The following is a 55578-nucleotide window of genomic DNA, read 5'->3' on the forward strand; positions in this document are numbered from 1 at the left end:
CGGGTTGAGGCGCGACGTGGGGTTGGCCAACGCGTCGAACTGGGATTGGCTCGGGGCCTCATCCGTCGACAGCACGCCATCGGGGGCCAGCAAGGCCTGGCGCCAGGGTTTTTCAGCAGGCAGGTAACCCAGCGCCGCGAGGCTTTGGGTGGCCAGTTCCAATACCCGTTCACCGGCGGCGTCGGGGTCCTGGAGCATGCGTTCGAGGTAGTACTCCAGGCTGCTGATTACCTCGGCAAAATGGGCCAACTGCGTCTCGGACGGCGCGTCATGGTTGACGACCAACTGCTCATCGACGTAATCGGTGCAGCCGCGCATCAGGCTCGCTGCACGCGGCAGCGGAATCATCGCCAATGCGCCGCGCACCTGGCTCAGCAGTTCCGGCAGGGACTCCAGGCGCTGACGGTCCCAGTCGGCTTCGATACAGTCAATCACCAGCTCTTTGGCTTGCTTCAGGCACTGGCAAGACTCGCGGATTACCAGTTGGTGAATCTGAGTCAGGTCGGTGGTGGGCAGGCGGCTTTCTTCGCGGCTTTCCGGTTCGACGGTGCCGGCCATTCCGGCCAGGGTGGCTTCGACGTAGAGCAGCGCGCCCGCGACGTCCATCAGTACGGCGTCATTGGGTTCGCGTTGGCCTTGGGCCAGGCTCAATACCACCGCAAGCTGATCGATGATGACTTTGCGCGGCTGGCCGAACCCCAGCACCGCCAGGGTATCGGCGATCTGCCGCAGCGGCGCCAGCAGCGCATCAAGGTCGTGGGTGTGTTGGCGGTCGCTGCGTACGAACAGGTCGAGGCGCTCCTTGACCCGCACCAGCTCTTCACACAACGCACCGAGCACCGAGCCCATGGCATTGCGGTCCGGCCCGGCCAGGCGGGCACGTTCGGCGTCGACCACGGCGCTGTCGGGCAAGGCTTCATCCAGGCCGTAGCGTTCCTTGAGGCTTTGCATGCGCGGCGTCGGCCGGGTGACTTTGGCGACGTAGAACAACAGGCTCTTGAGCAACTCATCCGGCGCAGACTGGTTGATTCCACCAATACCTTGGGCCAGCAAACGCTTGAGCTGCTTGTCACTGGCCTTGAGCAGGCTGCGCAAGGCCGGGCTGTTGGCAACAACGCCGGTGAGCATGCCTTCGACCAGCGCCGACGTCACTTGCCACAACGGCAACAATGGCGCGCCCTGGCACAGGGCTTCAAGGCGTGCGAACACACGCGCCATGTCTTCCAGATTGCTGGGGCCGTGGTCTTCACGCAGCAACCCGGCGAGGGCCTGTTGCAGCAATTGATGCCATTGGCGCAGTTGTTCATGCAGGTCCGGCACTGCGCGTTGGGCCAGGGCTTCATCGGGCAGCGGCGCAATCGACAGCAATTGTGGGCTGAACAGGCTGGTTTCCGAGAGCAGGCTTTCACCTCGCGCACTGCGCAGGTCGTTGAGCAGCGGCAGCACCACCAAAGGCAGATCGCGGCGGGCGCTGTGCACGCGGTCGAGGTACAGGGGCAGTTGGCCAAGGGCCTGTTGCAGCAGACGGATACTTTCCTCGCGCTGGCTGACCTGCCCGGCCTGGAGCGCCAGGGCCAGTTCTTCGATCTCTTCGGCGAGCAGCGCCGCACCGTAGAACTCGACCATTTGCAGCGCGCCATGCACTTGATGGATACCGGCCAGGCATTGGCAGATCACGTCATCGTCATGGGTTTCGACAAACGCATCCAGCGCCGAACGGGCCTGTTTCAGGGTTTCGGCAATGTCGCCCTTGACCCATTCGAGGGCCACGTAGTCGTGCCGGTCAACCATAACTGCTCCGCTTAGAATTCGTGGGTTGCTGGTATTTTTGAACCAATGGAAATCAATGAGGGAGGGGGCTTGCCCCCGATTGCAGTGGGTCAGCCAATGGATCAGGTGACTGATACACCGCCATCGGGGGCAAGCCCCCTCCCACATTTGGAATGCATTTCAGTCATCTGCCTGTTTCGGGGGCGGGAGGGTGAAACCCGACACCGACCTGCGCAACTGGCTCGCCATCTTCGCCAGGTTACCGATGCTTTCGGCAGTCGCGGTCGACCCCGACGACGTCTGCGTAGTGATCTGCTGGATCACGTTCATGGTCAGGGAGATCTGCCCCGCCGATGACGTCTGCTGCTGCGCTGCATTGGAGATGCTCTGGATCAACGCCGCCAAGGTCTTCGACACGCCTTCAATCTCTTCCAGCGCCACGCCGGCATCCTGGGCCAGCCGTGCGCCGCGGACCACTTCGGTGGTGGTCTGCTCCATGGAGATGACCGCCTCGTTGGTGTCGGTCTGGATCGCTCTCACCAGGGTTTCGATCTGCCGCGTGGCGGCCGATGAGCGCTCGGCCAGTCGCTGCACTTCGTCCGCCACCACCGCAAAGCCGCGCCCGGCATCCCCGGCCATGCTCGCCTGGATGGCGGCGTTGAGGGCGAGGATATTGGTCTGGTCGGCGATGTCGTCGATCAGGCTGACGATGTCGCCAATCTCCTGGGACGATTCGCCCAGGCGCTTGATGCGCTTGGCGGTGTCCTGGATCTGTTCGCGGATGTTGTCCATGCCGTGGATGGTGTTGTGAACCACCTCGTTGCCCTTGTTCGCAATCTCCACCGAGCGTTCCGCCACGGCCGAGGATTCGGCGGCATTGGCCGATACCTGGTCGATGGACTGGGCCATCTGGTTGATCGCGGTGGACGCTTCGGCGATCTGCTGGGCCTGATGCTCCGAGGCCTGGGCCAGGTGCATGGCGGTGGCCTGGGTTTCTTGCACCGCACCGGCAACTTGGCCGGCGGTGAGGTTGATCGTCGCGACCAGATCGCGCAGTTGGTCCACGGAATAGTTGATGGAGTCGGCGATGGTGCCGGTGAAGTCTTCGGTCACCGAGGCCGTCACGGTGAGGTCGCCATCGGCCAGGTCTTCGATTTCATCGAGCAGGCGCATGATCGCGTTCTGGTTGCGCTCGTTCTTCTCGGCGGTCTCGTGCAGTTGGCGGTTGGTCTCACGCACCATTACCAGGCCAATCAGGATGATCGAGGCCAACGCCAGCAGGCCCAGCACGTAGCCGCCAATGGTGTCGAAGCTGCGCCCGCTGGCGAGGTTTTCAAACCCGGTGGCCAGGTGCGAGGCTTCATCGAGCAGGGTTTGCGACAGATTGAAAATATTGCTCGCCGAGGCGCGCACCTGAAACAGTTGCGGTGAGGTTTCGAGGATTTCATCCACGGAGCCGGAGACAAATTCGAACAGTTCGGCGATATCTGCCAGCCGCGCGCGGGCATCGTGGTCTTCGACCTGGGTGATGCGCAGGCCGGGGTTGCCGTTGAGCATGCCATTGAGCACCTGGCCAAAACGGGCGGCATCGCGGCCAAAGGTGTCGGCGGCCTGCGCGGCTGTTTCGTCGCCGGCCAGCACGGTGTTGACCGCCCCCAGAATACGTTCGGCCAGCAGCGACTGGCGCTGGGCCAGGGCCACCTGGCTGGCCGGGGCGCCACGTTGTAGCAGGATGTCGACGACCTTTTCCGATTCCATCTGCAATTGCGGCACGGTTTCGGCCAGGGTCGCGGCCACCTGGTGCAGGGACAACACGGTCTGCTCGCTGGCGAGGATGGCGTCGGTGTTTTTCAGCAGCGCTTCCCAGTCGGTCTGCACTGCGCGCATCTCGGCCCGCACCGCACTGGGCGCCGCAGGCAGGCCGGTTTGCGGGTCGCCTTTTTTCAGGTAGCCCCAGCGCTGGGCAAAATCGTTACGCGCGTCACCCAACAGCTTGAAGGCAGCAGCCTTGCCGGCGGCGGCTTCGGTAGCGTTCTTGGCAATGCGCTGGGACAGCACCCGCAGTTCTCCGGCGTGGCCGATGTATTGTTTGTCGTAGGTGGACTGGGTGTTGAGGTACGCGAAGTTGGCGAAGAGCAGCATGATGAACACGATCAGTGCGATAAACAGCACGATGATCTGTGAGCGGCTGCGCGAGCCGGCCTGGGGTTTGGGCGCGGTAGCGGTGGTCATGCGGCGACGTCCATGAAGCCTGGGGCCTGGGCCAGGGCGAAGGGGCTGAAGACCTGCCACGGCGGGTCGCCGTCGAACTGGCCCTGGATAAACGGCGCGCCGGGGCTGGCACTCGCCAGCAAGGCGTCTTGTGCAAAATGCTGCATGCCCACCACCTCGTCTACCAGCAACCCGACAAACAGATCGTTGTATTCCACCACCAGCACCCGCCGCTGCTTGCGCGCCTTGGACAGCGCAAGGCCGAGGAAACCACCCAGGTCCATCACCGGCAGCAGGCGCCCGCGCAGGTTAGCAACACCTTTGACCCAGGCCTTGACCCCGGGCATTAAAGTACATCGCGGTTCATGCAGGACTTCGGCGACTTCGCCCATGGGCGCCACATACCAATGTTGCCCCAGGCGAAAGCCGATCCCGCTCCAGCGTTGCAGGCGGGCTTCCTGGGACGGCAGGTCGGCGGCCAGCAGGCGGCAGCGGCGGTCGATGTCCAGCAGCAACTCGAAGGCGGTTTGCGACTCGGTCATGATGGCGTGCCGTCAGCCGGCCAGCACCTTGTTCAGGGTGGCGATCAGGGTTTCTTCGTCGACCGGCTTGGTCAGGTAATCCTTGGCGCCCTGGCGTGCGCCCCAGATCTTGTCGGTTTCCTGGTCTTTGGTGGTAATGATGATGATCGGGATAGCGTTGGTTTCAGGCTCCTTGGACAACTGGCGCGTGGCCTGGAAGCCATTGAGGCCCGGCATCACGATGTCCATCAGTACTGCATCGGGCTTTTCCTGGCGAGCCAGGGCTACGCCGTCGGCGCCGTTTTCGGCCTTGAGGACCTGATGGCCGTGCTTTTCCAGCATGCCGGTGAGTTTGTACATTTCAGTCGGCGAATCGTCGACGATCAGAACACGTGCCATGGTTTTCCCCACTACATTGGTCGGCGCCGGCCCTTGTGGGGCGGCGTCAGTGTGCTTGTTCTACTGCGGCGAACCCCGGCACATACGCCTTGATCGCACCCAGCAGTTCTTCCTTGCTGAAAGGCTTGGTCAAAAACTGATCGACACCCACGATGCGCCCCTTGGCCTTGTCGAACAGGCCGTCCTTGGAGGACAGCATGATCACCGGGATCGACTTGAACGCCGGGTTGTTCTTCACCAGGGCGCAGGTCTGATAGCCATCCAGGCGCGGCATCATGATGTCGACAAAGATAATGTGCGGGTGATGATCAACAATCCGGGCCAGGGCATCGAAACCGTCGAGGGCCGTAATGACCTCGCAGCCCGAGTGCTTCAACAGCGTCTCGGCGGTGCGGCGGATCGTTTTCGAATCGTCGATCACCATCACTCTCAAGGCGTTGGAATGCTGTTCCATATCTGCTCTACCATCGCCACAGCGAATCGGTTTTCGGTGTGTACTGCCTGATGTTGCACAGGATGAGCGTCGCAGGCCTTGGATTTCAAGGGCTGCTGCGCCGTGGCAGTCTTTTTAGCACAGTCTCGGGGAGCAATCTATCGAGGCACCCGCCAGGTGGTTTTTCCTTGACCCACAACAGCCGCAGCGCCACTCTGACGCCACTTTTATGCGCCCAATTTGCTAGAGGAAATCCCCCATGAGCGTTCGCGTCGGCATTGTCATGGACCCTATCGCCAGCATTTCCTATAAAAAGGACAGCTCGCTGGCAATGCTCCTGGCCGCCCAGGCCCGCGGCTGGACCCTGTTTTATATGGAGCAGCGCGATCTGTACCAGGGCGACGGCGAGGCCCGCGCACGCATGCGCCCGCTGCAGGTGTTCGCCAACCCGGAAAAATGGTTCGAGCTTTCGGACGAGATCGACAGCCCGCTGAGCGATCTGGACGTGATCCTGATGCGCAAGGATCCGCCGTTCGACATGGAATTCGTCTACTCCACTTACCTGCTGGAGCAGGCCGAGCGCGCCGGTGTACTGATCGTCAACAAGCCGCAGAGCCTGCGCGACTGCAATGAAAAGCTGTTCGCCACGCTGTTCCCGCAATGCACACCGCCGACCGTGGTCAGCCGCCGCGCCGATGTGCTGCGTGAGTTCGCCGCCAAACATGGCGATGTGATCCTCAAGCCGCTGGACGGCATGGGCGGCACGTCGATCTTCCGTCACCGCGCCGGCGACCCGAACCTGTCGGTAATCCTGGAAACCCTGACCGTGCTGGGTACTCAGCAGATCATGGGCCAGGCTTACATTCCGGCGATCAAGGACGGCGACAAGCGCATCCTGATGATCGACGGCGAACCGGTGGACTACTGCCTGGCGCGTATCCCGGCAGCCGGTGAGACCCGTGGCAACCTGGCCGCCGGTGGTCGCGGTGAAGCGCGCCCTCTGACGGACAAGGACCGTTGGATTGCAGCCCAAGTCGGCCCGACCCTGCGGGAAAAGGGTTTACTGTTTGTAGGCCTTGACGTGATTGGTGAAAATCTCACCGAAATCAACGTCACCAGCCCGACCTGTATCCGCGAGATCGACAACGCCTTTGGCACCAACATCGGCGAAATGCTGATGGCCGCCATTGAGCGCAAGCTACAAGCCAAGTGACATAGAACAGCCGGACACGCACCAACATTGCGTTATCATGCGCCACCTGTGAAACGCGCGATGTTGGTTTTTTTGTCATGACACTCCCGTCCGATCTGCCCCCCGAACTCTCCCATAGCGGCGTGCGCCCGGCTGATCGGCTCGGATTTACCCTGTTCCTGGCCGCCTTGATTCACTTGGCCTTGCTCCTCGGCGTGGGTTTCACCATGGTCGAGCCCAAGCAGATCACCAAGACCCTGGAAATCACCCTCGCCACCTTCAAGAGTGAAAAGAAGCCTGAGAAAGCGGACTTTCTGGCTCAGGACAATCAACAGGGCAGCGGCACCCTCGACAAGAAAGCCATCCCCAAGACCACCGAACTGGCACCGTTCCAGGACAACAAGGTCAATAAGGTCACGCCGCCTCCCTCGCCCAAGCCTGAGGTCAAGCAGGCTACACCCAAGCCGACGGTGACCACCGTCGCACCCAAACCACAAAAAGCCCCGGTCCAGCGCGAAAAGACCAAGACCGAGCCGCAGCCGGAGCCCGTGAAGCCGGCGCCTACTTTCGACAGCTCGACCCTGTCCGACGAAATCTCCAGCCTGGAAGCCGAACTGGCCAACGAACAGCAGTTGTACGCCAAGCGCCCACGCATCTACCGCCTGAATGCCGCCTCGACCATGCGCGACAAAGGCGCCTGGTATAAGGACGAGTGGCGCAAGAAGGTCGAGCGCATCGGCAACCTCAACTACCCGGAAGAAGCACGGCGCCAGCAGATTTACGGCAATTTGCGTCTATTAGTGTCGATCAACCGCGATGGCACCTTATATGAAGTGCAGGTGCTGGAGTCCTCCGGCCAGCCGCTGCTGGACCAGGCCGCACAGCGTATCGTGCGCCTGGCTGCGCCTTTCGCGCCGTTTACCGGCGACCTGAACGACGTGGACCGCCTGGAAATCATCCGCACGTGGAAGTTTGCCAAGGGCGATCGGCTGTCGAGCAATTGATGACAATTGCCCTGTGCGACACATCCCCAGCTTGTCAGTTCGCCCCTCCAACGCCACACTAGCGGACATGAAAAATGTCAGCCCGACCTACCTCAAGCACCAATTCCTGATCGCCATGCCCCATATGGCCGACCCGAACTTTGCGCACACCTTGACCTACATCGTCGAGCACACGGCCAAGGGTGCCATGGGGTTGGTGGTGAATCGGCCCCAAGCGCTGAACCTGGCCGATATCCTTGAGCAATTGCGCCCCGAGATCGATCCGCCGGCCCGTTGCCAGGGTGTTCCGATCTACATCGGCGGGCCGGTACAGACGGATCGCGGCTTTGTGCTGCACCCGACCGGGCCGACGTTCCAGGCCACGGTGGACCTGGACGGCGTGTCGCTGTCCACCTCCCAGGACGTGTTGTTCGCCATCGCCGACGGCGTAGGCCCCGAGCAAAGTGTGATCACCCTGGGCTACGCCGGCTGGGAAGCCGGGCAACTGGAAGCCGAACTGGCCAGCAATGCCTGGCTGACCTGCCCGTTTGATGCCGACATTCTGTTCAACACTGCCAGCGAACTACGCCTGGAAGCGGCCGCCGCCAAGCTGCGCGTCAACCTCAGCCTGCTGACCAGCCAGGCGGGGCACGCCTGATGGCCTTGCGTCTGATCCTCGGCTTTGACTACGGCACCAAACAGATCGGCGTAGCGGTCGGCCAGGTAATCACCGGCCAGGCCCGTGAGCTGTGCACCCTGAAGGCCCAGAACGGCATACCGGACTGGAACCAGGTCGAAGCCCTCATTAAAGAGTGGAAGCCCGACGCGGTAGTGGTCGGCTTGCCCCTGAATATGGACGGCACCCCCAGCGACATGTGCCTGCGCGCCGAAAAGTTCGCCCGCCGCCTCAACGGCCGCTACAACATTCCCTTCTATACCCACGACGAACGCCTGACGACCTTTGAAGCCAAGGGTGAACGCCGCGACCGTGGCGGGCAGAAAGGCAGCTACCGCGACAACCCCGTGGACGCCATCGCCGCCGCCTTGCTGTTGCAGGGCTGGCTGGATGAAAACACCGCGTTATTTGAATCCTGACTGACGCGGCTTGCCGCGTCTTCTTACGTTTGAGCCCGGAACTTGCCTACAGCAAGGCCTTGAAGGAGCCACCATGAGCCTGCCGAACCCCGCCGAACTGATCAGCCAGATGGCAATACGCCTCAAGGCTAACCTGGAACACCGTGGCATCAGCGAGCCGCGCTTCATCGGCATTCGCACCGGTGGCGTGTGGGTGGCCCAGGCGCTGCTGGAAGCACTGGGCAGCGATTCGCCCCTGGGCACCCTGGACGTATCCTTTTACCGCGATGACTTCAGCCAGAACGGCTTGCATCCACAAGTGCGCCCGTCGGCCCTGCCGTTCGAGATCGAAGGCCAGCACCTGGTGCTGATCGACGACGTGCTGATGAGCGGCCGCACCATCCGCGCCGCCATGAACGAGCTGTTCGACTACGGCCGCCCGGCCAGTATCACGCTGGTCTGCCTGCTGGACCTGGATGCCGGCGAGTTGCCGATCAGCCCGGATGTGGTCGGCGCAACGCTGTCCCTGGAAGCCCACCAGCGGGTAAAATTGTCCAGTCCCACGCCGCTCGAACTCGAACTGCAAGACCTTGCCCTTTAAACCGCCTTGTACAGAGTCCCCGCGATGACGCCTCTAGATGCCAAGCGCCCGCTGCAGCTCAATGCTCAGGGCCAGTTGCAACACTTTTTGTCCCTCGATGGTTTGCCCCGCGAACTGCTCACCGAAATCCTCGACACGGCCGATTCGTTTCTCGAAGTCGGTGGCCGGGCGGTGAAGAAGGTCCCGCTGCTGCGCGGCAAAACCATCTGCAACGTGTTCTTCGAGAACTCCACGCGCACCCGTACCACCTTTGAACTGGCGGCCCAGCGGCTGTCGGCCGACGTGATCACGCTGAACGTGTCCACGTCGTCGGCGAGCAAGGGCGAAACCCTGCTCGACACCCTGCGCAACCTGGAAGCCATGGCCGCCGACATGTTCGTGGTGCGCCACGGCGACTCCGGCGCCGCGCACTTTATCGCCGAGCACGTGTGCCCCCAGGTGGCGATCATCAACGGCGGCGACGGACGTCACGCCCACCCGACCCAGGGCATGCTCGACATGCTCACCATCCGTCGGCACAAGGGCAGCTTTGAAAACCTCTCGGTGGCCATCGTCGGCGACATCCTGCACTCGCGGGTCGCACGCTCGAACATGCTGGCCCTGAAAACCCTGGGTTGCCCGGATATCCGCGTGATCGCGCCAAAAACCCTGCTGCCCATCGGCATCGAGCAATACGGCGTGAAGGTCTACACCGACATGGCCGAAGGCCTCAAGGATGTCGACGTGGTGATCATGCTGCGCCTGCAACGCGAGCGCATGTCCGGCGGCCTGCTGCCGAGCGAGGGTGAGTTCTACCGCCTGTTCGGCCTGACCACCGCACGCCTGGCCGGCGCCAAGCCGGACGCCATCGTGATGCACCCAGGCCCGATCAACCGAGGGGTGGAGATTGAGTCGGCGGTGGCCGACGGCAGCCAGTCGGTGATTCTCAACCAAGTGACCTACGGCATCGCCGTGCGCATGGCCGTATTGTCCATGGCCATGAGCGGACAAACCGCGCAACGTCAATTCGAGCAGGAGAACGCCCAGTGAAGCTCAGCATTCTTGGCGCTCGCGTTATCGATCCGGCCAGTGGCCTGGATCAAGTCACCGATCTTCATCTGGAGGCCGGCAAGATCATCGCCATTGGCGCCGCTCCCGGCGGTTTCAGCCCCAGCGAGACGATCGACGCCAAAGGCCTGGTGGCCGCGCCCGGGCTGGTGGACCTGAACGTCGCCCTGCGCGAGCCGGGCTACAGCCGTAAAGGCAGCATCGCCAGCGAAACCCGCGCCGCTGCGGCCGGTGGCGTGACCAGCCTGTGCTGCCCGCCGCACACCAAGCCCGTTCTGGACACCTCGGCCGTGACCGAGCTGATCCTCGACCGCGCCCGTGAAGCCGGCAATTGCAAGGTGTTCCCCATCGGCGCCCTGAGCAAAGGCCTGGACGGCGAACAACTCGCCGAACTGATCGCCCTGCGCGACGCCGGGTGTGTAGCCTTCGGCAACGGCCTGGAGAGCTTCCGCAGCACCCGCACCCTATGCCGCGCCCTGGAATACGCCGCCACCTTCGACCTGACGGTGATCTTCCACTCCCAGGACCGCGACCTGGCCGAAGGTGGCCTGGCCCATGAAGGCGCCGTGGCCAGTTTCCTCGGCCTGCCGGGCATCCCGGAAACCGCCGAGACCGTGGCCCTGGCCCGTGACCTGCTGCTGGTGGAGCAAAGTGGTGTGCGTGCGCATTTCAGCCAGTTGACCACCGCACGCGGTGTCGCCCTGATCGCCCAGGCGCAGGCCCGTGGGTTGCCGGTGACAGCGGATGTGGCGTTGTATCAGCTGATCCTGACGGATGAGGCACTGATCGATTTCTCCAGCCTGTACCACGTGCAACCGCCGCTGCGCACCCTGGCCGATCGCGAAGGTTTGCGCGCGGCGGTGAAGTCCGGTGTGGTCTCGGCGATTTCCAGCCACCACCAGCCCCACGAGCGTGATGCCAAGCTGGCGCCGTTTGGTGCGACCGAGCCGGGTATCAGCAGCGTTGAGCTGTTGCTGCCGCTGGCGATGACGTTGGTGGAAGACGGCTTGCTGGATTTGCCGACACTGCTGGCACGCCTGAGCGCCGGCCCGGCTGAGGCGTTGCGCCTGCCGGCGGGTAAGTTGGTGGTGGGCGCGGCGGCGGACCTGGTGCTGTTTGACCCGGCCAGCTCCACGATTGCCGGGGAACACTGGCTGTCCAAGGGTGAGAACTGCCCGTTCATCGGACATAGCCTGCCGGCGACGGTGCGTTATACCTTGGTGGATGGGCGGATCAGCTACCAGGCCTAAAATAAGGTGGGGCTCGCTCGCGAGTGCGGTGTATCAGTCATGTAGATGTCGACTGACATTCAGCATTCGCGGGCAAGCCCGCTCCCACACTGGGTTCTGCGCAGGCCTCTAAAGATTCAGCGGCCGCCGTTGCGCTCGGCATTGCGAATCGAAACCTGGGTATTCAACGTCCAGAAGTCATACAGCACGCCCACCAGGAACAAGCCCCCCGTCAGCAGGTAGATCAGCCCCGTGATCCATTTGCCCTGGTACATGCGGTGCACGCCAAACACGCCAAGAAACGTCAACAGAATCCAGGCCACGTTGTATTCGATGGGGCCGGCGGTAAAACGCAGGTCGGCTTCACGGTCCATCGCAGGGATCAGGAACAGGTCGATCAGCCAGCCGATACCCAGCAAACCCAGGGTAAGAAACCAGATCGTGCCGGTTACCGGTTTACCGTAATAGAAGCGGTGCGCGCCGGTAAACCCGAAAATCCACAGCAGGTAACCGATCACTTTGCTGTGGGTGTCTTGTCGCGGCCCAACCTGTTGATAGGTGTTCATGGCGTACCTCTTTTGCTTCGATAGATAAATTTTTTCATTTTCTTTGTGACTTTTTTACGGGCGCCCGACGTACGGCAAATGGTATCGTCCCACCCCTGAAAGCCTTATGCCACCTGACTTGTGTAGGACAACTGCGGCAATTCGTCGCGTATTTCCTGATTTTGACGTCAAGGTTCAGTCGACAAACGGCCTGAGATCGACACAAAAAGCTGTTATAAAGTTGCGCGCAAACCCATAAGAGCCACGCCTGATGCGACCATTTTTAAAGACATGGCTAACCATTTGCCTATTAATGCCATTGGCCGCCCACGCCACCAATCGTGAGCAACGACTTCCAAACGTCAACGGTTTCACCCCTAAAGTCCACAGCACGCCAAGCACTGCCAAATCGGCAAAGCCGACCGTCAGCCGCCCGACCCAACTGAGCAAGGCCCACGGTAAAGCAGTTCCCGGCCTGGTGGCAGCCAACACCAAGCAAAGCAGCAACGTCCTCAGCCGTGCCGTCAACGTGCTCGGTACACCTTATCGTTGGGGCGGCAGCAGCCCAAGTAAAGGGTTCGACTGCAGCGGCCTGGTGAAATATGCATTCAACGACGTCGCCGCCGTGGATCTGCCGCGCACTTCCAACGCCATGGCCGCCGGCCACGGGCAGAAGGTTGATCGCAAGGACCTGAAACCGGGTGACCTGCTGTTCTTCAAACTGAAGAGCCGCCAGGTGAACCACGTTGCCATCTACCTGGGCAACGACCGTTTTATCCACGCACCGCGCCGTGGCAAGTCGGTGAGCATCGACACGCTGAAAAAGCCGTTCTGGGACAAGAACTACGTGATTGCCAAGCGGGTGCTGCCTAAAGAGCAGAACAACAACCTGCGGGTCGTCCAGCGCTGATCTTCAGCTGAAATGCCGTAATCAGTGTGGGAGGGGGCTTGCCCCCTCCCACATTTGGATCTCCTTATGTCTCCCGATCTTATATATCCCCAGGCACCCTCGCCTTCTCCCGCGCATCCTCTCGGCTGACCAGCCCTTCGCTGACCAACGCCTTCAAACTCATATCCAGCGTTTTCATCCCCAACGCCCCACCGGTCTGAATCGCCGAGACCATCTGCGCCACCTTGTCCTCACGAATCAAGTTACGAATGGCCGGCGTGCCCAGCATGATTTCATGGGCCGCCACGCGCCCGCCGCCATGCTTTTTCACCAGTACCTGGGATACCACCGCCTGCAACGACTCGGACAGCATCGAGCGGACCATGGCTTTTTCGCCGGCCGGGAACACGTCCACCAGCCTGTCCACGGTCTTTGCCGCCGAGGTGGTGTGCAGGGTGCCAAACACCAGATGCCCGGTCTCAGCCGCCGTCAGCGCCAGGCGGATGGTTTCCAGGTCACGCAATTCGCCCACCAGAATCACATCGGGGTCTTCACGCAGCGCCGAACGCAGGGCCGCCGAAAAACTGTGGGTGTCGCGGTGCACCTGGCGCTGATTGATCAGCGCGGTTTTCGGCCTGTGGATAAATTCGATGGGGTCTTCCAGCGTGAGGATGTGCTGGCGCCGGTGTTGGTTGAGATAGTCGATCATGGCGGCCAGAGTGGTGGACTTGCCGGAGCCCGTAGGCCCGGTGACCAGCACAAGACCACGGGGCAATTGGGCGATCCGCTGGAACACTTCCCCCAGGCCCAGGCTTTCCAGGCTCTGGACGTCGGCCGGGATGGTGCGAAACACCGCGCCCATGCCGCGATCCTGCTGGAACACATTCGCCCGGAACCGCGCCACGCCTGGCAGCTCGAAGGCAAAATCCGTTTCAAGAGATGTTTCGAAATCCTTTTGTTGGTATTGGTTGAGCAAAGGGCTCAATAAATCCGCCACTTGCACAGCTGAAAGCACCGGGCAATCCATCGGCCAGATTTCGCCATCGATTCGCAACATGGGCGCCAGCCCAGCCGACAGGTGCAGGTCGCAGGCGCCACGGCGCACGCCAGCCACCAGTAATTCAGTGATATCCATAGGGCTTTCCATTTCCAGTAGAATGCCGCGGACTCCATATCCACGGGCGCATCTTGAATGTCGACGATAGCAGACAACATCGGCCAGGTTAGCCAGCGCATCCGCGCCGCAGCCGACGCCGTGCAACGTGACGCAAGCAGCATCCACCTGCTGGCCGTGAGCAAGACCAAACCCGCCCAAGCCGTGCGTGAAGCCTACGCCGCCGGTATGTGCGACTTTGGCGAGAACTACCTGCAGGAAGCCTTGGGCAAACAGGCCGAATTAACCGACCTGCCCTTGAGTTGGCACTTCATCGGCCCCATTCAATCGAACAAGACGCGCGCTATCGCCGAGAACTTCGCTTGGGTGCATTCCGTGGACCGCCTCAAAATTGCACAACGCCTGTCCGAACAACGCCCGGCCGACCTGCCACCGCTGAATATCTGCATCCAGGTCAATGTCAGTGGCGAAGCCAGCAAGTCCGGCTGTACGCCCGCCGACCTGCCGGCCCTGGTCGATGCGATCAGCGCCCTGCCGCGCCTGACGCTGCGCGGCCTGATGGCAATCCCCGAGCCGACCGAAGATCGCGCTGAGCAAGATGCAGCATTCGCCACCGTTCGCGACCTGCAAGCCAGTTTGAACCTGCCGTTGGACACTCTTTCCATGGGCATGAGCCATGACCTTGAGTCGGCCATCGCCCAAGGCGCCACCTGGGTGCGGATCGGTACCGCACTGTTTGGCGCCCGTGATTACGGCCAGCCGTGAAATGGCTGACCTCCCTCTGAATAAGGACCTGTCATGAGCAACACGCGTATTGCCTTTATCGGCGCCGGCAACATGGCGGCCAGCCTGATCGGTGGCCTGCGGGCCAAGGGCCTGGACGCCGCGCAGATCCGCGCCAGCGATCCGGGCGAAGACACCCGTGCGCGCGTCAGCGCCGAGCACGGTATCGACACCTTCGCCGACAACGCCGAAGCCATCCAGGGCGTCGACGTGATCGTGCTGGCGGTCAAGCCACAGGCCATGAAGGCCGTATGCGAAAGCCTGCGCCCGAACCTGCAACCGCATCAGTTGGTGGTGTCCATCGCCGCCGGCATTACCTGCGCCAGCATGAACAACTGGCTCGGTGCCCAGCCTATCGTGCGCTGTATGCCCAACACTCCGGCCCTGCTGCGCCAAGGCGTGAGCGGTTTGTACGCCACTGCCGAGGTCAGTGCCGAGCAACGTGACCAGGCCCAGGAGCTGCTGTCAGCCGTGGGCATTGCCCTGTGGCTGGAACAGGAACAACAACTGGACGCGGTCACCGCTGTCTCCGGCAGCGGCCCGGCGTACTTCTTCCTGCTGATCGAAGCCATGACCGCCGCTGGCGTGAAACTGGGCCTGCCACGGGAAGTCGCTGAGCAACTGTCCGAGCAAACCGCCTTGGGCGCTGCGAAGATGGCCGTCTCCAGCGATGTGGATGCCGCCGAACTGCGCCGCCGCGTGACCTCCCCAGGCGGCACCACGCAGGCCGCCATTGAATCGTTCCAGGCCGGGGGCTTTGAAGCCCTGGTGGAAAAAGCACTGGGTGCCGCTGCGCACCGATCGGCCGAAATGGCCGAACAACTGGGCAACTAAGGAGCCAACATGATTGGTTTGAACACCGCAGCCGTCTACGTGCTGCAAACCCTCGGCAGCCTTTACCTGCTGATCGTGCTGTTGCGTTTCGTGCTGCAACTGGTACGCGCCAACTTCTACAACCCGCTCTGCCAGTTCATCGTCAAGGCCACCCAGCCGTTGCTCAAGCCGCTGCGCCGAGTGATCCCGAGCCTGTTCGGCCTGGACATGTCCTCGCTGGTGCTGGCGATCCTGGTGCAGTTGGCCTTGATGGCGCTGACCCTGCTGCTGACCTACGGCACCACCGGCAATTTCGTACAGTTGCTGATCTGGGCAATCATCGGCGTGACCGCGCTGTTCCTGAAGATTTTCTTCTTCGCGATGATCATCAGCGTGATCCTGTCCTGGGTCGCCCCGGGCAGCCACAACCCTGGCGCCGAGCTGGTCAACCAGATCTGCGAGCCGGCCCTGGCGCCGTTCCGCCGTCTGCTGCCGAACCTGGGCGGCCTGGATATCTCGCCGATCCTCGCGTTCATGGTGCTCAAGCTGCTGGACATGCTAGTGATCAACAACCTGGCGGCCATGACCGGGATGCCAGAGATTCTGCGCTTGCTGATCTGATGTGAACAAAGGTGGGAGGGACTTGCTCCCTCCCTCATTTCGCACCGCGCAGGCCTTTGCTTGCCGCTGGGTGCAGCGGTCTTTAGACTTACGCCTCATTTAAACGAGAGCAGGGTCGATGCCAGCTGCCTTCCCCCCCGATTCTGTTGGACTGGTCGTGCCCCAAGTGGCGCACTTCAGCGAACCCCTGGCCTTGGCCTGCGGCCGTTCGCTACCCGCCTACGACCTGATCTACGAAACCTATGGCCAACTGAACGCCACGGCGAGCAACGCCGTGCTGATCTGCCACGCCTTGTCCGGCCATCACCATGCTGCGGGTTTCCACAGTGCCGACGAGCGCAAGCCCGGCTGGTGGGACAGCTGCATCGGTCCCGGCAAGCCCATCGACACCAACAAGTTCTTTGTGGTCAGCCTGAACAACCTCGGCGGCTGCAACGGCTCCACCGGCCCCAGCAGCCTCAACCCGGAAACCGGCAAGCCGTTCGGCGCCGACTTCCCGGTGCTCACCGTGGAAGACTGGGTGCACAGCCAGGCGCGTCTCGCCGACCTGCTGGGCATCAGCCAATGGGCCGCCGTGATCGGTGGCAGCCTGGGCGGTATGCAGGCGCTGCAATGGACCATCACTTACCCAGACCGCGTGCGCCATTGCCTGGCCATTGCCTCGGCCCCCAAGTTGTCGGCACAGAACATCGCCTTCAACGAAGTGGCGCGCCAGGCAATCCTCACCGACCCCGAGTTCCACGGCGGTTCGTTCCAGGAAGCTGGTGTGATTCCCAAGCGCGGCCTGATGCTGGCGCGGATGGTCGGGCATATCACCTACCTGTCCGACGACTCCATGGGCGAGAAATTCGGCCGTGGTCTCAAAAGCGAGAAGCTCAACTACGACTTCCACAGCGTCGAATTCCAGGTGGAAAGCTACCTGCGTTATCAGGGCGAGGAGTTCTCCGGGCGTTTCGACGCCAACACCTACCTGCTGATGACCAAGGCTTTGGACTACTTCGACCCAGCCGCCAACTTTGATGACGACCTGGCGAAAACCTTCGAAGGCGCCACGGCCAAGTTCTGCGTGATGTCGTTCACCACCGACTGGCGCTTCTCGCCGGCGCGCTCCCGTGAGCTGGTGGACGCGCTGATGGCCGCACGCAAAGACGTCTGCTACCTGGAGATCGATGCTCCGCAAGGCCACGACGCCTTCCTGATCCCGATCCCGCGTTATTTGCAGGCTTTTAGCAACTACATGAACCGCATTTCGCTTATATGAATTGCTTACGCTTTGAGGTGAGAACGCCATGAGAGCCGACCTGGACATCATCCAAGACTGGATCCCCGCCGGCAGCCGCGTGCTCGACCTGGGCTGCGGCGATGGCGAACTGCTGAGCTGGCTGCGCGACAACAAGCAAGTCACCGGCTACGGCTTGGAAAACGACCCAGACAACATCGCCCAATGCGTGGCCAAGGGCATCAACGTGATCGAGCAGGACCTGGACAAGGGCCTGGGCAACTTTGCCAGCAACAGTTTCGACATCGTGGTGATGACCCAGGCCCTGCAAGCAGTGCACTACCCGGACCGCATCCTCGACGAAATGCTGCGCGTGGGTCGCCAGTGCATCATCACCTTCCCCAACTTCGGCCACTGGCGCTGCCGCTGGTACCTGGCGACCAAGGGTCGCATGCCGGTGTCGGATTTCCTGCCGTACACCTGGTACAACACGCCGAACATCCACTTCTGCACCTTCGAAGACTTCGAAGCGCTGTGTGGCGAGCGTGAAGCCAAGGTGATCAACCGCCTTGCCGTCGATCAACAGCACCGCCACGGCTGGGCGAGTAAACTATGGCCCAATCTGTTGGGCGAAATCGGTATCTACCGGGTCAGCAGCCCTGGTCTGACCGACCACAAAATTGCCGTCTAAGCATTTTCGAGAGGGACGTTTATGAGTCGCTTGGCTATTTTTCTACTGACCGCATGCCTGGGCGCCAATGCCATGGCTGCGGACACTATCGACGCTAATCGCAAGAAAGACTTCGGTGATATCACCGTGCACTACAACACCTTCACCTCAAGCTTCCTGCCACCCGAAACCGCCCAAAAAGCCGGCGTGGTGCGCAGCAAGGAGAAGGGTTTGATCAATGTGACCGTGATCAAGGGCGTGGCCCCAGTCGCGGCCCAAGTGACCGGCACCATCAAGGACCTGGGCGGCAAGAGCGAGATGCTCACGTTCAAGCAAATCGAAGAAAAAGGCGGAATCAGCTACCTCGCGCCCTACTCCGTGACCCAGCGTGAATACAAGACCTTTACCATCAACGTTGAAACTGGCGGCAAAGCCCATAGCTTCCAGTTCAACCAGGAACTGTTTCCGGCGCAATGATGAACCTTACTCAACTGGTACTGGCCAGCCATAACGCCGGCAAACTCAAAGAACTCCAGGCCATGCTCGGCGAGTCGGTGCAACTGCGCTCGATTGGCGAGTTCAGCCAGGTCGAGCCGGAAGAGACCGGCTTGTCGTTCGTCGAGAATGCCATCCTCAAAGCGCGGAATGCCGCACGTATTTCCGGCCTGCCGGCGTTGGCGGATGACTCGGGGCTGGCGGTGGATTTCCTCGGCGGCGCACCCGGCATTTATTCGGCGCGCTACGCCGATGGCAAAGGTGACGCGGCCAACAATGCCAAGCTGCTGGACGCCCTCGAGGACGTGCCGGACGCGATGCGCGGTGCGCAGTTCGTCTGCGTGCTGGCTCTGGTACGCCACGCGGACGACCCGTTGCCAATCCTGTGCGAAGGCCTGTGGCACGGGCGCATCCTGCATGCGGCCAGCGGTGAGCATGGTTTTGGCTATGACCCGCTGTTCTGGGTGCCGGAGCGCAACGTCTCCAGCGCCGAACTGAGCCCGACCGACAAGAACCAGATCAGCCACCGCGCCCGCGCAATGGATTTGCTGCGCCAACGCCTGAGCCTGAAATGACCCACGACACCCCTGCGCTGCCGCTGATCCACGGCGGCGCGCAAACACCCCGGGCGGCCCTGCCTGTGCTGCCGCCCCTGGCGCTGTATATCCACATCCCGTGGTGCGTGCGCAAATGCCCGTATTGCGACTTCAACTCCCACACCGCAAGCAAAGTGCTGCCGGAAGAAGAGTATGTGGACGCGTTGCTGGCTGACCTGGACCAGGACCTGCACGCCGTGTATGGCCGGGAGTTGAGCTCGATTTTCTTTGGTGGCGGCACGCCCAGCCTGTTCAGCGCCGCAGCACTGGGCCGTCTGCTCAAAGGTGTAGAAGCGCGCATTGCGTTTGCCGGCGATATCGAGATAACCCTGGAAGCCAACCCCGGCACGTTCGAACAAGAGAAGTTCGTGGCGTACCGCAAGCTGGGGATCAACCGCCTGTCCATCGGCATCCAGAGCTTCCAGCAGGAAAAACTCCAGGCCCTGGGCCGCATCCACAATGGCGATGAAGCTGTACGCGCCGCCGGTATGGCCCGCCAGGCCAGGTTCGATAACTTCAACCTGGACTTGATGCACGGCTTGCCCGATCAGTCCCTGGACGACGCCCTCGGCGACCTGCGCCAGGCCATCGCGCTCAAACCCACGCATTTGTCCTGGTACCAGCTGACCCTGGAACCCAACACCGTGTTCTGGAACCAGCCGCCAGCGCTGCCGGAAGACGACACCCTGTGGGACATCCAGGAAGCTGGCCAGGCGCTGCTGGCCGAACACGGTTACGCCCAATATGAAGTATCGGCCTATGCCCAACCGGGCCGTCCGGCGCGACATAACCTGAATTACTGGAGCTTCGGCGACTTTATTGGCATCGGCGCCGGCGCCCACGGCAAGCTCAGCCACCCGGACGGGCGCATTGTGCGCACCTGGAAAACCCGTGCGCCAAAGGACTACCTCAACCCGGCCAAAAGCTTCCAGGCCGGCGCGAAGGAACTGACCAACGACGAGCTACCCTTCGAATTCCTGATGAATGCCTTGCGCCTCACCGAAGGCGTCGACGCCAAGCTCTACGCCGAGCGCACCGGCCTCGACCTGGCAAGCCTCGACGAGGCACGTCGCGAGGCAGAACAAAGTGGCTTAATGCAGGTCGAACCGTCACGCCTGGCGGCCACCGACCGTGGGCAACTCTTTCTCAATGACCTGTTGCAGAAGTTTTTGAGCTGACGCTCTAAGGAAGTCACATGGATTTGGTACTCGACCTGCTCGCCACCGTATCCCGCTGGAGCCGCAGCAACCTGTCGGAAATCTCCCTGGCCCTTGTGGGCTGTTTGCTGGTGCTGTTCGGCGCCGACATCAAGGGCTGGGTCGAAGCACGCCTGGGCAGCATCGCCGGCGCCTTGCGCGTGCCGCTGATGGCACTGGTGTGCATGATCGGCAGCGGTGCGGCGTTGATCTATGCCACACCGTGGATTGTGCGGGGGTTGAGCCAGTTCAATAACTACAGCCTGGCGCCGGTGCTGGTGGTGGTGCTGGTGTTGATTGGGGTAGTCGCAGACCGCCGCTGACCTCAAACCCAACACAGAACCAAATGTGGGAGGGGGCAAGCCCCCTCCCACATTTTTACTGCATTTCAATTCGAAAGCGGGTCAGGCCAGCTTCTCGAACTTCAAATCCCAAACCCCATGCCCCAACCGCTCACCGCGACGTTCGAACTTGGTGATCGGCCGCTCAGCCGGGCGTGGCACGCATTTGCCGTCTTGCGCCAGGTTGCGGTAGCCAGGGGCAACGTCCATCACTTCCAGCATGTATTCGGCATAGGGCTCCCAGTCGGTGGCCATGTGCAGGATGCCGCCAACTTTAAGCTTGCTGCGCACCAGTTCCGCAAAGGACGCCTGGACGATGCGGCGCTTGTGGTGACGGGATTTGTGCCATGGGTCCGGAAAGAACAGCATCAGGCGGTCGAGGCTGTTGTCGGCAATGCAGCGGTTGAGCACTTCAATCGCGTCGCAGTCGTAGACGCGCAGGTTGGTCAGGCCTTGGGTCAGCACGCCGTTAAGCAGTGCGCCGACACCTGGACGGTGCACTTCCACGCCGATGAAGTCCTGGTCCGGCGCAGCGGCGGCCATTTCCAGCAGGGAATGGCCCATGCCGAAACCGATCTCCAGGGAACGCGGGGCCGAGCGGCCGAACACTTGGTCGTAGTCCACCGGCGCATCGGCCAGGGGCAATACGAACAGCGGCGTGCCTTGCTCCAGGCCCTTTTGCTGGCCTTCTGTCATGCGACCGGCGCGCATCACAAAACTCTTGATGCGGCGGTGCTTGGACTCGTCGCCAGCGGCTTCCACGGTGTTCGGCGTTTCGTTTGATTCAGTCATCAATGGCTCTTACTTGATCAGACCATCCAGCGGCGAAGAGGCGCTGGCGTAGAGTTTTTTCGGCATGCGCCCGGCGAGGTAGGCCAGGCGGCCTGCGACGATGGCGTGTTGCATGGCTTCGGCCATCATGATCGGTTGCTGGGCATGGGCGATGGCCGAGTTCATCAGCACCGCGTCGCAGCCCAGCTCCATGGCGATGGTCGCGTCGGAGGCGGTGCCTACGCCGGCATCCACCAGCACCGGGATCTTGGCTTCTTCAAGGATGATCTGCAGGTTGTACGGATTGCAGATACCCAGGCCGGAGCCGATCAGACCGGCCAGCGGCATCACTGCGATGCAGCCGATTTCCGCCAATTGACGGGCGATGATCGGGTCATCACTGGTGTAGACCATCACGTCGAAGCCTTCCTTGACCAGCGTTTCAGCGGCCTTGAGGGTTTCGATCACGTTGGGGAACAAGGTTTTCTGGTCGGCCAGTACTTCCAGCTTCACCAGGTTGTGGCCGTCGAGCAGCTCACGGGCCAAGCGGCAGGTGCGCACGGCTTCGATGGCGTCATAGCAACCGGCGGTGTTCGGCAAGAAGGTGTAGCGATCCGGCGACAGCACTTCGAGCAGGTTCGGCTCGCCCTCGATCTGGCCGAGGTTGGTGCGGCGCACGGCGAAGGTCACGATCTCGGCACCCGAGGCTTCGATGGCCAGGCGGGTTTCTTCCATGTCGCGGTACTTGCCGGTGCCGACCAGCAGGCGGGACTGGTAGGTACGACCGGCCAGAACGAAAGGCTTGTCGCTACGAACGATGCTCATGGGAAATCCTCGTAATGGGGTGAGGTTCTGCAGAATTCGGGCAGGCGACTAGCCGCCGCCGATGGCGTGGACCACTTCGACCTGGTCACCGTCGCTGAGCGCGGTGCCTTCATGCTGGCTACGCGGGACGATATCCAGGTTGAGCTCCACTGCAACACGACGCCCGGTCAGTTCCAGGCGGGTCAGCAGGGCCGCAACGGTTGCGCCGTCGGGCAGTTCAAAGGATTCGCCGTTCAACTGAATGCGCATGCCACGGGCCGCCATCGTTTTTAGGGGCCAGCATTCTAGCTTGATTGGTGTTGCTGGCCCAAGTCCCTTGGTCAGACGACCTGCAAGCGCCAGGCAAACAGGCCGAGGAAGAACCAGCCGAGCAGGAATGCCAGGCCACCGAACGGCGTGATGATGCCGAGCTTGCTGATGCCCGTGGTAGTCAACACATACAGGCTGCCGGAGAACAGCAGGATACCGACGACAAACGAGATACCGGCCCACGTCACCAGGCGGCCGGGAAGATGGGCCGCCAGCAATGCCACGCCAAACAGTGCGAGGGTGTGCACCAGTTGGTAGGTCACGCCGGTATGGAAGATCGCCAGGTACTCGGCGCTCAGACGGTTTTTCAGGCCATGGGCGGCGAAGGCGCCGAGGGCGACACCGGTGAAGCCGAAAAACGCGGCCAGCATCAGAAAGCTTCGCAGCATGGGGAACTCCAGTCAGACTCATCGGGCAGGGTCTGTATAATGGCCCGCTCAACGGGTTCGGCCAAGCCATCTCTATGCTGCGTCTCCTCTTCAAACGCTTTCTCAACGTCGTGAAATGGTTTGCCATCGGCAGTGTATTGCTGGTGCTGCTGTTTCGTGTCGTCCCGCCGCCGTTCACTGCGCTGATGGTGGAGCGCAAGGTCGAATCCTGGTTCGACGGCGAACCCATTGACCTGCAGCGCACCTGGGTGCCGTGGGACGAGATATCCGATGAGCTCAAAGTGGCGGTGATGGCCGGTGAAGACCAGCGCTTCCCGCAGCATTGGGGCTTTGATTTCGGCGCGATCCAGGCGGCGATCCTGCACAACGAGCGCGGCGGCTCGATTCGCGGGGCCAGTACGTTGAGCCAGCAGGTGTCGAAAAACCTGTTCCTGTGGGCTGGCCGCAGTTATTTGCGCAAAGGGCTGGAAGCCTGGTTTACCGGGCTGATCGAGGTGCTGTGGCCCAAGGAGCGGATCCTTGAGGTGTACCTCAACAGCGTGGAATGGGATGAAGGGGTGTTCGGCGCGCAAGCGGCGGCGCGGCATCACTTTGGTGTGAGTGCCAAGGGGCTTTCACGGCAGCAGGCCAGTTACCTGGCGGCGGTGCTGCCAAACCCACGGGTGTGGAGTGCCAGCCATCCGACCGCGTATGTGGCGCGGCGGGCGGCTTGGATTCGGCAGCAGATGAGTCAACTCGGTGGCGATGGCTACCTGCTTGAGCTGAACAACTCCCGCAAAGCGCCCTGGTCTGACTGACACTACACAAAACAAATATGGGAGGGGGCTTGCCCCCGATAGCGGTGGATCAGTCAGCTTATCTGTAGCTGACCCACTGCAATCGGGGGCAAGCCCCCTCCCACATTTTGACCGCGTTACCCTTTAGGCGGCGATCGACAACTTCAGCTTGTTCATCGCGCTTTTCTCAAGCTGACGAATCCGCTCGGCCGACACGTTGTACTTCTGCGCCAGGTCATGCAGCGTGGCTTTTTCTTCCGCCAGCCAGCGCTGGTAGAGGATGTCACGGCTGCGGTCGTCCAACACTTCCAGCGCTTCGTGCAGGTTGTGGTTGGAGTTGTCGCTCCAATCGGCGTCCTCCAGTTGACGCGCCGGGTCGTACCGGTGGTCTTCCAGGTAGTTGGCCGGCGATTGGAAGGCGCTGTCGTCGTCCGCTTCAGCGGCCGGGTCGAAGGCCATGTCATGGCCGGTCAGTCGACTTTCCATCTCGCGCACTTCACGGGGCTCCACGCCGAGACTTTCGGCCACGCGGTGGACTTCCTCGTTGTTCAGCCACGCCAGGCGTTTCTTCTGGCTGCGCAGGTTGAAGAACAGTTTGCGCTGGGCCTTGGTGGTCGCGACTTTCACGATGCGCCAGTTGCGCAGGATGAACTCGTGGATTTCCGCCTTGATCCAGTGAACCGCGAACGACACCAGGCGCACACCCATTTCCGGGTTGAAGCGCTTGACCGCCTTCATCAGGCCGACGTTGCCTTCCTGGATCAGGTCAGCCTGGGCCAGGCCGTAGCCGCTATAGCTACGGGCGATATGTACGACAAAACGCAGGTGGGCGAGCACCATCTGCCGAGCCGCCCCCAAATCCTGCTCATAATAGAGACTCTCGGCCAGTTCACGCTCCTGCTCGGGTGTCAGCAATGGAATGCTGTTGACCGTATGCACATAGGCTTCCAGGTTCGCACCCGGGACCAAGGCATAAGCAGGTTGCAAAGAAGTGGTCATACGAAACCTCCGACTTACATAACTCGTGCAGTTCAGCACTGCGAAAATTGACCGGGAACCGTAGGACAAGTTCCCTAAACCACTGATACGGTCAATACAAACGAAACCACATTAATCTGACATTAACTACTTCGGTGCCAGCTCACGTAAATGCCGTGCGACCGCAATCCACGCACCGATATAACCCAACAAGACCGCGCCAAGCAAGAGGCTCAGACCATCGGCGACCGGCACGCCGGCCAGGGCAAAATCGCTGCCGTACAACCCGGCAAGCCCGATTACCGCGTCATTCAGCCAGTCCAGGCCAAATGCCAACACGCCCCAGGACAAAATCCCCGCACCCAGGCCATAAAGCGCACCCATGTACAGAAAAGGCCGACGCACATAGCTGTCCGTGCCGCCGACCAGTTTAATCACTTCTATCTCGGTGCGACGGTTTTCAATATGAAGACGAATGGTATTACCTATCACCAAAAGTAATGCAGACACCAACAGCACCGTCAGGCCGAACACAAAACGGTCGCCCAGCTTGAGGATGGCGGCCAGGCGCTCAACCCAGACTAGATCAAGTTGCGCCTGTTGCACCTTGGGCATCTCTGCGAGTTTTTGACGCAGGGCTTCCAGGGCGGTCTTGTCCACTTCGTTCGGCGTCACCAGCACCACGCCTGGCAGCGGGTTCTGCGGCAGCTCCTTGAGCGCCTCACCCAGGCCGGACTGTTGCTGGAACTCCTCAAGCGCCTGGTCGCGACTGACGTACTCGGCATCCGCCACGCCTGGGATGTTCTTGATGTCGTCACGCAGCGCTTCGCCTTGCTGGGTACTGGCATCCAGGTTCAGGTACAGCGAAATCTGCGCCGCACGCTGCCAGGAACCGCCCAGACGCTCGACATTATTGAGCAGCAGGGACAAACCCATCGGCAGGCTCAAGGCCACAGCCATCACCAGACAGGTGAAAAAGCTGCCGATCGGCTGCTTGCCCAGGCGACGCAGGCTGTCCAGCAGGCTGGCACGATGGCTTTCGATCCAGGCGCGCAGCAGCGTGCTGAAGTCCGGACCGTCGTCATCGTCGTGTTTTTTCTTTTTCGGTTGCGGGTCGGCCGGTTTCGGCGCCACGCGCTCGGAAACCTTGGGGCTGCGGGTGGCACTCATACGCCGGCCTCCCCATCACCGATCAGACGACCGCGTTGCAGGGTCAGCATGCGGTGGCGCATGCGGGCGATCAGCGCCAGGTCGTGGCTGGCGATCAATACGCTGGTGCCCAGGCGGTTGATGTCCTCGAACACCCCCATGATCTCGGCCGCCAGACGCGGGTCGAGGTTACCGGTAGGTTCGTCCGCCAGCAGCAAGGCCGGGCGATGGACGATGGCGCGGGCAATGCCGACGCGCTGTTGCTGGCCGGTGGAGAGGTCGCCAGGGTAGAGGTCGGTCTTGTCCGACAGCGCCACGCGCTCCAGGGCCGAGTCCACGCGCTTGACGATCTCGGCCTTGGACAGCCCGAGAATCTGCAATGGCAGGGCAATGTTGTTGAATACCGTCCGATCGAACAGCAACTGGTGGTTCTGGAACACCACGCCGATCTGCCGGCGCAGGTACGGAATCTGCGCATTGCTGATGGTGGCCAGGTCCTGGCCGGCCAGCAGCAACTTGCCGGTGGTCGGGCGTTCCATGGCCAGCAGCAGGCGCAACAAGGTACTTTTACCGGCGCCGGAGTGCCCGGTTACAAACAAGAACTCGCCGCGCCGCACTCGAAAGCTCAGCTCATGCAAGCCCACATGCCCGTTGGCATAGCGTTTACCGACCTGTTCGAATCGAATCATGAACGCTCCCGCTCGGCAAACAGTGCCTCTACAAAGGGTTCGGCTTCAAAGGTGCGCAGGTCATCGATGCCTTCACCGACGCCGATATAACGAATCGGCAACCCGAACTGTTTGGCCAGGGCGAAGATCACGCCACCTTTGGCTGTGCCGTCGAGCTTAGTCAATGCCAGGCCGGTCAGTTGCACCGTCTGGTTGAATTGCTTGGCCTGGCTGATGGCGTTCTGGCCGGTACCGGCGTCCAGCACCAGCAGCACTTCGTGGGGCGCGTCGGCATCAAGCTTGCCGATCACGCGGCGCACTTTCTTCAGTTCTTCCATCAAATTGTCTTTGGTGTGCAGGCGACCGGCGGTGTCGGCGATCAGCACGTCGATGTTGCGCGCCTTGGCGGCTTGCACGGCATCGAAGATCACCGAAGCGGAGTCGGCGCCGGTGTGCTGGGCGATCACCGGGATCTTGTTGCGCTCGCCCCAGACCTGCAATTGCTCAACGGCGGCGGCGCGGAAGGTGTCACCGGCGGCGAGCATGACTTTCTTGCCTTCCAGTTGCAGCTTCTTGGCCAGCTTGCCGATGGTAGTGGTCTTGCCTGCGCCATTGACGCCCACCACCAGGATCACGAACGGCTTGTTCGGGGTGATCACCAGCGGGGCTTCCACGGGCTTGAGCATCGCGGCCAGTTCGGCCTGCAAGGATTTGTAGAGTGCGTCGGCGTCGGTCAGCTGCTTGCGCGCGACCTTCTGGGTCAGACTCTGGATAATCACGGCGGTGGCTTCGACGCCCACGTCGGCGGTCAGCAGGCGGGTTTCGATGTCTTCCAGCAGTTCGTCATCAATGACCTTCTTGCCGAGGAACAGGCTGGCCATGCCTTCGCCGATGCTGGCGCTGGTCTTGCTCAGGCCTTGCTTGAGGCGGGCGAAGAAGCCGGTCTTGGTGGTTTCTGCAGAGGGAGCGAGCGGTTCTGGCTCGACAACCTCGATAGCCTCGACAACCTGGACGGGCGCAGCGACCACAACAGCAACAGGCGCAGGGACTTCGACAACGGGCGGCGCCTGGACCACTACCTCAACCGGCTCAACCACCGCAGGAATCGGCGGGGCCAGGTGTTCAGCCTGGACGTCTTCGACCAACGCCACGGGCTCTTCGGCCACCGGCAACTCAGGCCATGGCTTGTGCTCGGGCTCAGGTTCCGGCTCAGCCTCAACCACCGGCTGCAACACCGGCTCAGCCATCGGCAACACCACCGGCGCTGGCGCTTCGGCAACCGGTTCGGCTTCTACTATAGGGTCGGGGATCGGCTCAGCTTGAACCTGTGGCTGTTCAACAGCGGTTTCCTGCGGCTTTTTGCGCAGCCATCCGAACAGGCCTTTCTTCTCGCCAGCCGCAGCTGGGGTCTTCTTGTCGTCGTTGGAACCAAACATGGAGACGGCTATCTCAAGGTAGCGACGCGCCAGAGGGGCGCGCCGGTAAATAAAATTCGATGCGTAACAGACTGTTTTTTAGCCAGCTCGTTCATGCGCAACATTTTGTAAGGCCAAAATAGGGCCTCAACAAGACTGCCGCAGTGGCCGTCCGTATATTCGACCAGTATCCTAGCACCTCCTCGCCCGCCGACGCTAAGACCAAGCGGGCAGCCCAACAGGTTTAAAAACGAATGAATGCTCTAGCCCGCCGCGCCGCAGGCCTGCTGTTCAGCACAGTTTGTCTGCCTCTTTCAGCTTTGGCTGCCGACCCACAACCCACCCACGAATTCACCCTGGACAACGGTCTCAAGGTCGTCGTGCGCGAAGATCATCGCGCCCCGGTGGTGGTTTCCCAGGTTTGGTACAAGGTGGGTTCGAGCTACGAAACCCCGGGCCAGACCGGTTTGTCCCACGCCCTGGAACACATGATGTTCAAGGGCAGCGCCAAAGTCGGCCCCGGCGAAGCCTCGCTGATCCTGCGCGACCTGGGCGCCGAAGAAAACGCGTTCACCAGCGATGACTACACCGCGTACTACCAAGTCCTGGCCCGCGACCGCCTGGGCGTGGCCTTCGAACTCGAAGCCGATCGCATGGCCAGCCTGCGCCTGCCGGCCGACGAGTTCAGCCGCGAAATCGAGGTCATCAAAGAAGAACGCCGCCTGCGCACCGACGACAACCCGATGTCCAAGGCCTTCGAGCGCTTCAAGGCCATGGCTTTCCCGGCCAGCGGCTACCACACGCCGACCATCGGCTGGATGGCCGACCTGGACCGCATGAAGGTCGAGGAACTGCGCCACTGGTACCAGTCCTGGTACGTGCCGAACAACGCCACCCTGGTGGTCGTCGGCGACGTGACCCCGGACGAGGTGAAAACCCTGGCCCAGCGCTACTTCGGCCCGATCCCCAAGCGCGACGTACCGCCCGCCAAGATCCCGATGGAGCTGGCCGAACCCGGCGAACGCCTGCTGACGATGCACGTGCAGACCCAACTGCCGAGTGTGATGCTCGGATTCAACGTGCCGGGCCTGGCGACTGCCGAAGACAAACGTTCGGTACAAGCCCTGCGCCTGATCTCGGCCCTGTTGGATGGCGGCTACAGCGCACGCATCTCGGAGCAGTTGGAACGCGGTGAAGAGCTGGTGTCGGCCGCCTCCACCAACTACGACGCCTATACCCGTGGCGATACGCTGTTCATGCTGTCGGCCACACCGAACCAGCAGAAGAAAAAGACCATTGCCCAAGCCGAAGCCGGCCTGTGGCGGTTGCTGGACGAGTTGAAGGCCAAGCCGCCAACCGCCGAAGAGCTGGAGCGAATCCGCGCCCAGGTCATCGCCGGCCTCGTCTACCAGCGTGACTCCATCACCAGCCAGGCCACGGCCATCGGCTCCCTGGAGACCGTTGGCCTGTCCTGGAAACTCATGGACAGCGAACTCGCCGACCTGCAAAGCGTGACCCCGGAAGACATCCAAAAGGCCGCGCGCACCTATTTCACCCGCGAGCGTCTGAGCGTCGCCCATGTTCTGCCTGAGGAGACTGCTCATGAGTGATCGCAAAAGCCTGATCCTGCCCGGCCTGATCGCCGTCACCCTGATCGCGGCAAGCGCCGTGTATTTCCTGCGCCCGAGTGAATCGGTAGCCAGCCCCGCGCTGGAAAAAGCTCAATCGGCCAACACGCTGCAATCCCTGGCAGAACTGGACGGCAAGGCGCCGACCAACCGCAAGCTCGACGTGCAAACCTGGACCACCGCCGAAGGCGCCAAGGTGCTGTTTGTTGAAGCCCATGAGCTGCCGATGTTCGACCTGCGCATCCTGTTCGCCGCCGGCAGCAGCCAGGACGGCGATGTGCAGGGCCTGGCGCTGATGACCAACGCCATGCTCAACGAAGGTATTCCTGGCAAGGATGTCAGCCAGATCGCCAGTGGTTTTGAAGGCCTGGGTGCCGACTTCGGCAACGGCGCCTACCGCGACATGGCTCTGGTGTCCCTGCGTAGCTTGAGCGCCAGCGATAAACGCGACGCCGCTCTGGCGCTGTTTGACGAAGTGATCGGCAAACCGACCTTCCCGGCCGACTCCCTTGCCCGTATCAAGAATCAGATCCTCGCCGGCTTCGAATACCAGAAGCAGAACCCCGGCAAACTGGCGAGCCTGGAGCTGTTCAAGCGCTTGTACGGCGATCATCCTTACGCACACCCAAGCGAAGGCACACCAGAAAGCGTGCCGAAAATCACCCTGGCGCAGTTGCAGGCGTTCCATGCCAAGGCTTACGCCGCCGGTAATGCGGTGATTGCAGTGGTCGGTGACCTGACCCGCGCCGAAGCCGAAGCCATGACGGCGAAAGTGTCCGCATCGCTGCCTAAAGGCCCGGCCCTGGCGAAGATTGCCCAGCCGACCGAACCCAAGGCCGGCCTGAGCCGTATCGAGTTTCCGTCCAAGCAGACCCACTTGCTGTTCGCCCAACTCGGTATCGACCGCGCCGACCCGGACTACGCGGCCTTGTCCCTGGGTAACCAGATCCTCGGCGGCGGCGGCTTCGGTACCCGCTTGATGAGCGAAGTCCGTGAAAAGCGTGGCCTGACCTACGGTGTCTACTCCGGTTTCTCGCCGATGCAGGTACGCGGTCCGTTCATGATCAACCTGCAGACCCGCGCCGAAATGAGTGGCGGCACCCTGCGCCTGGTTGAAGACGTAGTCGCCGATTACCTCAAGACCGGCCCGACGCAAAAAGAGCTGGATGACGCCAAGCGCGAGCTGGCCGGCAGCTTCCCGCTGTCTACCGCGAGCAACGCCGATATCGTTGGGCAGCTGGGCGCCATGGGTTTCTACAACCTGCCGCTGAGCTATCTGGAAGATTTCATGAAACAATCCCAGGCCCTGACCGTAGAGCAGGTCAAGGCTGCAATGAATAAACACTTGAGCGCCGACAAGATGGTCATCGTGACCGCCGGCCCGACGATTGCGCAAAAGCCACTACCGCCCCCCACTGATAAACCCGCCGAGCAGCCGCTCGGGGTTCCGGAGCATTAATGGCCAGTTCATCTCGCCCGAAAAAACCTGTCCACAACGTACACAACGGTGTGGGCCAACTGCGCATCATTGGCGGTGAATGGGGCAGCCGCAAGCTGAGCTTCCCCGATGTCGTGGGCCTGCGTCCAACGCCGGATCGCGTGCGTGAAACCCTGTTCAACTGGCTCGCGCCGTACATCGCGGGCGCCAAGGTGCTGGACCCGTTCGCCGGTAGTGGCGCACTGTTCCTGGAAGCGTTGTCCCGTGGCGCATCCCAGGCACAGGCGCTGGATGCCAGCAATGTCGCGGTCTCCAGCCTCAAGGAACACCTGGGCACGCTGCGTTGCACCAATGGCCAGGTACAAACGGCCGACGCTCTGCGCTACCTGGAAACCCAGGCGGCCAGCGAGTACGACGTTGTGTTCCTCGACCCGCCGTTCAACCAGAACCTGCTGCCCACCGTGTGCGCACTGCTGGAAGAACGCCAATGGCTGGCGCCGGATGCGTGGATCTACACTGAAAGCGAGACCGCGCCGTCCACCCTGGGTTTACCGGGCGCGTGGCGTCTGCACCGGGAGCAGAAATCCGGTCGGGTGTATTACGCTTTGTGGCACCGGGTGGTAGAACACGCCGAGTAGTCTCAGTGCGGGCTTCTGTGGTGGGCCCGCTCACCCCATGCCACAGAGATCTGCATGACCCCTTCTTCTGAAAGATTCACCCCCGCCTTCGGCCTCGGCAACCCCCACCTGCAAACACTGTGGGGGCCGTTGTGGCGTCCCACTACCCATATCGAGCGCCAACGCGAACGCCTGTGGCTGGAAGACGGCGATTTTCTCGACCTCGACTGGCATGGGCCCCATGACGCGCAAGCCCCCTTGGTGCTGGTGCTGCACGGGCTGACCGGTTCATCCAACTCGCCTTACGTGGCCGGACTGCAAAAAGTCCTCGCCGCACAAGGCTGGGCCAGTGTGGCGCTGAACTGGCGAGGCTGCTCAGGGGAACCAAATCTGTTGGCCCGCAGCTATCACTCGGGCGCCAGCGAAGACCTGGCCGCAGCAATTGCGCACTTGCGCGCCAAGCGGCCATTGGCGCCGTTGTATGCCGTGGGTTATTCCCTTGGCGGCAATGTATTGCTCAAGCACCTGGGTGAAACCGGCGAAGCGTCGGGGCTGCAAGGCGCGGCGGCGGTGTCGGTGCCGTTTCGCCTGGACCAGTGCGCAGACCGCATCGGGCTGGGGTTTTCGCGGGTGTATCAGAAGCACTTCATGCGCGAGATGTTGGCGTATATCCGCGTCAAGCAGCGTCAGTTTTTGCAGGATGGTCGAGAGGATGGGCTAAAAACCCTTGAAGCACTCGGATCCCTGGAGAAGATGCGTACGTTCTGGGACTTCGATGGCCGGGTAACCGCGCCGTTGCACGGTTTTCTCAGTGCAGAGGATTATTACCGAAAGGCATCGAGTCGATATTACCTGGGCGACATTCGCACACCGACCCTGATTATCCATGCCGCCGACGACCCGTTCGTCTTCGCCCACAGCTTGCCCGAGGCCAGCGAGCTGTCGGCGTGCACCGAATTTGAGCTGACGGCCAAAGGTGGGCACGTGGGCTTCGTCGATGGCTCACTGAAACGCCCCAGCTACTACCTGGAGCGCCGCATCCCACAATGGCTTAGGGCACATGTGGGAGGTGGCTTACACGGCAGGGAACTCAGTCGCCCGTAGCTATCGCCCGCGCCGGATCAGTAATCCACTCACTCCACGACCCCGCATACAGCTTGCCCAACGGATAACCCGCCAGGCTCAGGGCGAACAGGTTGTGGCACGCCGTCACGCCGGAACCGCAATATGCCACCAGCTCATCCGGCGAGCGGCCTTGCAGTTGGGCGGCGAAGCGCTGCTTGAGCTGTTCAGCCGGAAGGAAGCGGCCATCGGCGCCCAGGTTTTCGTTGAAGGCCGCACATTGCGCGCCAGGGATGTGCCCGGCGATCGGGTCGATCGGCTCCACTTCGCCGCGAAAACGTGCTTGAGCGCGGGCGTCGATCAGGGTCAGACCCGACTGGGCCAAGCGTTTTTGCAGGTGTTCGGCGTCCACCAGCAGGCGGTTGTCCGGCGTACCGGCGAACGTCCCAGGCTCAACCAGCGGCGCGTCCAGGCTCAGCGGGAAACCGGCGGAGTGCCAGGCCTTGAGGCCGCCATCCAGGATAAACACGCCATCGCGCTTGCCCAGCCAGGCCAGCAGCCACCAGGCGCGGGCGGCATAGGCGCCGGGGCCGTCGTCATACAGCACAATATTGGTATCTGCGCTGATGCCCCAGGCCCGCAATTGCTGAACCAAAGTGTCCGCCGCCGGCAATGGGTGACGACCGGTCACGCCCCTGATTACCGGGCCGCTGAGATGGCGTTCCAGGTCGGCATATTGCGCGCCTTCGATGTGCCCTTCGGCGTAGCTGCACAGACCGTAATCCGGGTCTTCCAGGGCAAAACGGCAATCCAGGATCACCAGCCCGGCCGACTCCTGGCGCTCGGCCAATTGCTGGGGACTGATCAGTTGGGCAAGCGGCATGACGAACTCCTACGAATGCATGTGGGAAAGGTCTACTTCACTTCTTCCAGTGCCTGGTTCAACGGCACGTAAAACTCTTTGAACAGCGCATCCACCGCCTCTTTCGCCTGAGGCGTGACAAAACCCGCCTCCAGCACCAGCACCTGATACACCCCGCGCTTGATGGCTTCGGCGCTCAATTGGGCGGAGTTTTCATTGGTGGTGCATAAGAACCGCACCCAGGACGTGAGGATGATCCAGGCATTGAGGGTCAGGGCTTCGGTTTGAACCGGGTCCATATTGAGGATGCCCGCGTCGACAAACCCCTGGTAGATCGCGTTGCCCTGGATCAGGCAACGCTGGGAAAAACGCCGATAGCCGGTGGCCAGTTCAGGGTCGCTCTCCAGCAGATGCTCAAGGTCGCGATGCAGGAAGCGATAGCGCCACATCCCGGCCAGCAAGGCCTGCAGGTAGAAACGCTTATCATGGACCGTCGCGGCGCGCCCCTGTGGTGGGCGCAGAAAGCTGTCGACCAGCGCTTCGTATTCACGAAACAGCACGGCGATGATCGCCTGCTTGTTGGGGAAGTGGTAGTACAGGTTCCCCGGCGAAATTTCCATATGGGCGGCGATATGGTTGGTGCTGATACTGCGCTCGCCCTGCTGGTTAAAAAGCTCCAGGCTGGTTTGCACAATGCGCTCGCTGGTCTTTACTCGTGGGGCCATAGGGGGAATCAGCTTCTATACACGTGATGGGGCATCTTACGACCTATCCTTGCCAGGATAAATCTGCATGTTGCCGCAATGTTATTTGACAATTTAGAGCAATGACTCTAAAAATCCAGGCAGACCAATAACAATCGGTGCTGCGCCATGTCTGCCAACGTTGCCTACCTGCAGGACTCCCAGGTGCTGGATCAACTCCAGGACCTGTTCGACACTCAACGCCGCGCCTACGCCACCAACCCCATGCCGCCAGCCGCGCAACGCCAGCAATGGCTCAAGGCCCTGCGCGACCTGCTCAGCGACGAGCGCCAGGCGCTGATCAACGCGATCAGCCAGGATTTCAGCCACCGCAGCGCCGACGAAACCCTGTTCGCCGAATTGATGCCCAGCCTGCACGGCATTCACTACGCCAGCAAACACCTCAAGGGCTGGATGAAACCTTCGCGCCGTGCTGTAGGCATTGCCTTTCAACCGGCGTCAGCCAAGGTCATTTACCAGCCGCTGGGCGTGGTCGGCGTGATCGTGCCGTGGAACTACCCGCTGTACCTGGCCATCGGGCCGTTGGTGGGCGCGTTGGCGGCGGGCAATCGGGTGATGCTCAAGCTCAGCGAGTCCACTCCCGCCACTGGCGCGCTACTCAAAACCCTGCTGGCGAAGATCTTCCCCGAGGACCTGGTGTGCGTGGTGCTGGGTGAAGCCGACGTGGGCATGGCGTTTTCCAAGCTGCGCTTCGACCACCTGCTGTTCACCGGCGCCACCAGCATTGGCAAACACGTGATGCGCGCGGCGGCGGAACACCTTACGCCGGTCACCCTGGAGCTGGGCGGCAAGTCGCCCGCCATCGTTTCCGCCGATGTGCCGCTCAAGGACGCCGCCGAACGCATCGCTTTCGGCAAAGCCTTGAATGCCGGGCAAACCTGCGTCGCGCCGGATTACGTGCTGGTGCCGGAAGACCGCGTCGAAGGTTTCGTCGAGGCTTACAGCAAAGCCGTTCGCGGGTTTTATCCGACCCTGACCGACAACCCGGACTACACCGCCATCATCAACGAGCGACAATTGGCCCGGCTCAATGCCTACATCAAGGACGCCACCGACAAAGGCGCCACGCTGGTTCCGTTGTATGAGCAAGGCCAGGCGCGCCGCATGGCCCACAGCCTGCTGCTGAATGTCAGCGATGACATGACCGTGATGCAGGACGAGATCTTCGGCCCCGTGCTGCCGATCGTGCCCTATCGCGGTATCGACCAAGCGTTTGCCTACATCAACCAACGCCCTCGCCCACTCGCCCTGTATTACTTCGGCTACAACAAGGGCGAACAGAACCGCGTGCTGCACGAGACCCATTCCGGCGGCGTGTGCCTGAACGACACCCTGTTGCACGTGGCCCAGGACGACATGCCGTTTGGCGGCATCGGCCCGTCGGGCATGGGCCATTACCACGGCCATGAGGGTTTCCTGACCTTCAGCAAAGCCAAGGGGGTGCTGGTGAAACAGCGCCTGAACGCTGCCAAGTTGATCTACCCGCCTTACGGCAAAGCCATCCAGAAGTTGATCCAGACGTTGTTCGTTCGCTGATACCGCCACCTACGGGATAACAATAACAATGAACCCTAGCCTGACTGATTCACCCGCACTGTCGCGGCGCGGCGTGTTGAAAATCGGCCTGTGCGCCAGCGCCTTCCTGGCCACCGCCGGGCTTGGCGCCAGCCTCAGCGGCTGCTCCGGCAGCACACCGGCCAGCGGCTTTGCCCTGTTGCGCAGCAGTGATCTGCCGTTTCTGCGCGCGGTCATTCCGGTCTTGCTGGAGGGTGTAGCCAGCACCCAGGAAGTCGCCAACGGCGTCGAAGACACCCTGAAAAAGCTCGACTTCAGCCTGCAGCACCTGTCGCCGGAGATGTTCAAGCTCACCCAGCAACTGTTCGACGTATTGGGCATGGGCATTACCCGTGGGCCGTTGACCGGTATCTGGGGCAGTTGGGAGAACGCCAGCGCAGAGCAAATCCGCAACTTCCTGCACCGCTGGGAAAACAGCTACCTGAACCTGCTGCGCATGGGCCAGGGTTCGCTGCTCAAGCTGGTAATCATGGCCTGGTACTTCCAGCCGGCGTCCTGGGCCCATTGCGGCTATCCCGGCCCGCCGAAGATCTGATCTGCATCCCTCCACAATAAAAACAAGAGACGATCCTGATGCCCGTACCCGATCTGTTCCGCGAAGGCCTGGCCCGTGGCTGGAAAACCCACAACGGCGCCGCCCTCGACAATGACCTGACGCTGGAAGCCGACGTCGCCATCATCGGCAGCGGCGCCGGGGGCGGCACCACGGCCGAGATCCTCAGCGCCGCCGGCTACAAGGTGCTGCTGATCGAGGAAGGCCCGCTCAAGACCAGCAGCGATTTCAAGCTGCTGGAGGACGAGGCCTACGCCAGCCTGTACCAGGAAGGCATCGGCCGCATGAGCAAGGACGGCGCGATCACCATCCTGCAGGGGCGGGCAGTCGGCGGCACCACGTTGATCAACTGGACATCGAGCTTTCGCACCCCGGACGCCACCCTCGCCCACTGGGCCAGCGAATACGCGGTCAAGGGCCACAGCAGCGCCGAGATGGCGCCATGGTTCGAGAAAATGGAACAGCGCTTGGGCATCGCGCCTTGGGCTATCCCGCCAAACGCCAACAACGACGTAATCCGCAGAGGCTGTGAAAAGCTCGGTTATAGCTGGCATGTGATCCCGCGCAATGTGCGCGGCTGTTTCAACCTGGGCTATTGCGGCATGGGTTGCCCGGTCAATGCCAAGCAATCAATGCTGGTGACCACCATACCGTCCACCCTGGAGAAAGGTGGCGAGTTGCTCTACCTGGCCCGTGCCGAACGCCTCAACTACAGCGGCGATACCATCAGCAGCCTGGAATGCGTGGCCATGGATGAGCGCTGCGTATCGCCGACCGGCCGCAGGATCACGGTCAAGGCCAGGCATTACGTGCTATCGGGCGGCGGTATCAACAGCCCGGCACTGCTGATGCGCTCGGATGCACCCGACCCTCACTCGCGCCTGGGCAAGCGCACATTCCTGCATCTGGTGAATTTCTCCGCTGGGCTGTTCGACGAGGTGATCAACCCGTTCTACGGCGCGCCGCAATCAATCTATTCCGACCACTTCCAATGGCAGGACGGCACCACCGGCAAAATGTCCTACAAGCTGGAAGCGCCGCCCTTACACCCTGGATTGGCCAGCACCCTGTTTGGCGGTTACGGCACCGGGAACGCGCTGGACATGAGCCAATTACCCAATACTCACGCGATGCTCGCCCTCTTGCGCGACGGATTTCATCCCGACAGCCCCGGCGGCACGGTAGATCTGCGCGGTGACGGCACCCCCGTCCTCGACTATCAGGTTTCGCCCTACGCCTGGGACGGCCTGCGCCGCGCCTTTCACAGCATGGCCGAGATTCAATTCGCAGCGGGCGCCAAGTCGGTCAAGCCGCTGCATCACGATGCACGCTACGTGAATACCTTGGCCCAAGCCCGTGACCTGATTGACGGTTTGAACCTGGAACTGCATCGCACAACCCTGGGCAGCGCCCATGTAATGGGCGGTTGCGCCATGGGGGAAGACCCGAAGAACGCTGTGGCCGACAGCCTGGGTCGCCATCACCAATTGCGCAATCTGTCGATCCACGATGGCTCGTTATTCCCCACCAGTATTGGGGCCAATCCCCAATTGTCGGTGTACGGATTGACCGCGCAACTGGCCAGTGCATTGGCCGAACGTCTGAAAACAGCATGAAAAAACGCTCGATCAGCGGCATGTATCTACATAAGTCGACTTGGCCGACCGGGATGGCTGCGATACCATCCGGTTCCCCAACGGACTCCGCCAGGACGACGCGATGAACCGAGTGTTGTACCCAGGAACCTTCGACCCGATTACCAAAGGCCATGGCGATCTGGTCGAACGCGCCTCTCGCTTGTTCGACCATGTGATCATCGCGGTCGCGGCCAGCCCCAAGAAAAACCCGCTGTTTCCCCTGGAACAGCGCGTGGAGCTGGCGCGTGAGGTCACCAGGCACCTGCCTAACGTAGAAGTGGTAGGTTTTTCGACGCTGCTGGCGCACTTCGCCAAAGAGCAGAACGCCAATGTGTTCCTGCGCGGCCTGCGTGCGGTATCGGACTTCGAATACGAATTCCAACTGGCCAACATGAACCGTCAACTGGCGCCGGACGTTGAGAGCCTGTTTCTCACGCCGTCGGAACGTTATTCGTTCATTTCCTCGACGTTGGTTCGTGAAATCGCCGCTTTGGGCGGAGATATCACCAAGTTCGTGCATCCAGCCGTGGCCGACGCGCTGACCCTGCGCTTCAAGAAGTAAGACCACTCTATCGGCGCCTGCTCGCACTGCAGGCGCCAATGCGGCACAATTGCGCGCATTAGTTTTCAGATGCCTTGGCCGAGCGCCCTGGCAGGAGTTTCCATGTCCCTGATCATCACCGACGATTGCATCAATTGCGACGTCTGCGAACCCGAGTGCCCGAACGCTGCGATTTCCCAAGGTGAGGAGATCTACGTAATCGACCCGAACCTGTGTACCCAGTGCGTCGGCCACTATGACGAGCCCCAGTGCCAGCAGGTGTGCCCGGTGGATTGCATTCCGCTGGATGAGGCGCGTCCGGAGACGGAAGAGCAATTGATGGAGAAGTACCGGAAGATTACCGGTAAGGCCTGAAGATCTTTAATGCCTGTTAAGGTCTCATCGGGGGCTTGCCCCCGATGGCTATATCAGCCTTCACACATCCATTAGCTCTGACACTTGGGGCAAAACACACTCGCCCGCTGCCCCAGCACCACATTGCGCAGCTCAGTCCCGCATACTTTGCACGCCTCGCCACCCCGGCCGTAGACGAACAACTCCTGCTGGAAATACCCCGGCTGCCCGTCGCCACCGATAAAGTCGCGCAACGTGGTGCCACCCCGTTCGATGGCGGCCGCCAGCACGCGCTTGATCTCAATCGCCAGCTTCAAATACCGCGCCCGCGAAATCCCCCCCGCCTCACGACGCGGATCAATCCCCGCGGCAAACAGCGCTTCTGTCGCGTAGATATTGCCCACGCCCACCACGACCGCGTTGTCCATGATGAACGGCTTGATCGCCATCGACCGCTTGCGGGACAGCTGGAACAGGCGCTCGCCATCAAACAGGTCGGTCAACGGCTCCGGCCCCAGGCGGATCAACAGCTCATGGTTGTGCGGATCCTGGCTCCAGAGCATCGCGCCAAAGCGCCGTGGGTCGGTGTAACGCAGGGCCATGCCCGACTCCAGCTCGATATCCACATGCTCATGCTTGGCCGCCGGCATACCGACTTCCACCAGGCGCAAATTGCCCGACATGCCCAAGTGACTGATCAAAGTGCCCACCTCGGCATTGATCAACAGGTACTTGGCACGCCGCTCCACCAGCACGATGCGCTGCCCTGACAGGCGCACATCCAGATCTTCCGGGATCGGCCAGCGCAGGCGCCGCTCACGTACGACGACGCGGCTGACGCGCTGGCCTTCCAGGTGCGGCGCAATCCCGCGGCGGGTGGTTTCGACTTCGGGTAACTCGGGCATGCGTACCTCTTGAAGGAAGGGTCAGTGTGCGCCCAGTTCGCGGATCGACAACTTCATGCTCTCAAAGTCGTAATCCGACAGGCCCACGTAGTCCAGCACGAGAGGGCCGACGGTTTCCCACTCGTGATCGACCGCCTGGTTGCCCAACACTCGATAGGACGAGCAGATGTGCTCGGCCATCTTCAGGATCGCCAACAGGTTTTTCAGCTGGGGATTGCGCGAGGACTCGTCGCTGAAAACCGCCAGGGCGTTGTGGTGGTTGGCGATGGCGTCGGTCACATGCTCCGGCAGGCGCCAGGACTTGGCCGTGTAGTAACCGACCACGGCGTGGTTGGTGTTGAAGGCATTGTTTTCAGTGTCGACCACGCGGCAGTCGAGGCCAGCGTTAGCGTAGGCCTCTTCCAGTACGGTCATGTAGTTGGGGAAACGCTTGAGCATCAACGGCACACCACAATCGTGGAACAACCCCAGGGCGTAGGCCTCGTCCACTGCCTGGGAGCCCGTGCGCTTGGCCAGCGTAAGGCAGGTCATGGCCACATCCTGGGCGGTGTCCCAAAAGCGGTTGAGGGTGACGATGGTGTCGTCGCTCATCTCGCCCTTGATCGACAAGGCATTGATCAGGTTGATGATCGAACGGCTGCCCAGCAGGTTCACCGCACGCTGGATCGAGGCGATCTTGTTGCTCAGCCCGTAATACGACGAGTTGACGATCTTGAGCAACGCGCCGGACAAGCCGGGATCCTGGGAGATCAACCGCGCGATCACTTCCAGATCCGGGTCGGGCATGTACTGCTCCATCTGCAAATCCACCATGATTTGCGGCTGAGGCGGCACGCTGATGCCCTGCAGGGCCTGTTGGATCTGTTCGGCTGAAAGCTCTTGGGACATAAGTACACACTCTGGGCTAGGCGAGGATTCTACCCCCTAAGCAGACATGGCCGACACCCACAACCCAAACTGAAACCCGACCAAATGTGGGAGGGGTTTGCCCCCCGACAGCATCAGCGCCGTACGTCAGATACACCGCGCCGCCTGCATCGCAGGCAAGCCAGCTCCCACATGAATCGGTGCGCAAGAGGTATACTCCCGCTCTTTTTTCCGGAGCGACGTCATGTCCCTGCCAAGCCTGCGTCTCAAAGCCAACGCCGATCGTCGTTTGCGCAACGGCCACCTGTGGGTCTACAGCAACGAAATCGATGTGGCTGCCACACCTCTTCACGGCTTCCAGGCAGGCGACCAGGCAATCCTGGAAGCGGCCGGCGGCAAGACCCTGGGCATCGTGGCCATGAGCCCGAACAACCTGATCTGCGCCCGCCTGCTGTCGCGCGACATCAAGTTGCCGCTGGACAAGTCGCTGCTGGTGCACCGCATCAACGTTGCCCTGTCCCTGCGTGATCGCCTGTTCGACAAGCCCTTCTACCGCCTGGTCTACGGCGATTCCGACCTGCTGCCGGGCCTGGTGGTCGATCGTTTCGGCGACATCCTGGTGGTACAGATCGCCTCGGCGACCATGGAAGCCCACAAGGAAGACGTAATCGCTGCACTGACCCAAGTGCTCAAGCCGAGCGGCATCCTGTTCAAGAACGACTCCGCCGCACGCGACGCCGAAGGCCTCAACCGCTACGTCGAAACCGTATTCGGCCTGGTGCCGGAGTGGGTTGCGCTGGAAGAGAACGGCGTGAAATTCGAAGCCCCGGTGGTCCAGGGCCAGAAAACCGGCTGGTTCTACGACCACCGCATGAACCGCGCGCGCCTGGCGCCGTATGCCAAAGGCAAACGCGTACTCGACCTGTACAGCTACATCGGCGGCTGGGGCGTGCAAGCCGCGGCCTTCGGCGCCAGTGAAGTGTTCTGCGTCGATGCCTCCGCCTTCGCCCTCGATGGCGTGGAGCGCAACGCTGCGCTGAACGGCGTTGCCGAGAAGATGACCTGCATCGAAGGCGACGTGTTTGAAGCGTTGAAAGAGCTGAAAGCCAGTGAAGAGCGCTTCGACGTAATCGTCGCCGACCCACCGGCCTTCATCAAACGCAAAAAAGACATGAAAAACGGCGAAGGCGCCTACCGCCGCCTCAACGAACAAGCCATGCGCCTGCTCAGCAAGGACGGCATCCTGGTTAGCGCGTCGTGCTCCATGCACCTGCCGGAAGACGACCTGCAAAACATCCTGCTGACCAGCGCCCGTCACCTGGATCGCAATATCCAGATGCTCGAACGCGGCGGCCAGGGTCCGGATCATCCGGTGCACCCGGCGATTGTCGAGACGCGGTATATCAAGAGCATTACGTGCCGGTTGTTGCCAAACAGCTAAAGCCAAGCACAGATAAAAATGTGGGAGGGGGCTTGCCCCCGATAGCGGTGGATCAGTCAGCAAATCTATTGCCTGACACTCTGCTATCGGGGGCAAGCCCCCTCCCACATTTAGACCGGAGCCTATTTCTTACAGCTGCAAGCCACGTTAAACCAGGAAGCCTCCCACAGTCGTTTTGATTGAATTCCACTTTTCGCAGACTAGTATCGGTTTCTGGTTTTACTCCGGAAAACAACAACAATGTCTGGAACCACCCTCTCCCGCTTTATCCTGATCACCTGCATCTCCCTGATCAGCTTCTTCCCGATCAATATCCTGCTGCCCTCTTTCCCCGCCCTGGCGACAAGGTTCGACACGCCTAGCGCAGACATCGCACTGTCCATCAGCCTGTTCACCCTGGTGTTTTCGATCTCCCAACTGGTCGCGGGTCCGCTGTCGGATAAATGGGGGCGCAAGGAAGTCCTGCTCGGCTGCATCACCTTGTCGATCCTCGGTGCAATAGGTTGCGCACTGGCCCCGGATTACCTGAGCTTCCTGCTGTTTCGCGGCGTGCAGGCCATGGGTTGCGGGTTCTTCGTATTAGGCCACGCGCTGGTGGAAGATCTGTTCGACGAGCAGGACCGTGCCCGCATACGCCTCTATTACATGACCTTGAGCGGCTCATTCGTTGCACTGTCGCCGCTGATCGGCTCCTGGCTGCAAACCACCTTCGACTGGCAGGGCAGCTTCTATGGCTTTGCCCTGATGGCGTTGGGCATGTTGATTCACGCGCTCTGCGTCCTGCCGTCCAAGTCTGCCAGCCCGCATCACGCGTCCGTATCGATCATCAACACGCTGAAAGCCGTGGCCCGCAACCGCGATTTCCTGCGGTATTGGTGGATAGCCGCACTGGTATTCGCCTGTTATTTCGCGCTGATCAGCGTGACGCCGCTGATTTTCATGGATGCGCTGAAACTCTCCGAATACCACTACGCGCTGGTGCTGATGGTGTACGGCGTGGCGTATCTGCTGGGCGGCGTTGCCGCATCGTTTTTGCAGAAACGCATTTCGCTGTCTCGACAAATCAACATCGGCCTCGGACTGCTGCTCGTTGCGGGTGTGCTGCTGACTCTGATCGTCAGCTACCGGGCCATCAACACGCTGAGCCTGTTGATCCCGATGCTGATCAGCGCCCTGGCCGTCACCCTGGTCCGCCCCGCCGCCATTTCTGCGGCGATGCTGCTGTTCTCCAGTCGCGCGGGCACAGCGGCGTCGGCGGGCAACAGCATCATGTTCCTCACCGCCGCCGTGAGCAGCGCGGCGCTGGCCCAGACGGGCGATCACCTGCTGTTGACCATCGCCCTCAGCTTCATTGTCCTCAGCCTGTGGGGGTGGGTGACCAACCGCCGAACCGGGCGCGCCTAAGGCTGCCGAATCACCGGACTGAGCAACATGTCGCTGGACTGCAATTGCAGATAGCGCGGCTTGACCAGGGAAACCTTGCCTTCGCGGATGTCCTGGATCAGCGTTTCAGTGTCGACGTAACCGTCCGGCAGTTGCGTCCACAGCAGCGGGCCGCGGTCGTCCCATTCGCCCTGCTCGTCCAGTACGAAAATACGCGGCGGCTTGAAGTCATGACGATAGCTGGTGCGGGGTATCGCCAGCACTTCAGGCTGGCCATCCCTGTCGAGATCGACCGCCCACAGCACACAGCCAGGCGCGCAAGGCGCATCGGTGTCCAGGCTGAGTTCGGCAAACTGTTCGCTGCCTTTGGGCGCCGGGCCGATCCATTCCAGTTCGGGCTTGGGCCGCTCGGCCCGTTCCTTGGCATAACGCTCAGTGAAACTCAGTGCCGTGTCGTCCATTCGTTCACGCAAGGCGCGGCGCGAATCCGGGTCCAGAATGCGCTCCTGATCCAGGTCGACCTGCAACTTCGCATACGCCTCCTCGCCCGCCTTCTCCAAGCCAAACCGCAGGTAGTGCGCATCGAACGCTTCAGCCTTGGTGCGCCCGTCAAGCAAACGCCGGACCTGATCGTTGACGCTCAGGCGCACCGGATCGAGGATCGGCGTGTTGATCAACACCACCAACCCACAGAACAGCAACGCCAGGGCCGGGTTGGTAATACGCAAGTTGCCCAGCCAGACCGGCGAGCGCAAGGCCACCGCCCATACTGCCGCAAGGCCATACAGGCCACACAGCAGCGCCGCCGCCAGGGCGACGAAGCGTTGCGGCGACAGGGCGTACTGCTCGACCCGCAGCCAACTTGAGTAAAACGCCAACGCGGCCAGGATCGGCAGGCATAGCAGGCTCAACTCGATAAAGTACGTCAGCCACTTAGGATACGGCCGGGCTTGGACGCCCTCCTGGAACACGCCGTTGAGCAAGAACAACTGCACGCCAGCCAGCACCAACAAGATCGGTGTGGAATAGCCCGTGGCCCAGATCCGCTCCAGACCGGTGAACGGCAAGGTCAGGGTAAACAGCACACTGATCAGTGCGATCAACGGCAACAACAACCCACACGCGCTGAACAGCATGCCGCGCATCTGGCCGATGATTTTCTCGCTGCGCCCGCCCAAGTACATGCCCAAGGCGAATACCAGCGGCAGGCTGATACACAGGAATAACTGGCTCCAGAAGTGGTGCTCGAAGAACTCGATACCCAGCATCAGGAACAGTCGGCCCCATAGCTTGAGCAGCAACATGAACACACCCACCAGAATCAGGGCGTACAGCACGATAAACACACTGTTCCAGGCTTGTTGGAACAGATCTTCATAGCGCCAGCGCTGCCCTTTTACAGCGGGCCAGGCAAACAGAAACGTCGCACAGACGTAACTCAACACCACCACGCTGATGAACCAGGAGTTGATCATCCAACGGTTATTGCCGACATGGTCCAGGCCATAGCACACCCAGAACGTCATGCCGCCCATCAACAGGGTGAACGCCAGCGTAGGCAACAAGGAGCGCCACTGTCGGGCTTTTTCCCCCAACAGCTGCAAGGTGGTGCCACCCACCAACACCACGGTGTAGGTGACAAAAAACAGCGTCTCGCTCAAGCGATAGAGCTGGTCGGAGAAATAGAAGACGATTCCCTGGATCAGGCCGATCAGCAGGTAGAACCCAAGAAAACGATGGATACCGGGCATTCCAATTCCTTTGGAGTGGGGTGAGGGCAAAGGGCCGCTAGTCTAAACAAAGACTTCGGCCCTGAATATTGCCCCGTTCCCTCCAGCCGCCAGCGGTGTAGAATCGGCCCTATTCATCGCCAGTCATCCCCCGGCGGGTTTATGAGCTCAAGGCCAAGGCGCACGGCGATCCCGTCACGTTTGCGGCAACTTCCGGACACCAGTGCCATTTTTTCGGGTGTTCCAGACGTCAACAGAAGCTCACTCCCCAGTAGTACCTGATTAGTAGTTACCTGATTAGCCGCCCGGAGTGCTCCATGCCAGATTACCGCTCGAAAACATCCACCCACGGCCGCAACATGGCCGGCGCGCGCGCACTGTGGCGTGCCACGGGGATGAAAGATGACGACTTCAAGAAGCCGATCATCGCGATTGCCAACTCGTTCACCCAGTTCGTACCGGGCCACGTCCACCTCAAGGACCTGGGCCAACTGGTCGCCCGCGAGATCGAACGCGCTGGCGGCGTGGCCAAGGAATTCAACACCATCGCCGTGGACGACGGCATCGCCATGGGCCATGACGGCATGCTGTATTCGCTGCCGAGCCGCGAGATCATCGCCGACTCCGTGGAATACATGGTCAACGCCCACTGCGCCGACGCCATCGTGTGCATCTCCAACTGCGACAAGATCACCCCCGGCATGCTGATGGCCTCCTTGCGCCTGAACATCCCGGTGATCTTCGTCTCCGGCGGCCCGATGGAAGCCGGCAAGACCAAACTCGCCTCCCACGGCCTCGACCTGGTCGACGCCATGGTCATCGCCGCCGATTCCAGCGCTTCTGACGAGAAGGTCGCGGAATACGAGCGCAGCGCTTGCCCGACGTGCGGCTCGTGCTCCGGCATGTTCACCGCCAACTCGATGAACTGCCTGGTGGAAGCCCTGGGCCTGGCCTTGCCGGGCAACGGATCGACACTGGCGACCCACAGCGACCGCGAGCAGCTGTTCCTGCAGGCCGGCCGCACTATCGTCGAGCTGTGCAAGCGTTATTACACCGAGAACGATGACTCGGTACTGCCGCGCAACATCGCCAACTTCAAGGCGTTCGAAAACGCCATGACCCTGGACATCGCCATGGGCGGTTCCACCAACACCATCCTGCACTTGCTGGCCGCCGCCCAGGAAGCCGAGATCGACTTCGACCTGCGCGACATCGACCGTCTGTCCCGTCACGTGCCGCAACTGTGCAAAGTCGCGCCGAACATCCAGAAGTACCACATGGAAGACGTGCACCGCGCCGGCGGGATCTTCTCGATCCTGGGCTCCCTGGCACGTGGCGGCCTGCTGCACACCGACCTGCCGACGGTGCACAGCAAGTCCCTGGCCGAAGGCATCGCCAAATGGGACATCACCCAGACTGACGACGAAGCCGTGCACACCTTCTTCAAGGCCGGCCCGGCGGGCATCCCGACCCAGACTGCGTTCAGCCAGTCGACCCGTTGGGACACCCTCGACGACGACCGTGAAAACGGCTGCATCCGCAGTGTCGAGCACGCCTACTCGCAAGAAGGCGGCCTGGCCGTGCTGTACGGCAACATCGCCCTCGACGGCTGCGTGGTCAAAACCGCCGGTGTGGATGAATCCATCCACGTCTTCGAAGGTCGCGCCAAGATCTACGAAAGCCAGGACAGCTCGGTACGCGGCATCCTCGCCGACGAAGTGAAAGAAGGCGACATCGTGATCATCCGCTACGAAGGCCCGAAAGGCGGCCCGGGTATGCAGGAGATGCTGTACCCGACGTCGTACCTCAAGTCCAAAGGCCTGGGCAAAGCCTGCGCCCTGCTGACCGATGGCCGCTTCTCCGGCGGCACCTCAGGCCTGTCCATCGGCCATGCTTCGCCGGAAGCTGCTGCGGGCGGCGCGATTGGCCTGGTGCAGGATGGCGACAAGGTGCTGATCGACATTCCGAACCGCTCGATCAACCTGTTGATCAGCGACGAAGAACTGGCGGCACGCCGGGTCGAGCAGGACAAGAAAGGTTGGAAGCCGGTTGAGAAGCGTCCACGTAAAGTGACGACCGCCTTGAAGGCTTATGCCCTGCTGGCCACCAGCGCCGATAAAGGTGCCGTGCGTAACAAGGCGATGCTTGACGGTCTGTAAGCCACGCCCATAAAAATGCCCCGCCTGGTGCGGGGCATTTTTTTGCCTGTCCGTTCAACCGGTTTTTGCCTTTTACCCTCGGAGCGATAAAGTGTGCGCCAGAATTCTCATGGATGGTTCCCGCATGGACGCACGTTTGACCTTTCTATACCCGACCGCAGGGTGTGCTTCGTTACTGACCCTCATCCTGACCGGTTGCAGTACCCCACCGACCTCTCAAGCACCTCAAGTGCATCCAGCCTTGGCACTGTTTAATGAGGCACTGACGCTACCGGCGATGGACCACTCCATCGTGCGCGAAGGTGATCGGATCACCTACATGGTCGAGCTGAAACAAAACCCGGCAATTGTTCGGTTCGACGCATCGTGCACCCGAGGCCCAGGAAGAATGTCCTACCCGACTCGGACCAGTTTCAGACCATTTGCCAATTTGGATGGGACGGGCTCCGATTTACCTGCCCCGCAAGCTCAGCAATTGCAGCACAGCGCGCAACTGCAAAACGTCTGCAAGGCACGGCCCGCACCCGATTGGCGAGCGTTGACGGCAGCGGTTGATCAGGATTGGTTGCTTCTGGACCGCAATAGCCTGGAACAAAACGGTGGACTCTTGTACGTATGGGCCGCGCACCGTTATCAGCACTACCAGATCATCAAGAACTCGTTGTTGGTGGCGCAAAACCAAGAGCGACTGGCCCTTGATTGCACAAAGCAAACGATCATACGCCTGAGCCAATTCAATCTCGACGACGCTCGACAGGTCGCCAACGGCAGTGTCCAGGTCCAACTCGATCCAACGCCGCTGAAGCAGGCTTCTGCCGACCACCAAGAGGTATTCAAGGCTGCTTGCCAATCACCCGCAGCGCTGGGCCGGCTACCTGAGGCCAAGCCACGCCAGCCACTGGCGCCGGTCATCAGCACACCGGTTGCCAATCCGGCCGTGTTAGCGGCCATCCGAGCCCTGGAACTGCCGGTGCCTCCAAGCGTCCTGGGCCGATTGGACTACGACTATGAGGCCGTGCTCTTCAACGGCACACGCATCGGTGATCAGACAAAACAGACGCTCATCAGCACTGATGCCGCGTCCGCTCAGACCCTCGTCCAAACCGAGGATTCAGCACTTGGGTTTTCTCTAGACCTGACGTTCAGGGGCCTGTTTGAGTTGGCAAGCCACAAGATCGACCGCAAAACCGCTGAGAAAAAGACAGAATCACGTGCCTTGGTGGCGTTGAGCTTTCAAGGCGACTGGCGCAACTTGCCCCTCGACAGCCACGTCAGTTACACACGAACCTGGTCAAAATCAGTCAAACCAGATGCTAGCCCTTCGCTCGAAACCAGCGAGCCAAGGACGGTGACCTGCCGCGTTGTCCGTGAGCAACCCGCAAGCAGCTTGAATCCAGCCTTACACGGTTCGGCCAGAATGCTGGAGTGCATCACAATGAAAATGCCCAAACAGGACTGGACCTTTAAATCATGGTACCTCGCCGACTATGGGCTGTTCGCTCAGGTGCAGGAGAACACAATGCTTGGCGTGTGGAACTGGGATCTGAAATCGGCGCAATGATTGCGAGGGTTGGTTCGCAATTAATATCTATATTTAGGCTGGGCTTTGTGGTGCTCTCAAGGCCGCCATCGGGGGCAAGCCCCCTCCCACATTTCGGTTTGTGAACACTTTCAAATGTGGGAGCTGGCTTGCCTGCGATAAGGGCAACTCGGTCTTACTGAATCTCCTCCGGCTTGACGATCACCCAGTTCTTGTCCGCCGTCACCGGCAACCCTTCCTTGGCCTGCGCCGCCGCGTGCTTGGCCATCATGCCGTTGAGTTGGGTCATGTATTTGTCCTTGCGGTTGATCCACAGGTGCACGCCGCCCTTGGCCACATCCACATCGTGGAACAGCATGTAGCCGTCGCTGGTCGGTGTGTCGCCGCCGACGATCACCGGTTTTTTCCATTCGTCGATGTAGGTGAGGATCGCCGCGTGTTTGCCGGCCATCCAGGTTGCCGGGGTCCACAGGTACGGCGTGAGTTCCAGGCCAAGGTTGGCCTTCTCGTCATACTTGCCGGCGGTGATCTGTTTGCGCGCCGTGGTCAGCTCGCCGGTCTTGCGGTCCTTGAGCAGCGTGCTCACGCCGATGACGTTTTCGGGTTTGACGTTGTAGCCGTACTTCGGATCCGCCGCGACCATGCGCACCAGTTCCTCGGAAGCGGCGGTCATCACGTACACCTCGATGCCGTTTTCCATCAGCTTGTTGTACAGCTCGGTCTGGCCGGTAAAGACTTTCGGCGGCTGCACCTCGGACTTCTTCACCACATCGCCTTCGAAATAGCTGACCGGCACGGGCTTGCCGGACGCCATCAGCTCATCCACCTGGACCTTGAGTTCCTTGAGGGTGAAGCCGGAAAACACCTGGGCAACCCACGGGTAGCAGACCATGTCGTCCACTTCGCACAGTCGATAGTAGTAACTGAACAGACTTTCCTTATGGTCGGCGGTGTCTTTGAACGGCATAAGCTTGAGCGAAGGATCGAGGCTGTCGCGGGTGATCAGGCCCTTGTTTTCCATGTAGGGCAGCAAGGACTCTTCAAGGTCGTAGCGGTAGCTGGTGTTGTCCATGTCGAACACCGCGTAGTTACCCTTGTTGGCGTTGGCGGCGATCATGTCGTTCAGTTGCTTGGCGGCAGGCGCGGGCCAGTGTTTCAACTCGGTGGCGGCAAACGCCTGGCTGGCGAGTCCCAGGCACAGTGCGGCGGATACCAGTAGTTTCGGCGCGAGCTTCATCGGCGTTGTCTCCCTGAGTGAAAGACATCGACGCTAACAAATCCACGTGACAGTTCCCATGTTGAGCACGACTGCGCGCGTCCTGATCCCGCCAGCGGCATACACCTGAGCGTCAACGGCTTATTCCAAAAACGACAGTTGCCATTCCATATCGGTATTAAATCAATAAATATCAAGCTGTTAGGCTTTCCGGTTCGCAATCGCAGGCTCTCGCGATTGGCTGCCTTCTCAACGGAGCTTCAATGAATCTGCCCCTGATTCTCAACTTACTGGTGTTCGTGGCCCTGCTGTTGGGCCTGGCACAAACCCGCCGCACGAACTGGAGCCTCGCCAAGAAGGTCCTGTTCGCTCTGGTACTGGGCGTGGCGTTCGGCGTGGCGCTGCACAGCATTTACGGTGCCGGCAACCCGGTGCTCAAGGCCTCCATCGGCTGGTTCGACCTGGTCGGCAACGGCTATGTGCAATTGCTGCAAATGATCGTGATCCCGCTGGTATTTGCCTCGATCCTCAGCGCTGTGGCGCGTCTGCATAACGCGGCGTCCCTGGGCAAGATCAGCTTCCTGACCATCGGCACGCTGCTGTTCACCACCGCGATTGCGGCGCTGATCGGTATCGGCCTGACCAACCTGTTCGGCCTCACCGCCGATGGCCTGGTGGCCGGCACCCAGGAAATGGCGCGCCTGCAAGTGATCCAGAGTGATTACGCGGGCAAGGTCGCCGACCTGAACATCCCGCAACTGCTGCTCTCGTTCGTGCCGTCGAACCCGTTCGCCGATCTGGCCCGGGCCAAGCCGACGTCGATCATCAGCGTGGTGATTTTCGCTGCATTCCTGGGGGTCGCCGCGCTGCAACTGCTCAAGGATGACGTGGAAAAAGGCCAGAAAGTGCTCAACGCCATCGACACCCTGCAAGCCTGGGTGATGCGCCTGGTGCGCCTGGTGATGAAGCTGACGCCGTACGGCGTATTGGCGCTGATGACCAAGGTGGTCGCCGGTTCCAACCTGCAAGACATCATCAAGCTCGGCAGTTTTGTGCTGGTGTCGTACCTGGCCCTAGGCTTGATGTTCGTGGTGCATGGCCTGCTGCTGTCGCTGGCCGGGATCAACCCGCTGCGGTTTTTCCGCAAGGTCTGGCCGGTGCTGACCTTCGCCTTCACCAGCCGCTCCAGCGCAGCAGCCATCCCGTTGAGCATTGAGGCGCAGACCCGCCGCCTGGGCATCCCGCAATCCATCGCCGGGTTCGCCGCCTCGTTTGGCGCGACCATCGGCCAGAACGGTTGTGCCGGTCTTTATCCCGCGATGTTGGCGGTAATGGTAGCGCCGACCGTGGGCATCAACCCGCTGGACCCGTTGTGGATTGCGACCCTGGTGGCGATTGTGACCCTGAGTTCGGCCGGTGTGGCGGGCGTGGGCGGCGGAGCGACCTTTGCCGCGCTGATCGTGCTGCCGGCCATGGGCTTGCCGGTATCACTGGTGGCGCTGCTGATTTCCGTTGAACCGCTGATCGACATGGGCCGTACGGCGCTGAACGTGAACGGCTCGATGACGGCGGGCGCGATTACGAGCCAGATCATGGGGCAGACGGATAAAGCGCTGTTGGATGCCGATGAGCATGGGGAATTGGCGCAGGCCTGATAGACCGCTATCGGGGGCAAGCCCCTCCCACATTTGGAATGCATTTCAATGTGGGAGGGGGCTTGCCCCCGATGCTTTCAGGCCCTCTCCCACACCTCAAAGTTGTAAGCCGGCTTATCCCCTTCAGGCGGATTCTCCAGATTTGAAACCAGCTTCCACTGGCTCATATCAAACGCCGGAAACCACGCATCGCCCTCAGGGCTCAGCGCCACCCGCGTCAGATACAGGCGATCCGCCTGCTCCAGCCCCTGCGCATACAACTGCGCACCGCCGATCAGCATCAGCTCATCCACGCCCTGCTCCAGCGCCCAGGCTTCAGCCCGCGCTACGGCGGCATCGAGTGACGGAAAAACTTCCGCACCTTCCAGCGCCAGGTCGGTCTGACGGCTAACCACCAGGTTCAAGCGCCCCGGCAACGGTCGGCCCAGGGAATCCCAGGTCTTGCGCCCCATGATGATCGGCTTGCCCAGGGTGGTGGCCTTGAAATATTTGAAATCCCCCGGCAAATGCCAGGGCATGCTGTTGTCGACGCCGATCACACGGTTTTCACCGAGGGCTGCGATCAGGCTTAAAGGGAGAGTTTTTTTCATGGCGACGAGAATACCAGAGCCCCGAGCCAGGGGTTATGCTCCAGGCTCACAAACACAACAGGACTACGCGTGACTCCACTGCACACACTTTGGCTGACAGAAACCGTGCGCCTGCGCGAAGAACACGCAGGCCCGCTGGAAGACCTGGAAGCCAACCGCCTGGCCCGCACGGCCGGGGGCGACCTGCCGACACGTATCCAGCAGCGCGCCTTGCACCTGGCCGAACGCGATGGGCTAGCGGCGGCCCTCACCCGCTGGCTGCAAGGTGCGCGTCTGGCGCTGGTGCTGCTGGCAATCGTCGCGATCATCAGTGGCGCAGGGCTGGCGTTTGCTGCACTGGGCAACGGCCTGACCCCGGTGAATGTGTTCTGGGCCCTGGGCAGCCTGCTTGGCTTGAACCTGATCCTGCTGATCAGTTGGGCGTTAGGCCTGCTGTTTGCCGGTGAGCACAGTGCCAGCCTCGGGCGACTATGGTTGTGGCTCAGCGAAAAATTCGCCCGTGATGCCAAAGCCGCCCAACTGGCGCCTGCACTGTTACTGCTACTGCAACGGCAGAAACTCAATCGCTGGGCCGTAGGCGTGCTGGTCAACAGTCTATGGTTGCTGGCGTTGCTCAGCGCCATGGTGATTCTGCTTACCCTACTCGCTACCCGCCGCTACGGCTTCGTGTGGGAAACCACTATTCTCGGTGCCGACACCTTCGTCGCCGTCACCCAGGCAATCGGCACCTTGCCTGCTCTGTTGGGCTTCAATGTGCCGACCGTCGAGATGATCCGCGCCAGCGGCGACTCCGCCCTGAATATCGAAAGCGCCCGCCAAGCCTGGGCCGCCTGGCTGGTCGGCGTGCTGCTGGTCTATGGCCTGCTGCCCCGCCTGATCCTCGCGTTGCTGTGCCTGTGGCGCTGGAAACGCGGGCGCACAGCCTTGCGCCTGGACCTGAACCTGCCGGGCTACAGCCAACTGCGCGAGCGTCTGATGCCGAGCAGCGAACGCCTTGGGGTCAACGATGCCGCGCCCGAACAATTGCACCACGTCACCGGTGGCGTCAGTGAACTGGAAAGCGACGGCGCCCTGCTGGTGGCCATCGAGTTGGACGACCAGCACCCCTGGCCGCCCAAGCTGCCGGCCCAGGTGAAAAACGCCGGCATCCTCGATAGCCGTGAGTCGCGCAACAAGCTGCTGGAACAGCTCACCCGCTTCCCGCCCGCACGCCTGGCCATCGCCTGCGACCCGCGCCGTTCGCCGGATCGCGGCAGCCTGGCGCTGATCGCCGAACTCGCGCGCAGCGCCACCGCCACCCGCGTCTGGTTGCTGCAAGCACCGCCGGGCCAGGCGCTGGATGCCGAACGCCTGGGCGATTGGCACACCGCGTTGCAACAGCTGGAGCTGCCCTTCGCCGACTGCGCGCCGCTGAACTGGCTGGAGACCGGTCATGACTAAACCACTGAAACTCGCCGTGGTCGGCCACACCAATGTCGGCAAGACCTCGTTGCTGCGCACCCTCACGCGTGATGTTGGCTTCGGTGAAGTCTCCCATCGCCCCAGCACCACGCGCCATGTGGAAGGCGCACGCCTGTCGGTGGACGGCGAAGCCTTGCTGGAGCTGTACGACACACCCGGCCTGGAAGACGCCATCGCGCTGCTCGATTACCTGGAACGCCTGGATCGCCCCGGCGAACGCCTTGATGGGCCGGCCCGCCTGACGCGCTTCCTGGAAGGCAGCGAAGCGCGCCAGCGTTTCGAACAGGAAGCCAAGGTGCTGCGCCAACTGCTGGCCTCCGATGCCGGCTTGTATGTGATCGACGCCCGCGAGCCGGTGCTGGCCAAGTACCGCGACGAGCTACAAGTGCTGGCCAGTTGCGGCAAGCCGTTGCTGCCCGTGCTCAATTTCGTCAGCAGCAGCGACCACCGCGAGCCAGACTGGCGTGAAGCCCTGGCCCGCCTCGGCCTGCATGCGCTGGTGCGTTTTGACAGTGTCGCGCCGCCGGAAGACGGCGAGCGTCGCCTGTATGAAAGCCTGGCCCTGCTGCTGGAAAACGCACGGCCGCAGTTGGAACGGCTGATCCTGGATCAGCAAGCCCAACGCCAGGCCCGCCAGCAAAGCGCCGCTCGTTTGATCGCCGAATTATTGATCGATTGCGCCGCGTGCCGGCGCAGCGTGGTCACCGAAGATGAGCAGCAAGCCATCGGCGAATTGCGCAAGGCCGTGCGCCAGCGCGAACAAAAATGCGTGGAAGCCCTGCTCAAACTGTTTGGTTTCCGCCCACAAGATGCAGCCGCCAGCGACTTGCCGTTGCTGGATGGGCGCTGGGGCGATGACCTGTTCAACCCGGAAACCCTCAAGCAACTCGGCGTGCGCGTCGGTGGCGGGATCGCTGCCGGTGCGGCGGCGGGTGCCGGGGTGGATCTGCTGGTCGGCGGGCTGACACTGGGCGCCGCCGCCCTGGCCGGCGCCATCGCCGGCGGCGCGCTGCAAACCGCGCGCAGCTATGGCAGTCGCCTGCTAGGCAAGATCAAGGGCCACCGCGAGTTGACCGTCGACGACAGCGTGCTGCGCCTGCTGGCCCTGCGCCAACGCCAGCTACTCAAGGCGCTGGACCTGCGCGGCCATGCGGCGATGCACAGCATCAAGGTCGACACGCCCCAGGACAAAACCTGGCGCGAAGGCAAGTTGCCGGACGCGCTGCACAAAGCCCGCGCCCACCCGCAATGGTCGTCGCTCAACCCCAACGCCAGGCTGAGCCAGGCCGAGCGCCAGGAGCAGGTCGAAGCCTTGGCTCAGCGGTTGGACGAATCCTGATCAACCAGTAGCTGCAGGGCCTTGGCTTTGAGCACCTCAAGGTCCAGCAGCGCTACATGCATCTCCTTGGCCTGCTCGTCCCAGTGGCGCATGCGCACACTCACTGCGCACAACGGGTCTTGCTCAAAGGCTTGGGCTTCCTCGGCGGTCATCACGCCACCCTGGTAGGCCAAGGTACGACGGCTGGCTTCGCTCAGGCGCGCGTAGTAGTCCGGCTGGCTGAAGGTCAGGTAGCGCTT

The 55578-nt window shown here is 61.5% G+C and carries 57 protein-coding genes (2 of these 57 running past the window's edge); 34 read left to right on the forward strand and 23 right to left on the reverse strand.

Going from position 1 to position 55578, the window contains the following annotated elements; genetic code table 11:
• From EJD88_RS23645 to pilG, 5 genes are all read right to left on the reverse strand, one after another.
• Window positions 1-1791, reverse strand: partial view of an Hpt domain-containing protein gene (locus tag EJD88_RS23645; RefSeq protein ID WP_158879150.1) — the 5' portion only. Its footprint begins 4029 nt before the window's first position; 1791 of the gene's 5820 nt are visible here — the first part of the coding sequence; its start codon is at window positions 1789-1791; its stop codon lies beyond the left edge, outside the window.
• Window positions 1792-1950: 159 nt separating this feature from the next.
• Window positions 1951-4002 carry a methyl-accepting chemotaxis protein gene (locus EJD88_RS23650; protein WP_112192664.1) on the reverse strand — a complete coding sequence of 684 codons (2052 nt, stop codon included), beginning with the start codon at window positions 4000-4002 and terminating at the stop codon, window positions 1951-1953.
• Entirely contained in the window at window positions 3999-4523 is a 525-nt protein-coding gene (locus EJD88_RS23655) for a chemotaxis protein CheW (RefSeq protein WP_099585832.1), read from the reverse strand. Before EJD88_RS23655 ends, EJD88_RS23650 begins: the two co-directional genes overlap by 4 nt.
• A 12-nt stretch (window positions 4524-4535) precedes the next feature.
• Complete coding sequence (gene pilH, locus EJD88_RS23660) at window positions 4536-4901, reverse strand: twitching motility response regulator PilH (RefSeq protein WP_003176670.1); 366 nt, start codon at window positions 4899-4901, stop codon at window positions 4536-4538.
• A 46-nt stretch (window positions 4902-4947) separates the two neighbouring features.
• Entirely contained in the window at window positions 4948-5355 is a 408-nt protein-coding gene (gene pilG, locus EJD88_RS23665; protein ID WP_099585833.1) for a twitching motility response regulator PilG, read from the reverse strand.
• A gap of 238 nt (window positions 5356-5593) precedes the next feature.
• On the opposite strand from pilG, the gene gshB reads away from it, so the two are divergent.
• The 7 genes from gshB (at window position 5594) to EJD88_RS23700 (ending at window position 11481) form a co-directional block, all read left to right on the forward strand.
• Complete coding sequence (gene gshB / locus EJD88_RS23670) at window positions 5594-6547, forward strand: glutathione synthase (RefSeq protein WP_099585834.1); 954 nt, start codon at window positions 5594-5596, stop codon at window positions 6545-6547.
• Window positions 6548-6624: 77 nt separating this feature from the next.
• The gene (locus tag EJD88_RS23675) at window positions 6625-7530 is read left to right on the forward strand and encodes an energy transducer TonB (RefSeq protein ID WP_099585835.1); all 906 of its coding nucleotides are present in this window, start codon (window positions 6625-6627) and stop codon (window positions 7528-7530) included.
• 67 nt (window positions 7531-7597) lie between these two features.
• Window positions 7598-8167, forward strand: coding sequence for a YqgE/AlgH family protein (locus EJD88_RS23680; protein ID WP_099585836.1), 570 nt, complete (start codon window positions 7598-7600; stop codon window positions 8165-8167).
• Window positions 8167-8604 (forward strand): Holliday junction resolvase RuvX, encoded by a 438-nt coding sequence (ruvX, locus tag EJD88_RS23685; protein WP_003176676.1) that lies wholly within the window; start codon window positions 8167-8169, stop codon window positions 8602-8604. The genes EJD88_RS23680 and ruvX overlap by 1 nt, the downstream gene beginning before the upstream one ends.
• A gap of 73 nt (window positions 8605-8677) precedes the next feature.
• Complete coding sequence (gene pyrR, locus EJD88_RS23690) at window positions 8678-9184, forward strand: bifunctional pyr operon transcriptional regulator/uracil phosphoribosyltransferase PyrR (RefSeq protein WP_158879151.1); 507 nt, start codon at window positions 8678-8680, stop codon at window positions 9182-9184.
• Between the two features lie 24 nt (window positions 9185-9208).
• A complete protein-coding gene (locus EJD88_RS23695) occupies window positions 9209-10213 on the forward strand; it encodes an aspartate carbamoyltransferase catalytic subunit (protein ID WP_099585838.1) in 1005 nt (334 codons plus the stop codon).
• Entirely contained in the window at window positions 10210-11481 is a 1272-nt protein-coding gene (locus EJD88_RS23700) for a dihydroorotase (RefSeq protein ID WP_099585839.1), read from the forward strand. Before EJD88_RS23695 ends, EJD88_RS23700 begins: the two co-directional genes overlap by 4 nt.
• A gap of 116 nt (window positions 11482-11597) precedes the next feature.
• Here the strand turns inward: EJD88_RS23700 and EJD88_RS23705 are convergent, their stop codons facing one another.
• A complete protein-coding gene (locus tag EJD88_RS23705) occupies window positions 11598-12026 on the reverse strand; it encodes a TM2 domain-containing protein (RefSeq protein ID WP_099585840.1) in 429 nt (142 codons plus the stop codon).
• A gap of 250 nt (window positions 12027-12276) precedes the next feature.
• On the opposite strand from EJD88_RS23705, the gene EJD88_RS23710 reads away from it, so the two are divergent.
• On the forward strand, window positions 12277-12915 hold the full coding sequence (locus tag EJD88_RS23710; RefSeq protein ID WP_122306612.1) for a C40 family peptidase: 639 nt from the start codon (window positions 12277-12279) through the stop codon (window positions 12913-12915).
• A 79-nt stretch (window positions 12916-12994) separates the two neighbouring features.
• On the opposite strand, the gene EJD88_RS23715 is transcribed toward EJD88_RS23710, so the two are convergent.
• The gene (locus tag EJD88_RS23715; RefSeq protein ID WP_099585842.1) at window positions 12995-14029 is read right to left on the reverse strand and encodes a type IV pilus twitching motility protein PilT; all 1035 of its coding nucleotides are present in this window, start codon (window positions 14027-14029) and stop codon (window positions 12995-12997) included.
• Between the two features lie 57 nt (window positions 14030-14086).
• Here EJD88_RS23715 and EJD88_RS23720 point away from each other — a divergent pair, with 57 nt between their 5' ends.
• The 9 genes from EJD88_RS23720 to EJD88_RS23760 all read left to right on the forward strand — a co-directional run bounded on the left by EJD88_RS23720 (window position 14087) and on the right by EJD88_RS23760 (window position 20724).
• Window positions 14087-14773, forward strand: coding sequence for a YggS family pyridoxal phosphate-dependent enzyme (locus EJD88_RS23720; RefSeq protein WP_112192669.1), 687 nt, complete (start codon window positions 14087-14089; stop codon window positions 14771-14773).
• Window positions 14774-14806: 33 nt separating this feature from the next.
• The gene (proC, locus tag EJD88_RS23725; protein WP_158879152.1) at window positions 14807-15625 is read left to right on the forward strand and encodes a pyrroline-5-carboxylate reductase; all 819 of its coding nucleotides are present in this window, start codon (window positions 14807-14809) and stop codon (window positions 15623-15625) included.
• Between the two features lie 9 nt (window positions 15626-15634).
• Window positions 15635-16225 carry a YggT family protein gene (locus tag EJD88_RS23730; RefSeq protein WP_099585845.1) on the forward strand — a complete coding sequence of 197 codons (591 nt, stop codon included), beginning with the start codon at window positions 15635-15637 and terminating at the stop codon, window positions 16223-16225.
• Between the two features lie 118 nt (window positions 16226-16343).
• Complete coding sequence (locus EJD88_RS23735) at window positions 16344-17486, forward strand: homoserine O-acetyltransferase (protein ID WP_112192671.1); 1143 nt, start codon at window positions 16344-16346, stop codon at window positions 17484-17486.
• Window positions 17487-17514: 28 nt separating this feature from the next.
• Complete coding sequence (gene metW / locus EJD88_RS23740) at window positions 17515-18135, forward strand: methionine biosynthesis protein MetW (protein WP_017735309.1); 621 nt, start codon at window positions 17515-17517, stop codon at window positions 18133-18135.
• 21 nt (window positions 18136-18156) lie between these two features.
• On the forward strand, window positions 18157-18591 hold the full coding sequence (locus tag EJD88_RS23745; protein ID WP_099585847.1) for a DUF4426 domain-containing protein: 435 nt from the start codon (window positions 18157-18159) through the stop codon (window positions 18589-18591).
• On the forward strand, window positions 18588-19184 hold the full coding sequence (rdgB, locus tag EJD88_RS23750) for an RdgB/HAM1 family non-canonical purine NTP pyrophosphatase (protein WP_158879153.1): 597 nt from the start codon (window positions 18588-18590) through the stop codon (window positions 19182-19184). The genes EJD88_RS23745 and rdgB overlap by 4 nt, the downstream gene beginning before the upstream one ends.
• The gene (hemW, locus tag EJD88_RS23755) at window positions 19181-20383 is read left to right on the forward strand and encodes a radical SAM family heme chaperone HemW (protein ID WP_158879154.1); all 1203 of its coding nucleotides are present in this window, start codon (window positions 19181-19183) and stop codon (window positions 20381-20383) included. Before rdgB ends, hemW begins: the two co-directional genes overlap by 4 nt.
• A 17-nt stretch (window positions 20384-20400) precedes the next feature.
• Window positions 20401-20724, forward strand: a complete 324-nt coding sequence (locus EJD88_RS23760; protein WP_016972961.1) for a DUF3392 domain-containing protein — start codon at window positions 20401-20403, stop codon at window positions 20722-20724.
• A gap of 81 nt (window positions 20725-20805) precedes the next feature.
• Here EJD88_RS23760 and trmB read toward each other — a convergent pair whose 3' ends face one another.
• The 4 genes from trmB to EJD88_RS23780 form a co-directional block, all read right to left on the reverse strand.
• Window positions 20806-21534, reverse strand: coding sequence for a tRNA (guanosine(46)-N7)-methyltransferase TrmB (gene trmB, locus EJD88_RS23765; protein WP_099585850.1), 729 nt, complete (start codon window positions 21532-21534; stop codon window positions 20806-20808).
• Window positions 21535-21543: 9 nt separating this feature from the next.
• Entirely contained in the window at window positions 21544-22338 is a 795-nt protein-coding gene (locus EJD88_RS23770) for a thiazole synthase (protein ID WP_003234615.1), read from the reverse strand.
• 48 nt (window positions 22339-22386) lie between these two features.
• Complete coding sequence (gene thiS, locus EJD88_RS23775; RefSeq protein WP_160385078.1) at window positions 22387-22587, reverse strand: sulfur carrier protein ThiS; 201 nt, start codon at window positions 22585-22587, stop codon at window positions 22387-22389.
• A 71-nt stretch (window positions 22588-22658) separates the two neighbouring features.
• On the reverse strand, window positions 22659-23036 hold the full coding sequence (locus tag EJD88_RS23780; protein ID WP_122307997.1) for a DUF423 domain-containing protein: 378 nt from the start codon (window positions 23034-23036) through the stop codon (window positions 22659-22661).
• Window positions 23037-23110: 74 nt separating this feature from the next.
• Here EJD88_RS23780 and mtgA point away from each other — a divergent pair, with 74 nt between their 5' ends.
• Complete coding sequence (mtgA, locus tag EJD88_RS23785) at window positions 23111-23833, forward strand: monofunctional biosynthetic peptidoglycan transglycosylase (protein ID WP_112192675.1); 723 nt, start codon at window positions 23111-23113, stop codon at window positions 23831-23833.
• 123 nt (window positions 23834-23956) lie between these two features.
• Here the strand turns inward: mtgA and rpoH are convergent, their stop codons facing one another.
• The 4 genes from rpoH to ftsY form a co-directional block, all read right to left on the reverse strand.
• Entirely contained in the window at window positions 23957-24811 is an 855-nt protein-coding gene (gene rpoH / locus EJD88_RS23790; RefSeq protein WP_003176698.1) for an RNA polymerase sigma factor RpoH, read from the reverse strand.
• Between the two features lie 126 nt (window positions 24812-24937).
• Window positions 24938-25960: a permease-like cell division protein FtsX gene (gene ftsX, locus EJD88_RS23795; RefSeq protein WP_099585854.1), complete on the reverse strand. Its 1023-nt coding sequence runs from the start codon at window positions 25958-25960 to the stop codon at window positions 24938-24940.
• Complete coding sequence (ftsE, locus tag EJD88_RS23800; protein ID WP_017737950.1) at window positions 25957-26628, reverse strand: cell division ATP-binding protein FtsE; 672 nt, start codon at window positions 26626-26628, stop codon at window positions 25957-25959. The genes ftsX and ftsE overlap by 4 nt, the downstream gene beginning before the upstream one ends.
• Window positions 26625-28043 carry a signal recognition particle-docking protein FtsY gene (gene ftsY / locus EJD88_RS23805; RefSeq protein WP_112192676.1) on the reverse strand — a complete coding sequence of 473 codons (1419 nt, stop codon included), beginning with the start codon at window positions 28041-28043 and terminating at the stop codon, window positions 26625-26627. Before ftsY ends, ftsE begins: the two co-directional genes overlap by 4 nt.
• A gap of 233 nt (window positions 28044-28276) precedes the next feature.
• Here ftsY and EJD88_RS23810 point away from each other — a divergent pair, with 233 nt between their 5' ends.
• From EJD88_RS23810 to EJD88_RS23825, 4 genes are read left to right on the forward strand one after another with little or no spacing between them, the layout of a single operon-like run.
• The gene (locus tag EJD88_RS23810) at window positions 28277-29632 is read left to right on the forward strand and encodes a pitrilysin family protein (RefSeq protein WP_112192677.1); all 1356 of its coding nucleotides are present in this window, start codon (window positions 28277-28279) and stop codon (window positions 29630-29632) included.
• A complete protein-coding gene (locus tag EJD88_RS23815) occupies window positions 29625-31109 on the forward strand; it encodes a pitrilysin family protein (protein ID WP_099585857.1) in 1485 nt (494 codons plus the stop codon). The genes EJD88_RS23810 and EJD88_RS23815 overlap by 8 nt, the downstream gene beginning before the upstream one ends.
• Complete coding sequence (gene rsmD, locus EJD88_RS23820) at window positions 31109-31726, forward strand: 16S rRNA (guanine(966)-N(2))-methyltransferase RsmD (protein ID WP_099585858.1); 618 nt, start codon at window positions 31109-31111, stop codon at window positions 31724-31726. The genes EJD88_RS23815 and rsmD overlap by 1 nt, the downstream gene beginning before the upstream one ends.
• Window positions 31727-31780: 54 nt before the next feature.
• Window positions 31781-32809: a hydrolase gene (locus EJD88_RS23825; protein ID WP_158879155.1), complete on the forward strand. Its 1029-nt coding sequence runs from the start codon at window positions 31781-31783 to the stop codon at window positions 32807-32809.
• Here the strand turns inward: EJD88_RS23825 and EJD88_RS23830 are convergent.
• Complete coding sequence (locus EJD88_RS23830; RefSeq protein ID WP_158879156.1) at window positions 32796-33650, reverse strand: sulfurtransferase; 855 nt, start codon at window positions 33648-33650, stop codon at window positions 32796-32798. The genes EJD88_RS23825 and EJD88_RS23830 overlap by 14 nt on opposite strands.
• A 32-nt stretch (window positions 33651-33682) precedes the next feature.
• Entirely contained in the window at window positions 33683-34354 is a 672-nt protein-coding gene (locus tag EJD88_RS23835) for a TetR/AcrR family transcriptional regulator (protein ID WP_158879157.1), read from the reverse strand.
• Between the two features lie 147 nt (window positions 34355-34501).
• On the opposite strand from EJD88_RS23835, the gene EJD88_RS23840 reads away from it, so the two are divergent.
• The 5 genes from EJD88_RS23840 to EJD88_RS23860 all read left to right on the forward strand — a co-directional run bounded on the left by EJD88_RS23840 (window position 34502) and on the right by EJD88_RS23860 (window position 39074).
• Window positions 34502-35929, forward strand: a complete 1428-nt coding sequence (locus EJD88_RS23840; RefSeq protein WP_158879158.1) for a coniferyl aldehyde dehydrogenase — start codon at window positions 34502-34504, stop codon at window positions 35927-35929.
• Window positions 35930-35957: 28 nt separating this feature from the next.
• Window positions 35958-36503 (forward strand): twin-arginine translocation pathway signal protein, encoded by a 546-nt coding sequence (locus tag EJD88_RS23845; RefSeq protein WP_158879159.1) that lies wholly within the window; start codon window positions 35958-35960, stop codon window positions 36501-36503.
• A gap of 38 nt (window positions 36504-36541) precedes the next feature.
• On the forward strand, window positions 36542-38137 hold the full coding sequence (locus EJD88_RS23850) for a GMC family oxidoreductase (RefSeq protein ID WP_158879160.1): 1596 nt from the start codon (window positions 36542-36544) through the stop codon (window positions 38135-38137).
• A gap of 103 nt (window positions 38138-38240) precedes the next feature.
• The gene (gene coaD / locus EJD88_RS23855; RefSeq protein WP_003234650.1) at window positions 38241-38720 is read left to right on the forward strand and encodes a pantetheine-phosphate adenylyltransferase; all 480 of its coding nucleotides are present in this window, start codon (window positions 38241-38243) and stop codon (window positions 38718-38720) included.
• A gap of 102 nt (window positions 38721-38822) precedes the next feature.
• Window positions 38823-39074 carry a YfhL family 4Fe-4S dicluster ferredoxin gene (locus EJD88_RS23860; protein WP_057723493.1) on the forward strand — a complete coding sequence of 84 codons (252 nt, stop codon included), beginning with the start codon at window positions 38823-38825 and terminating at the stop codon, window positions 39072-39074.
• Between the two features lie 71 nt (window positions 39075-39145).
• On the opposite strand, the gene mutM is transcribed toward EJD88_RS23860, so the two are convergent.
• Both mutM and EJD88_RS23870 read right to left on the reverse strand, forming a co-directional pair.
• On the reverse strand, window positions 39146-39958 hold the full coding sequence (gene mutM, locus EJD88_RS23865; RefSeq protein WP_099585865.1) for a bifunctional DNA-formamidopyrimidine glycosylase/DNA-(apurinic or apyrimidinic site) lyase: 813 nt from the start codon (window positions 39956-39958) through the stop codon (window positions 39146-39148).
• A gap of 21 nt (window positions 39959-39979) precedes the next feature.
• Window positions 39980-40792, reverse strand: coding sequence for an HDOD domain-containing protein (locus tag EJD88_RS23870; RefSeq protein WP_178121997.1), 813 nt, complete (start codon window positions 40790-40792; stop codon window positions 39980-39982).
• Window positions 40793-41069: 277 nt separating this feature from the next.
• On the opposite strand from EJD88_RS23870, the gene EJD88_RS23875 reads away from it, so the two are divergent.
• Together EJD88_RS23875 and EJD88_RS23880 are read left to right on the forward strand one after the other, a co-directional pair.
• Complete coding sequence (locus EJD88_RS23875) at window positions 41070-42266, forward strand: class I SAM-dependent rRNA methyltransferase (protein WP_158879162.1); 1197 nt, start codon at window positions 41070-41072, stop codon at window positions 42264-42266.
• Between the two features lie 240 nt (window positions 42267-42506).
• Window positions 42507-43670 carry an MFS transporter gene (locus EJD88_RS23880; protein WP_099585867.1) on the forward strand — a complete coding sequence of 388 codons (1164 nt, stop codon included), beginning with the start codon at window positions 42507-42509 and terminating at the stop codon, window positions 43668-43670.
• On the opposite strand, the gene EJD88_RS23885 is transcribed toward EJD88_RS23880, so the two are convergent.
• Window positions 43667-45400, reverse strand: coding sequence for a DUF4153 domain-containing protein (locus EJD88_RS23885; protein WP_158879163.1), 1734 nt, complete (start codon window positions 45398-45400; stop codon window positions 43667-43669). The two genes, EJD88_RS23880 and EJD88_RS23885, sit on opposite strands and share 4 nt — an antisense overlap.
• Before the next feature lie 296 nt (window positions 45401-45696).
• Between EJD88_RS23885 and ilvD the strand changes: the two genes are divergently transcribed.
• The gene (gene ilvD / locus EJD88_RS23890; protein ID WP_032884175.1) at window positions 45697-47538 is read left to right on the forward strand and encodes a dihydroxy-acid dehydratase; all 1842 of its coding nucleotides are present in this window, start codon (window positions 45697-45699) and stop codon (window positions 47536-47538) included.
• Window positions 47539-47662: 124 nt separating this feature from the next.
• Complete coding sequence (locus EJD88_RS23895) at window positions 47663-49099, forward strand: hypothetical protein (protein WP_158879164.1); 1437 nt, start codon at window positions 47663-47665, stop codon at window positions 49097-49099.
• 154 nt (window positions 49100-49253) lie between these two features.
• On the opposite strand, the gene EJD88_RS23900 is transcribed toward EJD88_RS23895, so the two are convergent.
• Window positions 49254-50315 carry a phosphorylcholine phosphatase gene (locus EJD88_RS23900; protein ID WP_099585873.1) on the reverse strand — a complete coding sequence of 354 codons (1062 nt, stop codon included), beginning with the start codon at window positions 50313-50315 and terminating at the stop codon, window positions 49254-49256.
• 242 nt (window positions 50316-50557) lie between these two features.
• On the opposite strand from EJD88_RS23900, the gene EJD88_RS23905 reads away from it, so the two are divergent.
• Window positions 50558-51949 (forward strand): L-cystine transporter, encoded by a 1392-nt coding sequence (locus tag EJD88_RS23905; protein WP_099585874.1) that lies wholly within the window; start codon window positions 50558-50560, stop codon window positions 51947-51949.
• A 77-nt stretch (window positions 51950-52026) separates the two neighbouring features.
• On the opposite strand, the gene EJD88_RS23910 is transcribed toward EJD88_RS23905, so the two are convergent.
• Window positions 52027-52539 carry a dihydrofolate reductase gene (locus tag EJD88_RS23910; RefSeq protein WP_112192686.1) on the reverse strand — a complete coding sequence of 171 codons (513 nt, stop codon included), beginning with the start codon at window positions 52537-52539 and terminating at the stop codon, window positions 52027-52029.
• Window positions 52540-52608: 69 nt separating this feature from the next.
• On the opposite strand from EJD88_RS23910, the gene EJD88_RS23915 reads away from it, so the two are divergent.
• Complete coding sequence (locus EJD88_RS23915) at window positions 52609-53979, forward strand: DUF2868 domain-containing protein (RefSeq protein ID WP_158879165.1); 1371 nt, start codon at window positions 52609-52611, stop codon at window positions 53977-53979.
• Window positions 53972-55339 (forward strand): DUF3482 domain-containing protein, encoded by a 1368-nt coding sequence (locus EJD88_RS23920; RefSeq protein ID WP_158879166.1) that lies wholly within the window; start codon window positions 53972-53974, stop codon window positions 55337-55339. Before EJD88_RS23915 ends, EJD88_RS23920 begins: the two co-directional genes overlap by 8 nt.
• Here the strand turns inward: EJD88_RS23920 and EJD88_RS23925 are convergent.
• Window positions 55318-55578: the final stretch of a phosphonate degradation HD-domain oxygenase gene (locus tag EJD88_RS23925; protein ID WP_158879167.1), read on the reverse strand. The gene runs 312 nt beyond the window's last position; the window shows 261 of its 573 coding nt (coding positions 313-573); its start codon lies beyond the right edge, outside the window; the stop codon is at window positions 55318-55320. The genes EJD88_RS23920 and EJD88_RS23925 overlap by 22 nt on opposite strands.

The organism is Pseudomonas sp. PB105 (assembly GCF_009764655.1).
In the GTDB taxonomy this organism is placed as follows: Bacteria; Pseudomonadota; Gammaproteobacteria; order Pseudomonadales; family Pseudomonadaceae; genus Aquipseudomonas; species Aquipseudomonas cyclaminis.

Bases quoted from the DNA above. Each gene is read 5' to 3' on its own strand.
- EJD88_RS23650 (WP_112192664.1), bottom strand. From the start codon at position 4,002: ATGACCACCGCTACCGCGCCCAAACCCCAGGCCGGCTCGCGCAGCCGC.
- EJD88_RS23655 (WP_099585832.1), bottom strand. From the start codon at position 4,523: ATGACCGAGTCGCAAACCGCCTTCGAGTTGCTGCTGGACATCGACCGC.
- pilH (WP_003176670.1), bottom strand. From the start codon at position 4,901: ATGGCACGTGTTCTGATCGTCGACGATTCGCCGACTGAAATGTACAAA.
- pilG (WP_099585833.1), bottom strand. From the start codon at position 5,355: ATGGAACAGCATTCCAACGCCTTGAGAGTGATGGTGATCGACGATTCG.
- gshB (WP_099585834.1), top strand. From the start codon at position 5,594: ATGAGCGTTCGCGTCGGCATTGTCATGGACCCTATCGCCAGCATTTCC.
- EJD88_RS23675 (WP_099585835.1), top strand. From the start codon at position 6,625: ATGACACTCCCGTCCGATCTGCCCCCCGAACTCTCCCATAGCGGCGTG.
- EJD88_RS23680 (WP_099585836.1), top strand. From the start codon at position 7,598: ATGAAAAATGTCAGCCCGACCTACCTCAAGCACCAATTCCTGATCGCC.
- ruvX (WP_003176676.1), top strand. From the start codon at position 8,167: ATGGCCTTGCGTCTGATCCTCGGCTTTGACTACGGCACCAAACAGATC.
- pyrR (WP_158879151.1), top strand. From the start codon at position 8,678: ATGAGCCTGCCGAACCCCGCCGAACTGATCAGCCAGATGGCAATACGC.
- EJD88_RS23695 (WP_099585838.1), top strand. From the start codon at position 9,209: ATGACGCCTCTAGATGCCAAGCGCCCGCTGCAGCTCAATGCTCAGGGC.
- EJD88_RS23705 (WP_099585840.1), bottom strand. From the start codon at position 12,026: ATGAACACCTATCAACAGGTTGGGCCGCGACAAGACACCCACAGCAAA.
- EJD88_RS23710 (WP_122306612.1), top strand. From the start codon at position 12,277: ATGCGACCATTTTTAAAGACATGGCTAACCATTTGCCTATTAATGCCA.
- EJD88_RS23715 (WP_099585842.1), bottom strand. From the start codon at position 14,029: ATGGATATCACTGAATTACTGGTGGCTGGCGTGCGCCGTGGCGCCTGC.
- EJD88_RS23720 (WP_112192669.1), top strand. From the start codon at position 14,087: ATGTCGACGATAGCAGACAACATCGGCCAGGTTAGCCAGCGCATCCGC.
- proC (WP_158879152.1), top strand. From the start codon at position 14,807: ATGAGCAACACGCGTATTGCCTTTATCGGCGCCGGCAACATGGCGGCC.
- EJD88_RS23730 (WP_099585845.1), top strand. From the start codon at position 15,635: ATGATTGGTTTGAACACCGCAGCCGTCTACGTGCTGCAAACCCTCGGC.
- EJD88_RS23735 (WP_112192671.1), top strand. From the start codon at position 16,344: ATGCCAGCTGCCTTCCCCCCCGATTCTGTTGGACTGGTCGTGCCCCAA.
- metW (WP_017735309.1), top strand. From the start codon at position 17,515: ATGAGAGCCGACCTGGACATCATCCAAGACTGGATCCCCGCCGGCAGC.
- EJD88_RS23745 (WP_099585847.1), top strand. From the start codon at position 18,157: ATGAGTCGCTTGGCTATTTTTCTACTGACCGCATGCCTGGGCGCCAAT.
- rdgB (WP_158879153.1), top strand. From the start codon at position 18,588: ATGATGAACCTTACTCAACTGGTACTGGCCAGCCATAACGCCGGCAAA.
- hemW (WP_158879154.1), top strand. From the start codon at position 19,181: ATGACCCACGACACCCCTGCGCTGCCGCTGATCCACGGCGGCGCGCAA.
- EJD88_RS23760 (WP_016972961.1), top strand. From the start codon at position 20,401: ATGGATTTGGTACTCGACCTGCTCGCCACCGTATCCCGCTGGAGCCGC.
- trmB (WP_099585850.1), bottom strand. From the start codon at position 21,534: ATGACTGAATCAAACGAAACGCCGAACACCGTGGAAGCCGCTGGCGAC.
- EJD88_RS23770 (WP_003234615.1), bottom strand. From the start codon at position 22,338: ATGAGCATCGTTCGTAGCGACAAGCCTTTCGTTCTGGCCGGTCGTACC.
- thiS (WP_160385078.1), bottom strand. From the start codon at position 22,587: ATGCGCATTCAGTTGAACGGCGAATCCTTTGAACTGCCCGACGGCGCA.
- EJD88_RS23780 (WP_122307997.1), bottom strand. From the start codon at position 23,036: ATGCTGCGAAGCTTTCTGATGCTGGCCGCGTTTTTCGGCTTCACCGGT.
- mtgA (WP_112192675.1), top strand. From the start codon at position 23,111: ATGCTGCGTCTCCTCTTCAAACGCTTTCTCAACGTCGTGAAATGGTTT.
- rpoH (WP_003176698.1), bottom strand. From the start codon at position 24,811: ATGACCACTTCTTTGCAACCTGCTTATGCCTTGGTCCCGGGTGCGAAC.
- ftsX (WP_099585854.1), bottom strand. From the start codon at position 25,960: ATGAGTGCCACCCGCAGCCCCAAGGTTTCCGAGCGCGTGGCGCCGAAA.
- ftsE (WP_017737950.1), bottom strand. From the start codon at position 26,628: ATGATTCGATTCGAACAGGTCGGTAAACGCTATGCCAACGGGCATGTG.
- ftsY (WP_112192676.1), bottom strand. From the start codon at position 28,043: ATGTTTGGTTCCAACGACGACAAGAAGACCCCAGCTGCGGCTGGCGAG.
- EJD88_RS23810 (WP_112192677.1), top strand. From the start codon at position 28,277: ATGAATGCTCTAGCCCGCCGCGCCGCAGGCCTGCTGTTCAGCACAGTT.
- EJD88_RS23815 (WP_099585857.1), top strand. From the start codon at position 29,625: ATGAGTGATCGCAAAAGCCTGATCCTGCCCGGCCTGATCGCCGTCACC.
- rsmD (WP_099585858.1), top strand. From the start codon at position 31,109: ATGGCCAGTTCATCTCGCCCGAAAAAACCTGTCCACAACGTACACAAC.
- EJD88_RS23825 (WP_158879155.1), top strand. From the start codon at position 31,781: ATGACCCCTTCTTCTGAAAGATTCACCCCCGCCTTCGGCCTCGGCAAC.
- EJD88_RS23830 (WP_158879156.1), bottom strand. From the start codon at position 33,650: ATGCCGCTTGCCCAACTGATCAGTCCCCAGCAATTGGCCGAGCGCCAG.
- EJD88_RS23835 (WP_158879157.1), bottom strand. From the start codon at position 34,354: ATGGCCCCACGAGTAAAGACCAGCGAGCGCATTGTGCAAACCAGCCTG.
- EJD88_RS23840 (WP_158879158.1), top strand. From the start codon at position 34,502: ATGTCTGCCAACGTTGCCTACCTGCAGGACTCCCAGGTGCTGGATCAA.
- EJD88_RS23845 (WP_158879159.1), top strand. From the start codon at position 35,958: ATGAACCCTAGCCTGACTGATTCACCCGCACTGTCGCGGCGCGGCGTG.
- EJD88_RS23850 (WP_158879160.1), top strand. From the start codon at position 36,542: ATGCCCGTACCCGATCTGTTCCGCGAAGGCCTGGCCCGTGGCTGGAAA.
- coaD (WP_003234650.1), top strand. From the start codon at position 38,241: ATGAACCGAGTGTTGTACCCAGGAACCTTCGACCCGATTACCAAAGGC.
- EJD88_RS23860 (WP_057723493.1), top strand. From the start codon at position 38,823: ATGTCCCTGATCATCACCGACGATTGCATCAATTGCGACGTCTGCGAA.
- mutM (WP_099585865.1), bottom strand. From the start codon at position 39,958: ATGCCCGAGTTACCCGAAGTCGAAACCACCCGCCGCGGGATTGCGCCG.
- EJD88_RS23875 (WP_158879162.1), top strand. From the start codon at position 41,070: ATGTCCCTGCCAAGCCTGCGTCTCAAAGCCAACGCCGATCGTCGTTTG.
- EJD88_RS23880 (WP_099585867.1), top strand. From the start codon at position 42,507: ATGTCTGGAACCACCCTCTCCCGCTTTATCCTGATCACCTGCATCTCC.
- EJD88_RS23885 (WP_158879163.1), bottom strand. From the start codon at position 45,400: ATGCCCGGTATCCATCGTTTTCTTGGGTTCTACCTGCTGATCGGCCTG.
- ilvD (WP_032884175.1), top strand. From the start codon at position 45,697: ATGCCAGATTACCGCTCGAAAACATCCACCCACGGCCGCAACATGGCC.
- EJD88_RS23895 (WP_158879164.1), top strand. From the start codon at position 47,663: ATGGACGCACGTTTGACCTTTCTATACCCGACCGCAGGGTGTGCTTCG.
- EJD88_RS23900 (WP_099585873.1), bottom strand. From the start codon at position 50,315: ATGAAGCTCGCGCCGAAACTACTGGTATCCGCCGCACTGTGCCTGGGA.
- EJD88_RS23905 (WP_099585874.1), top strand. From the start codon at position 50,558: ATGAATCTGCCCCTGATTCTCAACTTACTGGTGTTCGTGGCCCTGCTG.
- EJD88_RS23910 (WP_112192686.1), bottom strand. From the start codon at position 52,539: ATGAAAAAAACTCTCCCTTTAAGCCTGATCGCAGCCCTCGGTGAAAAC.
- EJD88_RS23920 (WP_158879166.1), top strand. From the start codon at position 53,972: ATGACTAAACCACTGAAACTCGCCGTGGTCGGCCACACCAATGTCGGC.